The 57,671-nt window shown below is 45.2% G+C and carries 51 protein-coding genes and 2 pseudogenes (1 of these 53 only partly in view); 16 read left to right on the forward strand and 37 right to left on the reverse strand.

Features of this window, described 5'->3' with window-relative positions:
- From AC58UW_RS27645 to AC58UW_RS27690, 10 genes are all read right to left on the reverse strand, one after another.
- On the reverse strand, window positions 1-721 hold the 5' portion of the coding sequence (locus AC58UW_RS27645; protein ID WP_497423778.1) for a response regulator transcription factor. 887 nt of this gene lie to the left of the window's left edge; the window shows 721 of its 1,608 coding nt (coding positions 1-721); its start codon is at window positions 719-721; the stop codon falls past the left edge of the window.
- Between the two features lie 107 nt (window positions 722-828).
- Window positions 829-2,148 carry an ABC transporter substrate-binding protein gene (locus AC58UW_RS27650; protein ID WP_497423779.1) on the reverse strand — a complete coding sequence of 440 codons (1,320 nt, stop codon included), beginning with the start codon at window positions 2,146-2,148 and terminating at the stop codon, window positions 829-831.
- A 123-nt stretch (window positions 2,149-2,271) separates the two neighbouring features.
- Complete coding sequence (locus tag AC58UW_RS27655) at window positions 2,272-3,120, reverse strand: carbohydrate ABC transporter permease (protein WP_497423780.1); 849 nt, start codon at window positions 3,118-3,120, stop codon at window positions 2,272-2,274.
- Complete coding sequence (locus tag AC58UW_RS27660; RefSeq protein ID WP_497423781.1) at window positions 3,117-4,058, reverse strand: carbohydrate ABC transporter permease; 942 nt, start codon at window positions 4,056-4,058, stop codon at window positions 3,117-3,119. Before AC58UW_RS27660 ends, AC58UW_RS27655 begins: the two co-directional genes overlap by 4 nt.
- Window positions 4,059-4,187: 129 nt before the next feature.
- The gene (locus AC58UW_RS27665) at window positions 4,188-5,135 is read right to left on the reverse strand and encodes a YbjN domain-containing protein (protein WP_497423782.1); all 948 of its coding nucleotides are present in this window, start codon (window positions 5,133-5,135) and stop codon (window positions 4,188-4,190) included.
- A 46-nt stretch (window positions 5,136-5,181) separates the two neighbouring features.
- Window positions 5,182-8,379, reverse strand: a complete 3,198-nt coding sequence (locus tag AC58UW_RS27670) for a hypothetical protein (RefSeq protein ID WP_497423783.1) — start codon at window positions 8,377-8,379, stop codon at window positions 5,182-5,184.
- Between the two features lie 218 nt (window positions 8,380-8,597).
- Window positions 8,598-9,302 (reverse strand): metal-dependent hydrolase, encoded by a 705-nt coding sequence (locus tag AC58UW_RS27675; protein WP_497423784.1) that lies wholly within the window; start codon window positions 9,300-9,302, stop codon window positions 8,598-8,600.
- A 123-nt stretch (window positions 9,303-9,425) separates the two neighbouring features.
- Window positions 9,426-9,740 (reverse strand): DMT family transporter, encoded by a 315-nt coding sequence (locus AC58UW_RS27680; RefSeq protein ID WP_497423785.1) that lies wholly within the window; start codon window positions 9,738-9,740, stop codon window positions 9,426-9,428.
- Complete coding sequence (locus tag AC58UW_RS27685) at window positions 9,740-10,081, reverse strand: DMT family transporter (protein ID WP_497423786.1); 342 nt, start codon at window positions 10,079-10,081, stop codon at window positions 9,740-9,742. Before AC58UW_RS27685 ends, AC58UW_RS27680 begins: the two co-directional genes overlap by 1 nt.
- A 25-nt stretch (window positions 10,082-10,106) precedes the next feature.
- Window positions 10,107-10,685, reverse strand: a complete 579-nt coding sequence (locus tag AC58UW_RS27690) for a TetR/AcrR family transcriptional regulator (protein ID WP_497423787.1) — start codon at window positions 10,683-10,685, stop codon at window positions 10,107-10,109.
- Between the two features lie 152 nt (window positions 10,686-10,837).
- Between AC58UW_RS27690 and AC58UW_RS27695 the strand changes: the two genes are divergently transcribed.
- The 5 genes and pseudogenes from AC58UW_RS27695 to AC58UW_RS27715 all read left to right on the forward strand — a co-directional run bounded on the left by AC58UW_RS27695 (window position 10,838) and on the right by AC58UW_RS27715 (window position 17,815).
- Entirely contained in the window at window positions 10,838-11,386 is a 549-nt protein-coding gene (locus tag AC58UW_RS27695) for a DUF3231 family protein (RefSeq protein WP_497423788.1), read from the forward strand.
- Window positions 11,387-11,784: 398 nt separating this feature from the next.
- Window positions 11,785-12,312, forward strand: coding sequence for a C40 family peptidase (locus AC58UW_RS27700; protein ID WP_497423789.1), 528 nt, complete (start codon window positions 11,785-11,787; stop codon window positions 12,310-12,312).
- 145 nt (window positions 12,313-12,457) lie between these two features.
- Window positions 12,458-12,638 (forward strand): annotated as a pseudogene (locus AC58UW_RS27705) (H-type small acid-soluble spore protein).
- Window positions 12,639-12,912: 274 nt separating this feature from the next.
- A complete protein-coding gene (locus AC58UW_RS27710; RefSeq protein ID WP_497423790.1) occupies window positions 12,913-17,604 on the forward strand; it encodes a X2-like carbohydrate binding domain-containing protein in 4,692 nt (1,563 codons plus the stop codon).
- An 88-nt stretch (window positions 17,605-17,692) separates the two neighbouring features.
- Window positions 17,693-17,815, forward strand: a complete 123-nt coding sequence (locus AC58UW_RS27715) for a hypothetical protein (protein WP_497423791.1) — start codon at window positions 17,693-17,695, stop codon at window positions 17,813-17,815.
- A 126-nt stretch (window positions 17,816-17,941) separates the two neighbouring features.
- Here the strand turns inward: AC58UW_RS27715 and AC58UW_RS27720 are convergent, their stop codons facing one another.
- The 8 genes and pseudogenes from AC58UW_RS27720 to AC58UW_RS27755 form a co-directional block, all read right to left on the reverse strand.
- A complete protein-coding gene (locus AC58UW_RS27720; RefSeq protein ID WP_497423792.1) occupies window positions 17,942-18,709 on the reverse strand; it encodes a sugar phosphate isomerase/epimerase family protein in 768 nt (255 codons plus the stop codon).
- 126 nt (window positions 18,710-18,835) lie between these two features.
- On the reverse strand, window positions 18,836-20,314 hold the full coding sequence (locus AC58UW_RS27725; RefSeq protein ID WP_497423793.1) for an Lsa family ABC-F type ribosomal protection protein: 1,479 nt from the start codon (window positions 20,312-20,314) through the stop codon (window positions 18,836-18,838).
- 273 nt (window positions 20,315-20,587) lie between these two features.
- A pseudogene (locus tag AC58UW_RS27730) lies at window positions 20,588-21,357 on the reverse strand (SDR family NAD(P)-dependent oxidoreductase).
- Window positions 21,358-21,618: 261 nt separating this feature from the next.
- A complete protein-coding gene (locus AC58UW_RS27735) occupies window positions 21,619-22,425 on the reverse strand; it encodes a response regulator transcription factor (RefSeq protein ID WP_497423794.1) in 807 nt (268 codons plus the stop codon).
- Window positions 22,418-24,277 carry a cache domain-containing sensor histidine kinase gene (locus AC58UW_RS27740; protein WP_497423795.1) on the reverse strand — a complete coding sequence of 620 codons (1,860 nt, stop codon included), beginning with the start codon at window positions 24,275-24,277 and terminating at the stop codon, window positions 22,418-22,420. Before AC58UW_RS27740 ends, AC58UW_RS27735 begins: the two co-directional genes overlap by 8 nt.
- A 100-nt stretch (window positions 24,278-24,377) precedes the next feature.
- A complete protein-coding gene (locus AC58UW_RS27745; protein WP_497423796.1) occupies window positions 24,378-26,012 on the reverse strand; it encodes an extracellular solute-binding protein in 1,635 nt (544 codons plus the stop codon).
- A 28-nt stretch (window positions 26,013-26,040) separates the two neighbouring features.
- Window positions 26,041-26,916 (reverse strand): carbohydrate ABC transporter permease, encoded by an 876-nt coding sequence (locus tag AC58UW_RS27750; RefSeq protein WP_497423797.1) that lies wholly within the window; start codon window positions 26,914-26,916, stop codon window positions 26,041-26,043.
- Between the two features lie 19 nt (window positions 26,917-26,935).
- On the reverse strand, window positions 26,936-27,886 hold the full coding sequence (locus tag AC58UW_RS27755) for an ABC transporter permease (RefSeq protein WP_497423798.1): 951 nt from the start codon (window positions 27,884-27,886) through the stop codon (window positions 26,936-26,938).
- A gap of 337 nt (window positions 27,887-28,223) precedes the next feature.
- Here AC58UW_RS27755 and AC58UW_RS27760 point away from each other — a divergent pair, with 337 nt between their 5' ends.
- Both AC58UW_RS27760 and AC58UW_RS27765 read left to right on the forward strand, forming a co-directional pair.
- Window positions 28,224-28,424 (forward strand): cold-shock protein, encoded by a 201-nt coding sequence (locus AC58UW_RS27760; protein WP_029194307.1) that lies wholly within the window; start codon window positions 28,224-28,226, stop codon window positions 28,422-28,424.
- A 71-nt stretch (window positions 28,425-28,495) separates the two neighbouring features.
- Window positions 28,496-28,726 carry a cold-shock protein gene (locus AC58UW_RS27765; RefSeq protein WP_497423799.1) on the forward strand — a complete coding sequence of 77 codons (231 nt, stop codon included), beginning with the start codon at window positions 28,496-28,498 and terminating at the stop codon, window positions 28,724-28,726.
- 165 nt (window positions 28,727-28,891) lie between these two features.
- On the opposite strand, the gene AC58UW_RS27770 is transcribed toward AC58UW_RS27765, so the two are convergent.
- Window positions 28,892-29,311 (reverse strand): DUF1801 domain-containing protein, encoded by a 420-nt coding sequence (locus AC58UW_RS27770; RefSeq protein ID WP_497423800.1) that lies wholly within the window; start codon window positions 29,309-29,311, stop codon window positions 28,892-28,894.
- Window positions 29,312-29,531: 220 nt separating this feature from the next.
- On the opposite strand from AC58UW_RS27770, the gene AC58UW_RS27775 reads away from it, so the two are divergent.
- Window positions 29,532-30,422, forward strand: a complete 891-nt coding sequence (locus AC58UW_RS27775; RefSeq protein ID WP_497423801.1) for an ATP-binding cassette domain-containing protein — start codon at window positions 29,532-29,534, stop codon at window positions 30,420-30,422.
- Window positions 30,419-31,207, forward strand: coding sequence for an ABC transporter permease (locus AC58UW_RS27780; RefSeq protein WP_497423802.1), 789 nt, complete (start codon window positions 30,419-30,421; stop codon window positions 31,205-31,207). Before AC58UW_RS27775 ends, AC58UW_RS27780 begins: the two co-directional genes overlap by 4 nt.
- A gap of 39 nt (window positions 31,208-31,246) precedes the next feature.
- On the opposite strand, the gene AC58UW_RS27785 is transcribed toward AC58UW_RS27780, so the two are convergent.
- On the reverse strand, window positions 31,247-32,032 hold the full coding sequence (locus tag AC58UW_RS27785) for a TetR/AcrR family transcriptional regulator (RefSeq protein ID WP_497423803.1): 786 nt from the start codon (window positions 32,030-32,032) through the stop codon (window positions 31,247-31,249).
- 505 nt (window positions 32,033-32,537) lie between these two features.
- Between AC58UW_RS27785 and hflX the strand changes: the two genes are divergently transcribed.
- Window positions 32,538-33,803 (forward strand): GTPase HflX, encoded by a 1,266-nt coding sequence (gene hflX, locus AC58UW_RS27790; RefSeq protein ID WP_497423804.1) that lies wholly within the window; start codon window positions 32,538-32,540, stop codon window positions 33,801-33,803.
- A gap of 70 nt (window positions 33,804-33,873) precedes the next feature.
- Here hflX and AC58UW_RS27795 read toward each other — a convergent pair whose 3' ends face one another.
- From AC58UW_RS27795 to AC58UW_RS27840, 10 genes are all read right to left on the reverse strand, one after another.
- Window positions 33,874-34,509 (reverse strand): FMN-dependent NADH-azoreductase, encoded by a 636-nt coding sequence (locus AC58UW_RS27795; protein ID WP_497423805.1) that lies wholly within the window; start codon window positions 34,507-34,509, stop codon window positions 33,874-33,876.
- 168 nt (window positions 34,510-34,677) lie between these two features.
- Entirely contained in the window at window positions 34,678-35,316 is a 639-nt protein-coding gene (locus tag AC58UW_RS27800) for a cell wall hydrolase (RefSeq protein ID WP_497423806.1), read from the reverse strand.
- A gap of 214 nt (window positions 35,317-35,530) precedes the next feature.
- On the reverse strand, window positions 35,531-36,811 hold the full coding sequence (locus AC58UW_RS27805) for an L-cysteine desulfidase family protein (RefSeq protein WP_497423807.1): 1,281 nt from the start codon (window positions 36,809-36,811) through the stop codon (window positions 35,531-35,533).
- A gap of 112 nt (window positions 36,812-36,923) precedes the next feature.
- The gene (locus tag AC58UW_RS27810) at window positions 36,924-38,150 is read right to left on the reverse strand and encodes an MFS transporter (protein WP_497423808.1); all 1,227 of its coding nucleotides are present in this window, start codon (window positions 38,148-38,150) and stop codon (window positions 36,924-36,926) included.
- A 98-nt stretch (window positions 38,151-38,248) separates the two neighbouring features.
- Window positions 38,249-39,358 (reverse strand): DNA alkylation repair protein, encoded by a 1,110-nt coding sequence (locus tag AC58UW_RS27815; protein ID WP_497423809.1) that lies wholly within the window; start codon window positions 39,356-39,358, stop codon window positions 38,249-38,251.
- 218 nt (window positions 39,359-39,576) lie between these two features.
- Window positions 39,577-41,319, reverse strand: a complete 1,743-nt coding sequence (locus AC58UW_RS27820; RefSeq protein ID WP_497423810.1) for a methyl-accepting chemotaxis protein — start codon at window positions 41,317-41,319, stop codon at window positions 39,577-39,579.
- 220 nt (window positions 41,320-41,539) lie between these two features.
- Complete coding sequence (locus AC58UW_RS27825; protein ID WP_497423811.1) at window positions 41,540-42,055, reverse strand: S-layer homology domain-containing protein; 516 nt, start codon at window positions 42,053-42,055, stop codon at window positions 41,540-41,542.
- 17 nt (window positions 42,056-42,072) lie between these two features.
- Complete coding sequence (locus tag AC58UW_RS27830) at window positions 42,073-43,692, reverse strand: galactose-binding domain-containing protein (protein ID WP_497423812.1); 1,620 nt, start codon at window positions 43,690-43,692, stop codon at window positions 42,073-42,075.
- A 160-nt stretch (window positions 43,693-43,852) separates the two neighbouring features.
- Window positions 43,853-44,494 carry a sporulation-specific diadenylate cyclase CdaS gene (gene cdaS, locus AC58UW_RS27835; protein WP_497423813.1) on the reverse strand — a complete coding sequence of 214 codons (642 nt, stop codon included), beginning with the start codon at window positions 44,492-44,494 and terminating at the stop codon, window positions 43,853-43,855.
- A gap of 94 nt (window positions 44,495-44,588) precedes the next feature.
- The gene (locus AC58UW_RS27840; protein WP_497423814.1) at window positions 44,589-45,560 is read right to left on the reverse strand and encodes an NAD(P)-dependent alcohol dehydrogenase; all 972 of its coding nucleotides are present in this window, start codon (window positions 45,558-45,560) and stop codon (window positions 44,589-44,591) included.
- A gap of 122 nt (window positions 45,561-45,682) precedes the next feature.
- On the opposite strand from AC58UW_RS27840, the gene AC58UW_RS27845 reads away from it, so the two are divergent.
- Window positions 45,683-46,435: a GDSL-type esterase/lipase family protein gene (locus AC58UW_RS27845; protein WP_497423815.1), complete on the forward strand. Its 753-nt coding sequence runs from the start codon at window positions 45,683-45,685 to the stop codon at window positions 46,433-46,435.
- Between the two features lie 87 nt (window positions 46,436-46,522).
- Here the strand turns inward: AC58UW_RS27845 and AC58UW_RS27850 are convergent, their stop codons facing one another.
- The 3 genes from AC58UW_RS27850 to AC58UW_RS27860 all read right to left on the reverse strand — a co-directional run bounded on the left by AC58UW_RS27850 (window position 46,523) and on the right by AC58UW_RS27860 (window position 49,272).
- Window positions 46,523-47,365, reverse strand: coding sequence for an RMD1 family protein (locus AC58UW_RS27850; protein WP_497423816.1), 843 nt, complete (start codon window positions 47,363-47,365; stop codon window positions 46,523-46,525).
- A gap of 93 nt (window positions 47,366-47,458) precedes the next feature.
- The gene (locus AC58UW_RS27855) at window positions 47,459-48,547 is read right to left on the reverse strand and encodes an AbrB family transcriptional regulator (RefSeq protein WP_497423817.1); all 1,089 of its coding nucleotides are present in this window, start codon (window positions 48,545-48,547) and stop codon (window positions 47,459-47,461) included.
- Window positions 48,544-49,272: an MBL fold metallo-hydrolase gene (locus AC58UW_RS27860; protein WP_497423818.1), complete on the reverse strand. Its 729-nt coding sequence runs from the start codon at window positions 49,270-49,272 to the stop codon at window positions 48,544-48,546. The genes AC58UW_RS27855 and AC58UW_RS27860 overlap by 4 nt, the downstream gene beginning before the upstream one ends.
- Window positions 49,273-49,443: 171 nt before the next feature.
- Here AC58UW_RS27860 and AC58UW_RS27865 point away from each other — a divergent pair, with 171 nt between their 5' ends.
- The 5 genes from AC58UW_RS27865 to AC58UW_RS27885 all read left to right on the forward strand — a co-directional run bounded on the left by AC58UW_RS27865 (window position 49,444) and on the right by AC58UW_RS27885 (window position 54,098).
- On the forward strand, window positions 49,444-50,334 hold the full coding sequence (locus tag AC58UW_RS27865) for a TetR/AcrR family transcriptional regulator (RefSeq protein ID WP_497423819.1): 891 nt from the start codon (window positions 49,444-49,446) through the stop codon (window positions 50,332-50,334).
- A 214-nt stretch (window positions 50,335-50,548) separates the two neighbouring features.
- The gene (locus tag AC58UW_RS27870; RefSeq protein WP_497423820.1) at window positions 50,549-50,770 is read left to right on the forward strand and encodes a PspC domain-containing protein; all 222 of its coding nucleotides are present in this window, start codon (window positions 50,549-50,551) and stop codon (window positions 50,768-50,770) included.
- A 151-nt stretch (window positions 50,771-50,921) separates the two neighbouring features.
- A complete protein-coding gene (gene shc / locus AC58UW_RS27875; RefSeq protein WP_497423821.1) occupies window positions 50,922-52,805 on the forward strand; it encodes a squalene--hopene cyclase in 1,884 nt (627 codons plus the stop codon).
- 65 nt (window positions 52,806-52,870) lie between these two features.
- A complete protein-coding gene (locus AC58UW_RS27880) occupies window positions 52,871-53,344 on the forward strand; it encodes a hypothetical protein (protein WP_497423822.1) in 474 nt (157 codons plus the stop codon).
- 127 nt (window positions 53,345-53,471) lie between these two features.
- Complete coding sequence (locus AC58UW_RS27885) at window positions 53,472-54,098, forward strand: hypothetical protein (protein ID WP_497423823.1); 627 nt, start codon at window positions 53,472-53,474, stop codon at window positions 54,096-54,098.
- Between the two features lie 34 nt (window positions 54,099-54,132).
- On the opposite strand, the gene AC58UW_RS27890 is transcribed toward AC58UW_RS27885, so the two are convergent.
- The 4 genes from AC58UW_RS27890 to AC58UW_RS27905 all read right to left on the reverse strand — a co-directional run bounded on the left by AC58UW_RS27890 (window position 54,133) and on the right by AC58UW_RS27905 (window position 57,484).
- Window positions 54,133-55,041 carry a phosphotransferase family protein gene (locus AC58UW_RS27890; RefSeq protein ID WP_497423824.1) on the reverse strand — a complete coding sequence of 303 codons (909 nt, stop codon included), beginning with the start codon at window positions 55,039-55,041 and terminating at the stop codon, window positions 54,133-54,135.
- Between the two features lie 48 nt (window positions 55,042-55,089).
- Window positions 55,090-55,860, reverse strand: a complete 771-nt coding sequence (locus AC58UW_RS27895; RefSeq protein ID WP_497423825.1) for a sugar phosphate isomerase/epimerase family protein — start codon at window positions 55,858-55,860, stop codon at window positions 55,090-55,092.
- Window positions 55,861-55,978: 118 nt separating this feature from the next.
- Window positions 55,979-56,992 (reverse strand): alpha/beta hydrolase family protein, encoded by a 1,014-nt coding sequence (locus AC58UW_RS27900; RefSeq protein ID WP_497423826.1) that lies wholly within the window; start codon window positions 56,990-56,992, stop codon window positions 55,979-55,981.
- Between the two features lie 129 nt (window positions 56,993-57,121).
- The gene (locus AC58UW_RS27905) at window positions 57,122-57,484 is read right to left on the reverse strand and encodes a phosphotransferase (RefSeq protein ID WP_497423827.1); all 363 of its coding nucleotides are present in this window, start codon (window positions 57,482-57,484) and stop codon (window positions 57,122-57,124) included.
- Window positions 57,485-57,671 lie beyond the last annotated feature (187 nt).

Here is a 57,671-nt window from a genome sequence, read left to right on the forward strand (position 1 = left end):
CATTCTTTTCAAAATGAAGAATTAATGCCGCATGATAACCATGCAACTCAACATAATCATAGGATCTTTTTTCCACTTGGAGAATTTCTTTCATAATGTTTTTGATGGCAAATCGAAATAACAATCGATCTTGTGTCCGCACTTCGGAAATTCTCGACGTTCTTAGAATCTCAATGCCAAGCACGATATGGCTCTGATCATCTTTCGTTTTACATAATAGCGTCATCTCATTCCAGTTGCTAGCTGTCCCCGTTACCACTGTTTTCAACTGTTCTTTCCGCACGAATGGCTCGTACTCATCAATTTGGTCTCGCAGCTTCTCCTGCTCGATCTTTGATTGATTCTCAAGTTCGATGGACGATATCGTTCGCTGCAGCACCTCTGTGATTGTATTTCTAGAGACTGGCTTTGATAAGTAATCCTCTACTTGAAGTCTTAGTGCTTGACGAGCCACTTCAAAATCAGCATACCCGCTATGAATAAGAATCTTACCTTCAAAGCTCTCTTTCCGTAATGTTTCGATCATTTTCATGCCACTCATAACAGGCATATAGATGTCTGTTATGACGATATCAGGCTTTTTCTCCCGAATGAGCTCTAATCCGCGCTCTCCATTCAGACCTTCTCCTACTAGCTCGGCTCCAATTTCTTCCCAAGGAATCACTTGTTTCATTCCCTTGAGCACCTGGCGATCATCATCAATGATTGCAACCTTCCACATCTCGTTGCCTCCTACTAAAAGGTTGTCATGTCAAAGCACCCCTTAATTATAACATCAGAATAACCTAATCAGGGCTTCTATGTTAATTAAGGGGTGCTAGCAGCTACTTATTTTTCATATTCAGCAGACTTTTTCTTCAATTCGTCAAACCCTTGCTCAATCTTCATTTTTCCGAACATAATCGATTCAGTTACCGCTTTGTAATCCTTCGTGTCGAAATTGTTCCAACCTTTTGCACCAGGATTAAACTGTTGTGCTCCTTGTGTGGCCATATTGATCATATCGATCGTCAATTTATCAGCGTTACTAAATTTCGGTTGTAATTGTGAGAGAATTTTACTTGAAACTGGCACACCGCGTGTCGTTCCAGAAATTTCTCCTGCTTCTGGATTGTTAATAAACCAGTCAATAAACTTCTTGGCTTCTTCTTTATTCTGAGATTCCTGGCTGACGCTGAAGAAGAAGGTTGCCTTCAACCAACTTCCACCCTGCTTGTCCTTAGGCATCGCATAAACACCAATGCTGCCGGGCTTTAAGCTGTCCCATGAAGAGGCTTGTGCCGCATGTGCTGCTTTGAAGATTATTTTGCCAGTAAGCATCAAGTCCTGTTTCGGGTCTAAATCAACGTCACTGACGGATACATCAGCTGGTGGAATTATACCCGCATTGCGGAATTCTTCAGCCATCTTCATCCACTCTAACCAAGTGTCCTTATCGAAATTAAACTTCCCTTCCGGTGTGACCGGGTATCCTTTTCCTTTACTTAATTGATAGGACGTATACATATCACGATTTCTCGCAAAATCCCCAATGACATAATGATCCTTGTCCAGCTTGGACTTGATATCTTTGGCTAGACTGAAAAATGCATCCCACGTGATACCATCTGCCGGAAGCTTAACCCCGAGTTTATCTAATGAACCTTTGTCATAAATGAGACCCCAAGCATTCCCGCCAAGCGGAACTGCGGTTTGCTTGTCTTTGAATTTCCCAGCTTCAACTAGTTTAGGATCGACGTCCTTTTCATTGACACTGCTGATATCCGCCAACTGGCCTCTAGCGTTCCAGTCTGCCAACCAAGCTGCATCCATCTGGATAATATCAGGAGCATTCTTCGCTGCGGCTTGTGTGGTTAGTTTATCGATATAACCGTCAAACCCTGAGTACTCCGGTTCGAAAGTAACATTCGGATTATTCTTTGTATAAAGATCCAGCATTTTTAAAGTCGCATCATGACGCGGTTGCGATCCCCACCACATAATACGCAGCTTAACAGGTTTACTACTTGTCGTCGTATTCGCAGTACTGCTCGGGTTCTTGCTCTCGGCTGCTTTAGGCGTTGAATCTGCTGCACCGCATCCTACTAACGATAGTCCGATTGCTGTTGTTAACATGGCGATTGTCAGTTTTCTTCTCATTGTAGCCATTCGTCATAACCCCTTCATTATTTAGTAGTTTGTATTTTCAATCTTTACTTAATATAGCTCTATGAGGTAATCATGCCTATGATAGTACCCAACGATTTGTTTCAAAATACTCCTAAGATTCAATCATCCTTTGATCCCTGTTGTGGCGATTCCTTCCACGAAATACTTCTGCGCAAATGTAAAAATGATCACCGACGGGATAATGGAAACGAGCCCCATCGCCAGAAGCTGTCCCCACTGCTGAGCAGACTGCGAATCATTGAGCATTCTTAAAGCCAATCCAACGGTATACTTGTCGACCGAGTTGATATACAGCAGATGGCCGAAAAAGTCGTCCCAATTCCATAAAAAACAATAAATGACGACCGTCAGGAGTGCGGGTTTCGTGAGTGGCATGACGATGCGCCAATAGATTCCGAACCAGCTGCAGCCATCCATTTTTGCCGATTCATCTAGCTCTCTCGGAATACCGCGAATGAACTGAACAAGCAAGAAAACGAAGAAGGTTCCTCCCGCTCCTCCGGCCAAGGAGTGAGGCACAATGAACGGTAAATAGGTATTGACCCAACCGAGATGATGAAACAGCGAATACTGTGGAATGATCGTTACTTGTCCCGGCAGCATGAGGGTTAGCATTAGGATAGCAAACCAGAAATTTCGCAGCCGAAACTGCAACCTAGCGAACCCAAAAGCAACCAAGCTGCAAGAAATAACTGTCGTAAACAGAAGTCCAATGATGAGTTCAAAGTTATTGATATAAAAATCAGTAAACGAATGGCCAGGAATGGCATTCCAGCCTTTCGAGAAATTGCTCCATAGGGGGTGTGCCGGGAACAACCCAGGCATACTCAGCTCTTGATTGGATTTCAACGAAGCTCCGATCCACCACAGAACTGGATAAATCATAGCTAAACTCAAGCATGTTAGGATGACATGCGTCACTATATTTCTACGAAATAAAGGGTTCCTCATCGCTGGTCCTCCTTTTCAGATTCATAGAATACCCAATACTTGGATGAAAGAAAAATGACCGAAGTTGAAACGGCAATAATAAGTAACATAATCCATGCAAGGCTGGAGGCATATCCCATTTGCAGTTGACTGAAAGCGCGTTCATATAAGTATAAGGCGTAAACGTACGTAGAATTCATAGGTCCACCCTGCGTGATGATCATTGCCGGCGTGAACATCTGGAAGGCACCAATGATCCCCATAATGATATTGAAATAGATGGTTGGGGAAAGCATCGGCAGCGTGATGTTGAAAAACTGCCTAACCTTACCCGCTCCATCCGCAGAGGAGGCTTCATAAAGGTCTTGAGGAATTTGTTTCAATCCTGCCAGGAAGATAACCATGGCCGAACCGAATTGCCACACGACGAGCAGAACCAATGTGCTCAAAGCTGTGTCTGGGTTGTTAATCCATCCTATACCTTGAATGCCGAATAGGCTAAGGACTTCGTTGATATACCCGTCTCTGCCAAAAATATTTTTCCATAAAAGAGAAACGGCAATGCTTCCTCCGATTAACGAGGGAAAGTAGATCATTGTCCGGTATGCGGATATCCCTCTAATGCTTTTGGCAAGCAGCATAGCTATGAATAAAGCGGCAATCAGTCTTAGAGGAACAGAACCAAGTACATAGAGGAATGTTACTTTGACTGATTGATAGAATCTAGTGTCTACTGTAAATATTTTCTCGTAATTCCTAAACCCTACCCAGTTCGCCTCTTCAAGCAGCGAAAAGTCGGTAAACGAATAATAAAGGGATTGAATCATCGGATAAAGCGTTAACAACAAGAAGCCAACTAACCAAGGCGAGATAAACAAATGCCCGGTAATGAAGGAATCCCATCGTTTTACTTTGGCAAACCGACGTTTGGATGTTGAGGTTACAATCGTTGTTTCCATCTAGCTCACCTCGTTATGTTTTTAGTTCATTATAGAAACAAACGATAAGCATTACTATAATAGTAAACTCCAATTTCTTTCAATTTACTCAGAAAAAAGAGCCCGCAACGAAGCGGACTCATTTCGAAATTATTGGTCGTTCTGTATAATGTCGTCAATTACATGGAAGTAATGATCCATAATTACTACATTTGTGGTGAACAATTGATTGAATAACTCCATCGTCAATCGGTCATTCTCTACATCGATGCTTGTTCGATAGCGAAGTTCCCCGTCCGTTGCATCCATCTCGAAATTGCCGATCACCAAATCATAATTCTCTTCAAAAAGGAATCTGGCCATCTCTGTCCGCTGCTCTTCAGGAACTAACGCCGGATAGATAGAAAACACGATGCAAATTTGCTTCTCTTCATCTGTGCGCACCAAGACGATCCATTCTCCCTGCTCTCCCGAGAATGTTAAACGAACAATGGTTTCATCTACCCATTCAAATGGCAATTCCATCCGTTTTAAGTAGTCTTCCACAACCTCATTCAACGTAGCTTTAACGAAAGTGGAGGTTGTATTTGAAACTGCAGGCTCTGCCCATTGGGTGCGGTATCCTATTTTCAAAGTACCGCTGCTTTCCAGCTCATCTGGCAAGCTCATCTGCTGCTTTACTTCTGTGATCAGCCAGCTTTCGCTTTGGCGCAGAGGTCGTGAATCTTCAGAATCCTCTAGGAGGGATTGCAGAACATTTTCAACTTCTGAACCGTTGCGCAAAGCCGCTTTCATAAGACTTTGTTTTAAAATTACTTGAAGTTCTATAGGCTGATTCTCATCGAATTTCACTTCTGAATCTCTACTTCTACCTTGAACGAGCAGCCCCATCCATTCTCCGGCCAGCAATTGCTGGTATACACTCCATTCCACTTCAAGATAAAGTGTACATTGTGTCTTTTCCCCGGATACTGTCAGATTCATTCGTTTGGCTGCAGCCTGCACTGCATCACCCATTAGGGTGATAAATGCCATTTCGGTGTCTAAATCCAACCGTGACTGCTCTTCGTTGCCATTACCGCTCAGATCAACCATCATACTAATCTCCTTTACAAAATGATGTGTCTACTCTATGTACATGCTTCTACGGCGTGACCACTGGCACCTGACTAGGTGTAGACGCTGTGCTCGGTGCAGGAGTTGGAACCGGTGTTGTTTGATTGCTTGCCGTACTTGCTGTACTTGTCGCTCCTGTCGCTCCAGTTGTTCCTGCCGTTGCAGTACTTGCCGTTGGGGTACTTGCTGTTGGCGTACTTGCAGTAGGTGTTGGCGCCGGACGGTCCTGGCCACCACCCTCAAAACCTATAAACTCATATTTCGCGGTTTTATCTTTCCGGAATTCTAATTGTCCAAGTCGCTTGGACTTCTCTACAGCCACTTTAACAATCTCTGCATCAACTTCTAGCGATTTTACTTGACTAGCTGATATTGTTATAACCCAAGGGCTTGTTGCTACGCTTCTACCATCATATTCTCTATGGAAACCTATTTCCAGCTTAAGCGCATTGGATAATCCAATTTTGTCAACAGATTCAATATCTGATGCCTCTGAATCTTGGCCGGGCAGCCAGGAACGCATCGTATCGTTAACGGTTTCATCACCTTTAATCCGCGAGGCAAAACTTGCCCCGATATCATCGAAATAATTCCCCGTGAATAACGCATCAGTTCCAGCATCTAGTCCAGTACTGACCACTTGCTTCCCTTTTTCTACTTTAGAAGCGATCCCCTTCCTGAATAGAGCGGTTAGATTTTTGCCTCCGCCAATCGCAGCAGTGACAATTTTGGATGCATACTTGGTGAAATCTCCACCCTCTTCTCCGAATTGGGAAGGGATGCTTGCCGATAGCTGCAGATTCAATTCCTTGAGTTTGGTTTCGTCCCCATTCAAGAAGGTTGCAGATCCTTCAAGACCAAAAGCAACCTTATCTTTGCCAAATTCGATTTCAATTTCGGTTCCTGCTTCAACTGTTGTATTGACTTCGCCTTTGCCAATGCCTTTACCGGTCTTCTCAGCAGTTAACCGCTCTGCCGCAGACATAATATTACCTGCTGCATCCTTGCCCTTCGTCTCAATAATTTCCTTGTTATATTTACTAAGGCGCTTGAATGCAAGCTCAGCAGAAAATGAGGCTACTCCTACGTTAGCTTCCATTGCCAACTTCGTGAGGAAACCAACATTAACCTCAGCTTTTTCATCACCCATATGCATTTCTTCAATCATCATCGCCCACTTCTCAGCTTCAATCAGGCTTGACTCGCCGGATTTACCGCCTTTGCCCCAGAAGTATGCCTGCGCGCTTTCCGGCATCTGTCTGTATAAGCCATAAGAAAGTAAATTCATGACAGTAGCTGTATCCTTAGCTTTTCCTTCAAGGAATAACCCAAACCTTGCATTTGCATCAAAACCAAAGGTCGTAAATCCGGCACCGAAAGTTAATTGCGTATTTACGCTCAATTCATCGGCTTCCCGCTCTGCCTCACCAGCGAATCCGAAAAGGAAGTAGGCATTACCACCACCCGCTGCGGAGGCAACCGGAATTTTCAATTCAAGCTCTAATGCGCTTGCATCCCCAGGATTAGGTGTTGAAATATCAATTAAATGACCGACTTTTGTTAGGCCGGATGAGAGATCGCTTGCTTCTACGGACTTGACTAGTTTTTGGGCAAGCTTCTTCGTTTTAACATCATCTTGAATCGCAGCTTTAATTTGTGTCGTTTTAGCCGCATCTGGTAATGTCGCAGCAACAGTCCCTTCTGCCTTTGTTCCCTTCGTCAGCTTTCTAGCTTCAAGTACAGCTTTATCTTTGTTTAATTTCAGTAATTTTTCTGCGCTTGCTTCTGCACCCTTGATGCTAGCAGCTCGAATCTTATCCGGCGTTGCAGCAGCAGATCTAGCCACTTCATAGGCAGAAGTTTTGGCAGCTTTTGTAAACTCATCAATGGTAAGGCCTTTAGGAATTATTCTTTCTAGAATGAGATTAGCCTCATCCCTCATTACATCGTCTACAAGGACTTTGGATTCCTTATGGGCTATAGCTTTCGTAGCCGTTTTCACATATTCCTTTTGCATAGGGCCAGCAGTACTTGTCGATGCCGATGTCGCACTAGCAGATGTTGCACTTGTCGGCGCACTTCCTGAAGGTGCAGCGTTTGTGGGTACAGAAGCAGATGTTGGATTATCAATCGCGTCATTGATCTGAGCATTAACTTTGGTACGCGCTGCCTTTTTAAGATCCTCACGGTACGCATTCAACTCTGCTGATCTTCTGAAAGCTCTTCGTCCCACGCCTAATTTCGACAATACTGCCGATTTCATAGGATTGAACAACACGGTTTGATAAATGTTTTCCATATCTTTGATGTCTCTGGTTGTCCCATCAACGGTTTCTTGTCTCACCACGTTTTTGTCAACCAGACTGCTATCCAGGCCAATCCGTGTCGTTAACTCATCCGTTCCTGTCGTGCCTACACCAACGGAATCAAAGCCTGAAACAGCTCCAGCTGTAGTTGGGGCAGCGAATTTTACAGCAATAGCCGCTTTTGAAGCCGTAACCGCACTAGTAAATAATGTTTTGGCGTATGCATCTAGTTTTTTCTTTGCATCAGCAGCCGCTTTTGTTTTCTGCTTTTCAAATGTTGCATTATTTAAATTTGGCGTAATCTGATAGGCTTTATTCGCCTCTTCTTTCATTGCGGTTTTTTTAGTGGCGGCAAACTCGCTATCAGCTACTTCAATGGCATAGGCTTTTAACTTCGTAATCATAATGCCATCGGCTTTTTCTTGGGCGAACTTATAAGCATCTTCTCTTTGTTCTGCTGTACCTGTTGTCCCCATGCTCGCTTTGATTTCTTCTTTTACTTTTCCAACGACATTTTTTCGAATAGGATCCGCTTGCGAATCCGAAGTCAAATACGTATCGATATTCTTCTTCAGTTTCTCACTTATTTCAGTATAAGAGCTATCAACGAGTGACGTAACTTTCGCGTCGCGCGCAGTTACAAGATCAGCATTTCGCTGTTGCTGCTGCTGTGATACGACAGGAACTGGAGGTGCGCTGGCACCACCAGCTCTTTGTATAACTGGATGTGTATTCCCCATCCTTTGAACCATACCCTGAACCGCCCTGTTGCCAAGGGTCCTCTGCATTTGCATAATACTTGCAGGTGTCATTTGACGCGCATCCAATGTGCTTGGAACTTCCGTCTCTGACCTACCCGGTTGAGCTTGAACCGAAGTTTGGCTGCTAGTTGTCCGATTTGCGGATGTATGTTCACTCACAACTAAGCCCCCCTATAGCTACAATAAATCCACGTCAGCCTCTATTTTTGCAAAAAAAACGCTCATGTTGTCGAATAATAGTTCAATTATACCATGACCGCCACTAGGAATAGTGAAATATTTTTGTGATAGAAAAACGAAAAACCGCGGAGCATCATGCTCTCGCGGTTTTTATGAATGAGTGTTGTTTTAAACTAACATCCTACCTTAGACCTATCTTAACGGCTCGCTATTTCCAACTCATCACCAGGTGCCATTGCTTTGCCTTTTAACCCTCGTGCCTCAAGCTGCTGCACGAAAAGCTCCGCGTCTTGCTTGATACCTGGGAACGTACTGTGGTGAATCGGTACTGTCAGTTTCGCGTTGTACCATTCCGCGGCTTGGAGCGCATCTTCCGGTCCCATGGTGTAGAAGTCACCAATCGGCAAAAAGACCACGTCGATCGGATGGCGATCGCCGATCATTTTCATATCGCTGAACAACGAGGTATCCCCTGCGTGCAGGATCGTCAAGCCTTCAGCGAACACGAGGAACCCGGCAGGCATCCCCGCGTACAGAATTTGTTTGGTTTCCTCGACAACAATGCCTGAGCTGTGGAAAGCTTGAACCATTTTCGCCTTAGCGAAGCCCAGATCGAACGTGCCTCCCATGTTCATGCCGACACTATTTTTTACCCCCTGCCAAGACATATAGGCCGCAAGCTCAACAATAGAGACAACAGGTGCGTCATTATTGGCACTAGCTATAGGTGCAGCGTCAAGAATATGATCCATATGAGCATGCGTCAGCAGCACGGCATCAGCTTTGATGTCCTCAGGCTTAATTTGGGCTGCAGGGTTACCGCTTAAAAAAGGATCGATGATGAGAGATTTCTCCCCTGTATGAATTTGAATGCAGGCATGACCATGATAATTGATTTTCATAGAATCGCACTCCTTTATTTCTTTGTTATTTATGTCTATTATTACATAAGATATCTATTTAGGAAACTTTTCTTGATGGACGGTTCGCTCTTATCTATGCATTTTTTTTGTAAAGCTATGTGGTTAAGCAATTAATTTCAAACCAACAGCCGCGCTTAGTACCATCGAAATGAACATCATACGTTTCCAATCCTTGGATTCGCCATAAAAAAGCATTCCGATGATGGCGCCACCGACCGTACCAATCCCTGTCCAAATAGCATAGGAAGTGCCCATCGGCAAGCTTTTCATGGCCAGGCTCAAAAGCGTGAAACTCATAACAATACCAACGATGAAAAGGCTAAACGAGCGAAAATTTTTGGCCTTGTTAATTTGGTTCATACCCACGACGCCTACGACTTCGAACACACCGGCAAACATCAGAAAAATCCAACCCATTAGACGGCAGCTCCTTTCTTATGATTCTCCTTCGTGACAAATTTCAGTCCGAATACACCGGATAAAAGCAGAATAATAAGGAGTACTTTTAGAATCCTGAACGGTTCTCCAAACAACAGCATTTCTACCAGCACTGTTCCTGCTGTCCCCAACCCCGTAAAGACGGCATAGACAGTACCCACTGGCAGTTTCGTAGACGCGCTAATGACTAGATGAAATGAGATATACATCGCAATGACCGTGCCTATCCACAGCATCGTTGTATCTGAATGTTTTAAACCTGTGACCCATAGAACTTCAAAAAACGCCCCTATAAATATATAAATCCAATTACGATTCATGGTGTATGGTCCTCCTCCTGTTGATTTATTTTTTGATGCCGCGCCAATAGACGAACCAAGAAGCCTCTATTCGCTTCATCGACCTTTCGACTCCACCGAATAGCAATTCTACAAACATGCCATCGAGCACAGCAAGAAAAGCAACTGTCGCCATTTCACTGCTGACCTCTTGACTTATGTTCCCTTTTGCAATTGCTTTCTCGAATAGCGGTATTAACATCGTTTCAATTGTATCTAAATAGTGATAACCCTTTTTGACAATAATATCGTAGAGATGAGTTGGCGGGAAAAAGGCTACACGCAAGAAAAATTTCGTATTGTCATCCTTTTCATAGCAATCTTGATATTGGATCAAGAAGCCATAAAGCAGCTGGTCAACCTCAAGATTTTTATAGCGTTCAAGATATTCAAGAACAAAGTTCAATTCCCGTGCCAGTACATCGTCAAGCAGCTCAAGGAAAAGTTCATCCTTCCCCTTAAAATGCGTATAGATCGATTGTTTTTTGATGCCTACATCGGTTGCAATATCCGCTAGTGATGCACCTTCATATCCGTTACTGGCAAAATGCTTAAGAGCAACCTCTTTAATCCGAGTAGCCGTCATCTCTCATCACCCTTCCGAACGTTCGTCAGGAAGATTGTATCACGTACTCATTTTAATGGCAACTCACAAGCCTAACCTTACCAAACTAACGGAATCCGAATAATTGTTGAAACATAAAAACAAACTAATGAAAAACAAAGGATGGTGCACGATTGACTAATCTACTTGAGACGGTCATTGATGTAATGAAAACACTCGTTGATGACGAACCTAAACCACCTTTACATATAGGCGAAGCAATGACTTGTTGGATGTACTTAACCATGCTTGAAGAAGAAATAGCCAATGTGCAGGTTGGACTCAACACATCTATGGATAACGATTTGTTGGATGCTCTTCATGCATCTATGGAGATAGCAAATGCGCAAGCGAAAACACTAAGGGATTTTATGCTGCAAGAAGGCGTGACTCTCCCTCCAGTATCTGAAAAAAAACCACAGTCAGATCCGCAGGCCATACCCATGGGTGTTAAATTGACGGATGATGAGATTGCCAATGCACTTTCCATTAAAGTTGTCGCAAATTACATGATGTGTGCAACTGGTGCTGTACAATCCGTGCGCAATGATGTAGGAATTATGTTTGCTGGATTTCAAGCAGAGAAATTGAAGTACGGAGCTTCGTTAAAAGCTTTAATGCGGAAACGCGGCTGGATCAAAATCCCTCCGTACTATGTTCCTAATGGCCTGCCTACACAATAACTTTCAACAGAAAAACAAAGAGCAGCTAACACTTGAACTCCGGTTTAAGTTTTAGCTGCTCTTTGTTTATGTATGAAAACTCAGCTAATTACGCCGTTTAAGTGAGTCTGTCAACACCTCTCACTTGAATAGATCACTACTTACTAATATCAAAGGCTTAATAATAAAATTCTCCTTCTCCGAATGGCTTAAACCGTTGATCTATCAGGCTTTTTGTTGTCATCGGCTCGTCAAGAATAATTTTTTTAGGAGATTCTCATGGTTTTTTAATAATGTGGGCTTTACCCTTACCAGCACAAGGTTTGCCCTTCTTCTAGCAAATAATAGGAGACTTCCAGTCTGCTATACTAGGCTCAGCTAAGAAATTAGCGCCTATAATAAGGAGGAGGACAACAACTATGAAATTACATCATAAATGGAGCAAGCGCTTAGCAATTATGACAATTGGAGCAACCATTGCTATCTCAGGAGGGGTAATTAGTAGTCCACAGTCTACTCAAGCTGCAACTGATGCTGATACTGTTACTGTTGATGCTACAATAACTTCAACGTCGAGAGCGGATAGCATCATCTCTTTAGGCAAAAGATATTTGGGTACACCATATAAATTCGGTGCTCAAGTTGGACAAACGCGAAACTTTGACTGCTCGACATTGACGAAATACATTTTCGGAAAATACGGCATTTACCTGCCGCGAACAGCTGCTCAACAATCCAAAATGGGTAGTTTTGTTTCAAGAAGCAATTGGAAGAAAGGCGACCTGCTATTCTTCTCCGTTCCTGGTAGATCAGGAGTCGGTCATGTTGGCGTTTATGTTGGAAATAACAAAATGTTGAACACTTACGGTGCTGGCGGTGTGAAAATCACTACGATTAACTCCTATTGGAATTCTCACTACATGACAGCGCGACGTGTGATTAGATAGTATATTAACTTGTAAAATGGACGTTTGACGAACTATTGATCTCTTTGAGATCGGTAGTTCGTTTTTTATTTGCCAACCTAATAATTAGCTGCTTAAGGGGATACAATAGGATCGAGTTTACAATACCTGAAGGAGATTAACTGACGTGAATAAACTACGTGCCTCACAAATCGCAGCTTCACCAGTTATGGCTAACGTTTCTTGCGACAGTGTTCCGATCTATATTCAAAATGTTCGATGAAGCCAATGAAACGGCGAGAATTTATCCGCTTGACCAGCCTGACCAAGAACAAGAAGTCCCTTTGCATAGTTTGGTTGAACATTAAAATTGGACAAAATTGAAAAGAAATGAATCCAAGAAGCTGCCCTCGTAGTTAACGCTACTAGTAGGGACAGCTTCTTTTTCGTTGCCATATGACCAACGGTCCGTAAAGCGCAAAAAGGGATGGCGCATTCTTTTTGAAAACGGGCAATTGGTACGGTTTAGGGCAGAAATGTACCTATCCACATTCAGAAATGATCTTATATAATCGGACATGTGCAAGTGCGGTAGCGCTTACATTCGTGAAATTATTTCAACGACAAAGGAGACAAGTGAAGATGAAAAGCAGATTGCAACGCCGAAGGAAGCTATGGCTGGGATTGCTGCTCGCTATCGTTGTCATTGCCCAGATCGGCTATGTCCCGCCCGGTCAAGGCAAAGTCGAGGCGGCCGACAATGGCTTGGCACAGAAGCCTTATATGGGCTGGAGCAGTTACAGTATGCAGGTCTACGACGGTCCATCCGGTAACTGGATTTCCGAAGCAAAGATCAAGAAGATGTCTGACGCCATGCACGAGAAATTGCAGGCTCACGGTTACAAATATATCAATATCGATGCCGGCTGGAACGGCAGCATGGACGAATACGGCAGACCCGTACCGAGTACGACCCTATACCCTGGAGGCTTCCAGAATCTCGTCGATTACGTCCACGGAAACGGGCAAAAACTCGGCATATATTTGATTCCCGGGGTTTCGCCTGATGCGGTGACTCGCAACTTACCTATTTATAATGCGCCTGGCTGTACGATCGGTGATATTGTCGTAAAGCCTTACAAGTTCGCGGATTACTGGAACATCGGCTACAAAATTGATTTCAGCAATCCTTGCGCCCAAAAATATATTGATTCCATCGCAGATGAGATCGCTTCCTGGGGCGTAGATTTCGTCAAATTCGATAGCGTCACCCCGGGTTCCGGGCATAACGACGTCAGCATCGATGCACGTGACGATGTCAAAGCTTGGTCAACGGCGCTTAGTAGACATCATATTTGGTTTGAGCTGTCCTGGGCGCTTGACCACAACTACGTGGATTATTGGAAAAAATACGCGAATGGCTGGCGGGTCGATTGGGATGTGGAATCCTATGACCGCGAAGTCGGGATGACGCAATGGGCCAATATTGCGCGTTTATTCCCTGACGCAGCGCTTTGGTGGCGCGATGCCGGACCGGGCGGCTGGAATGATTTCGACTCCCTGAATGTCGGCAACGGCGCTACCTCCGGTTTGACCAAAGACGAACGGCAAACAGCAGCTACGCTGTGGGCAGCCTCGGCCGCGCAGTTCTATACGGGCGACGACTTGTCGAGCCTCGACGCCTATGGTCTTGATCTACTTACAAATGATGAAGTCATCGCTGTGAATCAAGCTGGACGCCCCGTACACCCGGTATCAACGTCAACCAATCAGCAAGTATGGTACGCGAATAACGGTGACGGTACGTACACGGTTGCCCTTTTCAACCTGGGCAACAAAGCAGCACCTGTTACCATTAACTGGAGCGACATTGGTCTCAGCGGCCCAGCTTCCGTTCGCGACCTGTGGGGCCATACCGAGCTTGGCAATTACGCTTCAAGTTATGGTCCAGTTTCCTTGGAGCCGCACGCTTCCCGTTTATTCAAAGTAACCGCGCAAAGCGGCACTTCTTTCGTTAATGACGATGACACTGGTGTGAGATACACAGGCACTTGGACACGAAACGGCGGCAAAGAATTAGCCCGTGATGCACAGGACTTGTCCATTGCCATCACGGACTCTTCTCCTGCTCTTACTAACCAAATCATTAATAATGTTCCACAGCAAGCTGGTTCATTCGACGCCACGGTCTCTCACGCTGTCTATATCAACGATACGGATTCAGCGATTCAGTATTCGAACAAGTGGGGGCACAACGGCGGAAGACCCTTTGGGGACTACCTGGATGACGTTCATTACGGCGAATCGGAGGGTAGCACACAGCCGGAGTTCAGCTACTCCTTCACGGGCACTGGCATTGAAGTCTTCTCAGAGCAAGGCACTGATAATGGACGGATGGACGTTTATATCGATGGGCAGCTGAAAGGCACTGTCGATGCTGAAGGTCCACAGCAATCCGGCCTATATTCGGTCTATCGCATCGCCGATCTTCCGCAAGCTCCGCACACACTCAGGGTGGTACGAAACGGCAGCGGCCAACACTACTTCATCCTGGACGCTTTAAAGGTGACGACAGAAACACTGCTAAGCCAACCTTCTGTGAACAGTTTTGACAAAGATCAGCCTACGGACATTACGACGACTCTAACCCTTGGCGCAAGCTCGTTGACAGCCATTAATAACGGCTCTGCATCGCTGCAGCCAAATACAGACTACACGATAAGCGGCAATCTTGTAACGATTAAGAAAGAATACCTGCTCCAGCAGCCATCTGGGCAGCCTATCCAGCTGAAGTTTACTTTTGCCGGTGGAGACTCGCAATCGATTTCCATCGACATCACTGGAACATCACTCAACCCTTCGACTGCCGCCTTTGACAAGAAAACATCGGCTCAAGCGGACATCTCTACCACACTTACACTTGGAAGCAGCAACAGTCTGACAGGCATTATGAACGACACAGCCAGTTTAACGCTTGATCAGGACTACACAGTTACAAACGGTGTTGTGAAAATCTTAAAATCCTATTTGAACCAACAGCCTGTTGGACTAACGAATTTGACTTTCACATTCAGTTCGGGAAGTTCGAGAACGTTAGCCATAACGATCAGCAACTCTTCATCGCCCGGAAGGTTCACTTACATCAATGACGACAACGCGGAAATCCACTACACCGGGGCTTGGAACCGCAGTACCAACCGCCCTTTTAACGATTACGGCAAAGACGTTCATTATGTCGAGCAAAACAACGATTTTTTCACCTACACGTTTAATGGCACTGGCATTACTTATATAACAGAAGTTGATCAAGGCCAAGGCGATGTGGACATCTACATAGACGGTCAACTACATGGAACTGCTCATACTTTTGGAGCGAATTCGCACAATGTTGCCGGGCAGGAAGTCTATAGCGTTATGAACCTGACACCTGGCATTCATACGCTGAAAGGGGTCAAAAAGTCAGGCCAGTTCATGCTCCTGGATGCGCTCAAAGTGCAACAACCCGAACTGATTGACATCTCTGCCGCTGACTTCAACAAAACGGCTGCTGCAGATGTGAGCATTAACATCCTGGGCAACCCAGATAGCTTACGCAGCATTTCGAACGGCGCCAAAACACTCGTGAGCCCTACCGATTATGAAATTAGCGGTAAGCAAGTGACGATTAAAAAAGAGTATCTGGCCGCTCAACCTGTCGGCAGCTTGAAGCTTACTTTCTCTTTCACAGGTGATTATGCCGATGATGTCCATGCAACTACCGTGAATGGTGACTCCTACCTCTATACCTTCACAGGAAGCGGTATCGAACTCCTCGCTCCAACGGGGCCGGAGCTGGGTGATATCGACATCTATATCGATGGCGTGTTGAAGGAAACAATCAATGCCCATTCTGCCATTCGGAGTGCTGGAGAAAGTCTTTACCGCATCTCTTCACTTCCGAAAGGCGCTCATACTTTGAAAGCGGTCAAAAAATCAGGCAACTACATGCTCTTAGATGCTTTCAAATTTGATATTGCCGCAAAAGTCGACACACCTTCCGTTCCTCAAAATGGTGGCGGTTATGGCGGAGGCGGAGGCGGTGGCATCACTAGCTATAACGTCGTCCGTACCGCACAAGCGGATGGAACAAACAAAGAAGAAGTCAAGATTTCGGCTGACAATGCGAAAATGTTGATTCAGAATTCCAAGGCTTCTAGCACCAAGTCGGCTGTCATTACCCTACCCGATGCCAAAGATGATGTGTCCATGACGAGTGTTCAGATGAGCAAAGAATCGCTGAGTTTGCTAGGTGACAGCGGGCTCAACCTCGTTTTCGATACAGATAATGTTAAAGTCCAGATTTCGAATGACTCGCTCAAAAGCTTAAAAGATGATATTTATTTCAACCTTGTTCCTGTGAAAGCTTCGAGTGCCGGCCAGGATTTGGAGCGGCGCGCAAATGCGGCGACGGTTGTACTAAGCGTTGCTGGTGGCGGCCAGACCTCTCTGGTTGGCCGTCCGGTAGACATTGTGACTAACCTTCAAAATCAAGAAGTCACTCTCGTCCTTCCGCTTCCAGAAGGCCTGAGCGATGCCGAGATTCAACAAATCGGTGTCTATGTTGAACACAGTGATGGGACTAAGGAGTTTAAAAAAGGCACTGTTACAACGATCGAAGGCGGTCGCGGCATTCAATTTACGACAAGTAAATTCAGTACGTATGCGCTTTTGAAAGTCGATGGCCGGACCTTGTCCTTCTCGCACGAACCGTACATTCAAGGTTATGACAACAGCTTGTTCCATCCGGACAACCGCATTACCCGCGCAGAAATGGCTATGATTCTTTCACGCATAGCGACTAAACCAGCATCAGGCAGCAGCAGCGAATACGCTGACGTAAAGAAAGATCTTTGGTCTTATGATGCCATTGCCCAAGTTTCACGCATGGGTCTGATGCAAGGTTACGCAGACGGCACCTTTAAACCGGATCAACCGATCACCAGGGCGGAAATGGCAGCTCTTGCTGCACGGTTCGCGGTGGGTACTAAAGGAACTGGCGCAGGCTTTACCGATACGTCCGGCCTTTGGGCCGAAGACGCTATCAAAGCTGCGCAAGGCGCGGGCTACTTGAACGGCTATGCCGATGGCACTTTCGCTCCAGCCAATCCGCTCACTCGCGCAGAAGCCGTTGCCGTAATCAATCGTGTACTCGGTCGAGGACCGCTTCACGGAATCATGCACTCACCTTGGACTGACGTTCCGGACAATCATTGGGCTGTTTATGACATTGAGGAAGCTTCGGTCCGCCACTCGTTTGAGCCGCTAGCTACCGGTGGAGAAAAAACTGTGGAGTAATCCCAACAATCGTCTTTATAGAAAAAGGGTATTTCAACTTCGTTGAAATACCCTTTTTCTATAGTGGAGGTCTTCCTATAAACCTTCAGTGATGAACCATCAAAGCGCCTCAGGTAAAATAGCTGGAGAAACTACCGTTCATCTAAGCTGCTCGTTGGCAGCAATTGAAATAACGGTAGAAACTCCAGCTAAAGTGTCGGTAGTACCTTAAACTTGCTGAATTTCGCGAAATTAGATGTAGAAAATCCAGTTAGCAACCGCAAAAGTAGAACAATGGCAGAAAATAGCAGGAGAAATCGGCGTTGCTTATACGTGGAGAAACTACCCTTATTTGCTTCTAAGCTTTTGCCCCTAATTTTGCTAAATTGGCAAAACTAATCTCTAAGCTTTCGAATGGATTCCGGTCATAACAATCGTCCTGCTCGACCGCTGCCCATTCCACTCCAATGTCTTCGCAGGCTTGAATAATTCTTTTGAAATTCATATTGCCTTCCCCAACCTCGGAGAAACGCTGTTTCCGATCTGGAGTCACAATCATATCTTTGAAATGCACAACCTTCATGCGTCCATCCATTTTACGTATCCACGCCACAGGATCTGCCCCGCCAGCTTGTACCCAGTAAACATCCAACTCAAAATCGACACTATCAGGGTCCGACATCTCAAATAAAATGTCCATGCCTGTCTTCCCATCATATTTGGCGAACTCAAAGTCATGATTATGATAAATAAACTGTAATCCGGCATCCTTCAACTGTTTTCCGAACTCTGAAGCTTGTTTGGCGAATGTCGCATAGCCTTGGCTGTTTTCCCGAAACTCAGGCGGTAGACCGCCTAAACCGACATATTTACAATCCCATGCTTGATGCTTCTTAATGACGCCATCCATATCGTTCAACAAGTCGTTATATCCGATATGAGTCGCACAGATCGTCAACCCTTCTTGGTCTGCAAGCGCTTTAAATTCTTGAATGTCGATGGGTCCAACACCGGAAGCTTGTACAGCCTGGTACCCCATTTGCTTTACTTTTTTCAAGCTTTCGCTAATATCAGCGGGTGTTTTCAGAAAGTTGCGAAGCGTATACAGTTGCGCGGCGATTCTCATTCCTATCACTCCATTCATCAAATTTGAGTCATTTCATATATAACATAGAATGAGGCGTTTGAGCCACAAATTTTTCCATAAATAAAGCTGCCGTTTCTATGCACGGCAGCTTCGTTAGATATCTTTTTAGAGTTCAATGATTTTAGTTGCAACGTTCTGACAAAATTCCCTGTCATGCTCCACAAAAAGAATGGTTGGCGAATATTCAAGCAGTAACTCCTCTATTTGCATACGAGATATGACATCTATGAAATTTAGCGGTTCATCCCAAATATGCAAATGTACTTGCTCGCTAAGACTTTTTGCTATTAACACCTTTTTCTTTTGTCCACCACTGAACGATGAAATATCCTTTTCAAATTGAATTCTGGAAAAATCCAGCTTTCTCAAAATCGACTTGAAAAGACTTTCATCAATCCCACAGTCCGCAGCATAGTCAGATAAATTGCCTTGAAGATGCGATGTGTCTTGGGATACATAAGATATTTTCAACTGGCTGTCCTTCCGGATCTGGCCTGTATAATTCATATCCTCGCCGCAAATAAGCTTGATGATGCTTGATTTTCCCGAGCCATTTTGTCCCGATAGTGCAATACGTTCACCTTGCTCAATTATGAAACTTAAATCTGAGCATACGGTCTTCTCGCCGTAATAAATGGACACATGATCCAGCTCAACAAGCTGGTTTTTGTGAAATGCAAGTTGCGAGATCTCTAAGCTTTCTGAGCTCTCGATATTTTTGAGGAGTTTAGACTTTTCATGGATAGCCGTATGCTGTCTTTGCTCAATAGCTTTAGAGCGTTTCATCATTTTAGCAGCTTTGTGGCCAATATAGCCTTTATCCACTTTGGAACCGGAATTTCTTGTTCCGTTTTTTGTTTTTTCCACTTCGTGCGACCAGTTGCCCGTCCGTTTGGCGGAATCTGACAATCGTTTGATGTCTTTTCTTAGTTTTTCGTTCTCAGCCAGCTCGAAGTGATCTTGCCGCGACTTATTCTCCCACCAACTTGAGAAATTTCCCTTTTGAATTTCTATGTTGGTCTTATTGATGGATAAAATGTGGTCTACACAGTTATCAAGAAATGATCGGTCATGTGACACCAAAATAAATCCACTTTTCGACTTGAGATAATCACTCACCAGCTTTCTTGCTTTCATATCCAGATGATTAGTCGGTTCATCAATTAACAGGAAACTATTCTCTTTGATGAATAAAGCAGCCAGCAGCACTTTCGTTTGCTCTCCATTAGACAAGGAGTCAAATGGCCGGTACAAGACATCCTCCGAAACCTTTAATAGCGAAAGCTCGCGCATTAACTGCCAGTGAATATAGTCTGGATAAATGTCGCTGATGACATCAATGGTATGATTCCCTTTGTTCTCAACTGGAAAAGGGAAATATTCAAAACTGACACTCGCAGAAATATGTCCACTGTATTCATACTTACCGAGCAACAGATTGAGAAACGTTGTCTTCCCTCTGCCGTTTCTTCCTGTAAAGCCTAATTTCCAATCGGTATCAATTTGGAAGTTAACGTTTTCGAAGATGTTATCGTAGCTTCCTTCATAAGCAAACGTCAGGTTTGTAACATTTATTAATGACATAGCATGATCCTCCTGTATGAAAAAAATAAAAGCTACAAGAAAGTTACATTCTTGTAGCTCAAATAAATACAGTTAATTAACCCCTATACGGAGTTAAATAAGGATATATCGTTTGAGTGAAAGATAATGTAACTTTCCTGCATACGAAATAAAACATGCGAAAAATCGCTAGAATGTTTTACCGTTAGCAAGAAAACCTACATTATGCCTTCAACTCCACTCATAAAAATTTAATTGTATTATATCAGACTCATTTTACAAAATCAATAAAAATTAAAGTTTACGAAAAGCCGGAGCGCCCATCGGAGATGAGCCCGCGCCGCCATCTACGCTAATTTCAGCACCTTGAACAAAAGAGGAGTCATCTGAAGCCAAGAACAACGCAACGTTGGCGATTTCCACTGGTTCACCCAAGCGATTCATCGGAATCTTAGGCGCTATCGCAGCTTCTACTTGTGCTAATCCTTCAGGCTGGCCCCAAATTGGCGTCCGCGTGGCTCCTGGTACGATCGTATTTACGCGGATACCACGTGGAGACAATTCCGAAACGAGCACTCTTGCCATGCTGGTAACTGCGCCTTTACTTGCAGCATAGGCTGCATAACCCGGGTTTCTGCTTTGGCAAGCACAGAGCCGTTCAAGATCACGGAAGCTCCTGCGTTCAGATGAGGCAAAGCAGCTTGAACGGTGAAAAATACCCCAGTAACGTTTACCTGAAGAATTTTCTCAAAAAGAGAAAGTTCCGTTGCTCCCACTGGCGTATTTCCAGAAATACCTGCATTAGCGAAAACAACATCCAGTTGGCCGAAAGTATGGATTGCTTCAGACACAGCTTTTTCTGAACTTGTTGGATCAGTGGCATCTGCTTGAACAGCATGTACATTTGAAGCACCAAGCTTCTCAACCGCGGCGTTCAAGGCTTCCTGATTGCGACCGGTGATAACCACCTTCGCACCTTCTGCCACAAATAATTTTGCTGCTTCAAAACCAATACCGCTGCTTCCTCCTGTAATTAACGCAACTTTCCCATTCATTTTTCCCATTTTCTATCTCTCCTTTTTATGAATCATCATAGTTTTTATTGAGAATGATCATTCTTAAATTTTCAAAAAAAAATGTGACTACCTGTTTCTTTTTTTTGAAACTGCATGACCTCTTCCGTACAGATAGTATCTTAGCATATTAAGAATGATTGGTAAAGAATTATTTTATAACGAACATTCTCATAAGTTCATCTTGTCCTCCATCCGTTGTTGAATATCCAACTAGAAATGTGGGGAAAACTATTAATAGCCGTATATCGTTTATAAAAACTTATTGCGGTACTCCGAAGGTGTCGCCCCATACTGCTTCTTAAAGCTCTCTCTGAAATGGTCTTGATCTGTATACCCAATCCTGTCGCAGATTTCATAGATTTTAATCGCTGGATCCTTTAGAAGCCGAACCGCCTCTTCCATACGAAGACGAATGATTGCATGGTTTATAGTCACACCAGTTACTTCTTTAAAGAGTAGATTCAAATATTTATCGCTTAATCCAACGGCTCCCGCTACATCTGACAGCGACAGCTCCTTACGCATATATCCCTCTTTAATAGACTGGATCGCCTGTTCAACCAGCTTCTTCTTTTTCAAATTTCCGCTCCATTCCACATGAAGCAAGGATTCCGTCAAATTAGGGAGCGTTTCTTTGGCTGCAGCTTCCGCGATTTTCAAAGCGAGACGTTCTTCTTGTTCCTTGCGCAGTACGTCAACAGCATTGGCAAGTACTTTCTCAATAGCTTCTGGGTCAATTGGTTTCAATACATAATCCAGCACCTGCAGTTTAATCGCCTGCCTGGCATGCTCAAATTCATTCAGCCCTGATAAAATGATACAGCGGATATCCGGATTACGGGATTTGATGATCTCCATCAACTCCAATCCATTCATTTTGGGCATGCCGATATCCGTCAAGAGAAGATCCGGTTCCTCGCGTTCTAACCAGTCTAGCACCTCTTGCCCATTCTCCACAGCTCCTAGAAGGTGGATATCTAGAGCTTCCCAATGGATGGAACGCACCAAAGTCTCACGTACAATTTTCACATCTTCCGCAATCAGCAGCTTAAACATGCGAAGCATCCTCTCTAACGACCGCTCGTTCTAGACGGTAAGGCATAACAACTTCTACGCTGGTACCCGCACCCTCCGCTACTTTCAAATAACGCAAACCATATCCGTCCCCGTCATGCAGTTGGATTCTCCGGTGAACATTCATCGTTCCATAGCCGCTTCCATCTTCGTGCGATATGCCATCATCTCGTACAGGCTGCTGCCTAAGCCTACGATTCATCTTATCCGCATCGCAGCCACGGCCGTTATCATCGACCCTGATGACGAGCTCTCCCTGCTCTAATCTAGCCGAAATGACAATTCGGCAGCCGCTGTTGCGTTCAGCGAAACCGTGAATGATCGCGTTTTCTGCTAACGGTTGCAAAATGAGATGAACGATGGTTGCCGACAAGAGTTCACTCGGTATTTGGACATCAAAGGTCAAATCATCGATCATCATTTTCTGAATATGAAGATAGGCTTCGACTTGCTTGATCTCCTCTTCCAATGAGATCCAGGTATGCCCCCGATTCAGACCGTAGCGAAATACGTTGGCAAGGGAACGAACAATCTGACTCGTCTCCCGATCCCCTGTCATGATGGCCCTACAATTAATTAGATCCAAGGTGTTATATAGAAAATGGGGATTGATCTGAGCATGTAACAGCTCCAATTGAAGCTGCCGGCGTTCAATTTCTTCGGTAAATGATTTTTCGATCAGACTATGGATCGTTACGAGCATGGACGCGAACTTCTGGTTCAGCTCATCGACCTCATAGATCCCCGTTCTTTGTGACGGAAGCGGCTCCTTAAACTCCACAACTTCCGGACGCTGTATGGCAGTGACCAGCCTTGTAATAGGTACAGTGACTCGAACGACGATTCTTCGGAGCCATATACCCGCTATGAGTAAGGCGGCAGCTGCCGTGGCAGCGCCAATTGCCGAAATTGCGAAGGTGTACCTGCTGAAATGGCTGTTGGGAGCTACGGCGAGAAGCTTCCATCCATTCTTCAGTGTCTCGTACATAACCCTGTAGGTTTCGCCCTCCATCTTTGTTTCGAGCGAGCCTTTGGAGCCGGTTAATTGCCCGACATAAGGCAATCCTCCAGTGTCCGCGAGAAAGTCGTAGCGCTCGCTGTAAATGACACGATTGTTTGCATCAAGCAGCAGATGAAAGCCCTGATCTAACGGAGCATTATCGAACACGCCTTTGATGCTGCGGGTATCCGCTCCGACGATCACGGTACCAATGCTTCGGCCGTCTTTGAGGCTCGCTTTTTTCCTTGCCGAATAGATCATTGCAGCGTTTGCATCCGTCCTTTGACCCCACCACGCATTCTGCTGCTTCCCGTTAGTCAGACTTTGATACCATGCTTGATCATGTAAATCACCATTTTTAAAAATGCCCGTTGTCGGGTAAAAATGATCCGGAGCCATCGCGTATAACCCACTCTCCGGTTCCAATATGACGGATACTACGTAGGATTGCTGCGCGATGTTGCCTGAGCCGAAGTCGTTCAGTAGTGACAATAAAGATAGATTCTGCAAATTAGTCTGTAAAGTGTAATAATCGTCTGCCGCTTCGTAAGGCTCTTGATACGTATTCTTTAGCAAATTTTCAATGGATTGATTGCTTAATACAAAAGCCGCAACATTATTCATCGTATCAAATTGATATTCAATATTTCTATAAACGAATTTCATGGACTGTTCCGCCATTTTGACGGAATGGTCGTTCTGTACCCGGATGAGAATATAACTGGCCGCAGCCGCAAAAAGTGCGATGAACGTGACAATCAGTGCAAATATCGGAAGACTGAGCCTAGACAATAATCCTGAACTGCCGCTGTGTTTTCGTATACGAATAGCCATCCAAACCAACCCTTTTTCACCGACTTCATCACAGAAGCCCCTTCCGTTTCTACCTACAGAGGGGCTCCAGCAATTCAGCTGCGGTTCGAGTATACAGTAATCATACACCTGATTTTTTCTTAAAAGAAGCCTCTAGTTCCGAAAGAATCTGTGTGCCGCCTTGCGATTTCCATTTTTCCACAAATTCGTCGAACTTCTTACCATCAGCACCCAAAATAATCTGGGTAAAGACAGAATCACGCATCGTGTTCAGTTCCACAAGCTTCGCAATTTTCGTAGGGGAATCCAGATAATTGGAGGCATCCGTAATTTGGTACTTATTATTGATGGCTACATCCAAAGCCTGCGATTGTCTAAGAGGCAGCGACTCCAAATAACGAGGCCAGCCTTTCAAACCGGGCGCGAACAAATAGCTTTGAATACCGCGGAAATTCCCGCTCTTATCCTGCTGCGTCTTGGGATCGAGTAAATCGGTAACCAGCTTCATCTTGCCGTTGTCAATCTTGTAATCTTCCCCTTCAATGCCCCATACCGTTAACATTTGATTCTCCAACGACAAGGAGTTTTCGATAATGGCTAGAACCTTTTTTGGGTCTTTCGTTTTGGCGCTGATTGCATGCATTTGTCCGAAAGGCGCCCCTGCAGGAGCTACGGCTTTACCATCTGAGCCAACAATAGAGTCCGTCAAAGTCAAATATTTAAGAGGTTGAAAGGATTGATCGGGTAGTTTCCCGTCTGAAGCAAGCTTACCACTTTTCTTGAGCTCGTTCGTTTCTACTTGAGTGTCGTAATCGTTCGGCGTCGACCACCAGCCCATCCAGGAAAATAACTTCCCGCTATACAGTTTCGCACGCAGCTGTTCTTCCTTAATGGTCGCGAATTCCTTATCGATGAGCCCATCTGCATACATTTTTTGCAAATAAAGCAGGGCATCTTTCATTTTCGGATCAATGTCATAATTGCTGAATTTACCGTCCTTCTCCGTAAAATAGCCCGGTGTTACGCCAAATGCACCAAAAATATGGTCAAAAGAATTGTTGGCATATTTCTGTTGGCCAATCTGCGCTGTATAGCCGCCTAACGGGATGACATCCGGTTTATCTGCCTTGATTTTTTTCAGCAAATTGTTATACTCATCAAGCGTTTTGGGTACCTGAGCGCCTGCGCTATCCAAATAATCTTTACGCATGACTAGATTCCAGCGGTATCCAGCCCCAGGACCCCCTTGATAAGGAATGCCGTAAATTTTACCGTTTACTTTTGCCTGCTCGAAAACTTCTTTCGGAACTTCCTTGAGAATATTCGGGGTATCTTTTTCATTAATTAGATTCGTGAGATCGAAAAAAGCACCTTGTTGCGCATACTTCTGGAAATCATCGGCAAAATCAATCCGCACCACATCGGGGATATCTCCGCTCGACATCTTCAGATTCAGCTTCGTTTTATACTGCTGGACATCCACCATCTCTGGCACGATTTTGATATTCAGTTTCTTCTCCACCGTATGCATGATTATATCTTTCGATGGATCATAGGGCTTGGAAATATCCTGCGCTTTTAACCATTTCAGTTCATAGGGCTCATCGCTTTTCGGTACCGCAGAGACAGCAACTTCAGTTGGCGATGATGTAGCAGCAGACGGATCAACAGCTTTGCTGCATCCTGCAAGCGTTACGGTCCCTGCCAATATGGCTGCAATTGCACTGTAGGACCAAACTTTACCTTGATTTGACATGTTGACATGACCTCCTAGAATTGTCTTTCTAACCCTTCACAGAACCAATCAGCATCCCCTGTTCAAAATGCTTTTGAATAAACGGATAAATCAGCAGCATCGGCAGTGCTACAATCACAATTGCGGCCATTTGGATGCCTATTGTAGGTGGCGGCGTAGAACCTGCTGCTTCTAGCAGCTCCGGCGGAAGGCTGGAACTGGCAATAATGGTGCGTAGTACAAGCTGTACGGGAGCTTTGTGCCAATCTGTGACATACAGCATCGCATTAAAGAAATCGTTCCAGTAGACAACCAGATAGAGTAGTCCAATCGTTGCAATAACCGGCTTGGATAAAGGCAGGACGATCTGCCAAAGGATTCTAAATTCGGAAGCCCCGTCAATGGAAGCGGATTCCCGCAAGCTTTCAGGAATACCTTCAAAGAAAGATTTCATTATGATCATATTGAAAGCGCTGTACGCCAAAACCAAAATAAGCACATAATTAGTGTTCAATAATCCTAACTGCTTAATGGTGATGTAAGTGGGAATCATCCCCCCTTTAAACAACATGGTGAAGATGAAGTAAAGCATGAAGATCCTGCGCCCAGGCAATTTTTTCTCCGCAAGTGCGTAAGCCGCTGTTGTCGTAAGGAATAAAGCGAGCAGGACGCCTCCAACCGTATTTCGGATCGTATTGCCATAAGCTTCAAAAATGAGCGAGCCTTCCCTCAGCAAATACGTGTAGTACTCCAAACTGAACGAAGTTGGAAACAATATCAAACCATTTTTTTCGCTGAAAATGTGATAAGGCGTCACTGAAACAGAAATAACATACCAGAAAGGAATGACAATGACGATGGTAATGACCGTTAGTATCAAATAATTCGTGGCGACAAAAACGTTCTCGCCTTTCGTTAGCTTCATCGGTACTCTTCCCCTTTTGTCAGAAAATGCCGGAATCATTTATCCGCTTGGCGATATAATTGGCGACGAGCATCATGACAAGGCCAATAGCTCCTTTGATAACGTCAGCCGCAGCGGCAAGGCTAAGACTAAACTGCTCAATGCCAACACGGTAAATGTACGTATCCAGAATATCTCCGACTTCAAAGACCATCGGATTGTACAAATTGATGACTTGATCAAGCCCAGCGCTCATAATATAGCCAACCCGTAGGATGAAGATGACGATGATTGTTCCTGTAATTCCTGGCAAGGTAACGTGAGTAATTCGTTGAAACCGTGTCGCTCCGTCCATAATGGCCGCTTCATAAACTTCTGGATTGAGTCCGGCGATTGCGGCAATATAGATGATAGCTGCCCATCCCATCTCCTTCATGGCATCCGTGACAACCAGAATCGTTCGAAAATACATTGGTTCAACGAGTAGATAAACGGGATCGCCTCCGAAAAACTCAATGATTTTGTTAATGACCCCGGTTTCCGGCGAAAGGAGCAGCGTGATAATACCTCCATAAACGACCCAGGAAACGAACCTCGGCAGGTAGACTGCGGTTTGTAGCGACTTTTTGAACCATACGACACGTATTTCATTTAGTGCAAGCGCTAGCAAAATCGGACATAGAAAACCGCTTATCATTTTATACAAGCTTATGAGCAAGGTATTCTTGAACGCATTCAGAAACATCTCCGATTCGAACAGCATCCGAAAATACTTGAAGCCAACCCATTGGCTGCCCGAAAAGCCCTGTATGGCGTTGTAATCCATGAAGGCAATGCTAATTCCGTAAAGCGGAAGATAATCAAAAATGAAGACCCATAAGAATGCCGGAACTAACAAGACATACAGCAGCTTATATTTCCAAATCCTCCTTATCTGCCTGTGTAAGGGCTTTTCTTTGGCAGTTGTGATCTTGGCGGTCACCAGTTCCATTTCTATTTCCTCCTGTCCGACCTCTATCTCTAACCTTTCTAAGCAAGAAAGTGTTTACATGATTAAGCTTAAAGGAAATCGAAGGGGTGGAAAACCCGAGCGAAGGACAAAAATGCAGGGTAAAAGTCTTATTTCAATTGATTTTTAGCAAGATAAATAGCTTGTACAGACAAAAAATTGCTTTACTGACGATCATGTGTTAAGATACGTTTATAAATCGACTTCGCATAAATTCACATATTGAAAAGGTGATCATTTGTGTAATGGTAACTTTTTCAATGTGTGATTTTTTTTGTCTAAAAATACATGTTAAATAACTTTTTGGAGGTAACATATTATGGAAACAGGAACAGTGAAATGGTTTAACGCAGAGAAAGGCTTTGGCTTTATCGAAATGGAAGGCGGAAATGACGTATTCGTACATTTCTCCGCAATTCAAGGCGACGGATTCAAATCTTTGGACGAAGGTCAACGCGTTCAATTTAACGTAGCACAAGGCAACCGCGGTCCTCAAGCCGAGAACGTTGTTAAACTGTAATACGGATACACACAGGAAACTGTCCTTAACATGTGTTAAGGGCAGTTTTTTTATCTAAGGAGGCGTACACGATGTATTTTCGAAGAAAATCAATCGAGGAGATCCCTCAGGAGATCACCAAAATCTGGGCCTGCAAGAAGGACGATTGTAATGGTTGGATTCGAGATAATTTTGCCTTTGAATACGCCCCAACTTGCCACCAGTGCCTCTCTCCTATGATTAGCAGTGTAAAAATGCTTCCAATCCTTGCCAATCCCAACCCAGATATGAAGTCTCTTCTTAAAGGAAGACAGATTTCGTAAAAATCGTTTCAATGATACGGAACATGCAAAAGAAGAGGCTGTCCAGCGATTCTGCGGCAGCCTCTTTTTTGCAATCTATTTTGCAGGATTTTTATAGAGACTATGGTCTGTTCGCCCTAAATAAGGGATGGAGCATCGCTAAACCGCGCTCCATCCCTTATTATTTTAGTCTGGATATGTCTCTTTTAGAAATTGTATCGACTGGTTAATTAGCGCCTTTAAGGCATTAACATTAATGTCATCTACTTTATTAATATAGACGCAGGCTTTCCCAGTGGTATGCTTACCTAAGTCCTGCAAAAGCGACTCCCGCTGCGAGTCACCTGGTGCGAAATACAAACTAATCTTGCCTTTCCTTGGCGAAAAGCCTGTAAAAGGCGCGCCACCTTCGTGACCGCTGGCGTATTTGTAATGATAGGATCCAAATCCTATAATGCTAGGTCCCCACATCTTCGCTGGATAGCCGGATGTTTCCGTAAAAATATCCAGAAGCTTGTAAGCATCTTCACGTTTCTTGGGATTATCGACATCTTCAATAAACGCAAGAACACTCGTGTCATTTTCCTTCGTCTTTTGTTCAAACATGGGATACTATCACTCGCTTCCATAAAATGTACGACTTGAAAAGTAACGTAACACGAGTCACTACAGCTTGTCAAAACAACACGTTTAGAAAAAAAGTGTCCTTATACTCCTTACGACTGATCTTCAAGATCAGCCTTGAGCATGATCATGAAATAACTGAGTATGTAATATACTGTTTATGTGATCCACAATTTATTTAGACAAGGAGATCAGATAAACGATGAATACCAAATCCATTGAAGTAAACGGGTTGCGCAAAAGCTTCGGCAGACAAACGGTCCTGGACGGCATCCATTTAGAGGTGGAAAAGGCCACGATTTTCGCGCTGCTAGGTCCCAATGGCGCCGGCAAAACGACATTGATTAACATCCTTTCGACGCTGTCAGAGCCAGACGAGGGGTCTGCTCGAGTCGAAGGATACGATGTTGTTCTCGACTCATACGCAGTCCGGCAGTCGATCAGTCTCACCGGCCAATTCGCAGCAGTCGATGAGGTGCTAACTGGTCATGAAAATATCATCATGATGTGCCGGCTTTCCGGCTTATCACCGAAGGACTCTCGCTTACGGACGGCAGAGCTGCTGCAGCGCTTCGGGCTAGAAGATGCCGCAGATAAACGCGTGAAAACCTATTCAGGCGGTATGCGTCGGAGGCTAGATCTAGCTGTGAGCCTGGTCGTTAGCCGCCCGGTTCTCTTTTTAGACGAACCAACGACTGGCCTCGATACCGTCAGCCGCCGTGCTCTTTGGGAAATTATTTTGCTGCTCAAGCAGCAAGGAATGACCATCTTTTTGACGACACAGTATTTGGAAGAAGCCGATCAACTTGCTGACGAAATCGCGGTACTCAACAGCGGGCGAATTGTCGCAACCGGTACGGCCGATGAATTAAAGGCGCGTGTCGGAGGCGAAGTTATCGAACTGAGGAATCATTTGGACGAAATCATTCAATCCATACCGACGAGTGGCAGTGTTCAGGATGTTCGCCGTACATTGAATGAGATCTCTCACTTGTGTCCGCCAGAAACACGGATCTTCATTCGAAAGCCTAGCATGGACGACGTCTTTCTTGCCTTAACATCTGTCGAAACTAAGGAGGTTTCCTACCGATGAACGATCTTCAACTAACTTCAAAACCCGCTTCGTTCACAGCAACCAATATCGTATTTATTGGCCGCAGTGTACGTCATAGCTTGCGCAATATCGAATCGCTTCTTATGGCAATTATGCTGCCCATTATGCTAATGCTGTTGTTTACATATGTATTCGGCGGAGCAATTGATCCGGGCGGCGACTATGTCAATTATGTCGTGCCAGGCATCATACTCTTATGCGCTGGTTTCGGCTCATCCAGCACGGCTGTTGACGTTGCAACAGACATGTCCAGCGGCATTATCGATAGGTTCAGGACCATGCCTATCCGCAGTATGAGTGTAATCACTGGGCATGTCGCAGCTAGTCTCGCTCGTAATTTGCTTGCAACCTGTATCGTCATTGGTGTTGCCCTGCTTGTCGGTTTCCACCCCAATGCTGGCCTGATACAGTGGATTGGCGCCATTGGAGTCATCATTTTATTCATTCTGACTTTCACTTGGTTGTTCGCCGCGATCGGTCTCGTCACTGGCAGCCCATCTGCTGCGAGTGGTTACGGTTTCGCGTTGCTATTCCTCCCTTATCTGTCTAGCGCCTTCGTACCAACGCACACGATGCCGTCATGGCTCCAAGGGTTTGCAAACCATCAACCGATAACGCCTGTCATTGAAACCATTCGCGGACTGTTAACCGGAACGCCAATCATGGCTAACGCTTGGTGGGCGATTGGTTGGTGCGCAGTCCTCCTAGTGGTTGCGATCACTTGGTGCGGTCTTGCTTTCCGCAGAAAAGGCCATAAACGTTAAAAATAAAAACAGCGTCTCGGCTTCACCGAAACGCTGTTTTTATTTTTGCCCTGCTATTTTCTGATTCACATAGAGTTCGATCCCGTCCATAATACGTTGAAGCCCGAAATCGAGATCATCGCCAATCGGGTTCTCCCCTTCATCTGTGTAAGCTCCTGACATCAAGATCGGATACAAATTCGGAAACCGATCAGGCTTGACTAATTGTTTAAGAGCCGTACTGAAGCTATGGCCGCTAAATGTTTCCGGACTTGCACCTTCACGGATGGCTCGGTCCATATCTCGTGCAATTAAACCGCATGCCCTGCTATAACTACTTACAAGCAGTAGGAATGACATTTTCTCAAAATCGTTAAGCGGGAAATCCCGCATAATTCTTAGCATCCAATCGATCACTTGTAAATTTCCAGGCGTAAGCGGTACGCTAGTAATGGGGATTTCCCCATACCAGGGATGTTTCCGGAAGACATCCACGCAAGCCCAAACGTATTCACTCATCTCCTGTCGCCATGGTTTACCCGCGACTTCCGGCGGAATCGGGATGTCACAAACCGCGTCCTGCATTAATACCAGCAGGTCTTCCTTGCTTGAGATGTAGCGGTATAACGACATCGTAGTAAAACCTAATGATTGAGCCACTCTGCTCATCGAAACTGCCGCAAGCCCATCCTGATCGGCAATAACGATTGCAGCATCTACGATTTTCTTGACGCTCAGCTCGCCTTTTGGTCCCCTGCGTGGCTGTTTGACAATTCCCCAGCTCAAGGTTATCCCTGAGGGCAATGTTTGTATGGCTATTTCATCAATCTCATCGCCAGTCTCCATGCTGCTTGAGCCTCCGTTATTGTTTTTAATCCCGAAATTGTTTATCTCGTATACAGTATATCATAATACCTCTAACATCACTAAGATGGAGACTTGAACAGCTAAAGTTCACAGGCAGCAATTAGTAAAAAATAAGTATAATAATTTCTTCATGATGCCAAGAAGGTTGTCCTTGTGATAATCTGAAACTAATTAAAACGAACGGAGGGGTTACGTGTGATAGATTTTATCCGAGTTAGATCTTTGCGCGGCTAATTGAATAGCGCTCAAGATTCTGTCTGTGTACAGAGGACTCAGGATAAGTTTGTCCATTAATAACCCTGAATTGTTGCACCTATCGGTGATCAAGAAACTCAGTTGTAGGAAGGTGAAATACCCTTTTGTGCCAACTGTTGTTTGCTTTCTTGTGTTCACTCGATAGTCAACGTCCTCTCACTCACTGACAACACAAGCTCTCTGCTTGTGTTGTTTCTTTTTACTCCCAAATTTGAAAGGATGATGACCTATGGAACTACAAAAAGAGAAAGCGATTATTGTCGGTGTCAATCCCTTGAACCGATCTGATTTTGCTTATTCGATGCAAGAATTGAACAACCTGGCTGAAGCCTGTCACATTGAGGTGGTTGGCGAGCTTTCCCAGAAAGTTACTCGTGTGAATCCTTCGCACTACATCGGAACAGGGAAAATTCAAGAGTTATCTGCTTTAATCATAGAGAAAGACGCTTCAGTGGTCATCTGTAACGATGAGCTGACCCCCTCACAGATTCGAAACCTGGAATCTTCTCTTGACTGCAAAGTTATTGACAGGACGATCTTGATTCTAGATATTTTTGGGGAACGCGCTCAAACGAGGGAAGCCCAGCTGCAAGTTGAGGTCGCTGAACTCCACTATATGCTCCCAAGACTTGTTGGGCTGCGTGAGTCCCTAGGACGTCAGGGTGGCGGATCAGGCTTGAAAAATAGGGGTTCAGGTGAAACAAAGCTCGAACTCGACCGCCGTAAAATCGAAGATCGCATCGCAGCTTTGAAATCCGAGTTAGAGAAGCTCGTCAGCCGCCGTCAAACGCAACGAAAGCAGCGGCGCAAAAACGAGGTGCCGGTTATTTGTCTAGTTGGCTATACGAACGCGGGGAAATCAAGTTTGATGAATGCCATGATCGAACAATATAATCCGCGAGTACTTAAGCAGGTATTTACCAAAGACATGTTGTTCGCCACACTGGAGACGTCTGTTCGAAGCATCACCTTGCCCGACCGTAAAACGTTTCTGTTAACAGACACGGTAGGTTTTGTAAGCCAGCTTCCCCACCATTTAGTTAAAGCATTCCGTTCTACGTTGGAAGAAGTCTCGGAAGCTGATCTGTTGATTCAAGTTGTAGACGTCTCTAATCCAGAATATGAGAAGCACATTCAGGTAACCAATGACACCCTGAAAGAACTAGGTGCAGACCATATTCCGATGATTTTTGCTTTTAACAAGTCAGATTTGACAGAGTATGTCTACCCTCGACTAGAAGATGATCACGTCTACCTCTCTGCCAGGCAGAATAACGGAATTGAAGAGCTTACTCAGCTGATTCGCGAACGCATTTTCCAGAATTACATGGCATGTGAAATATTAATTCCTTATGAGCAAGGTCGATTAGTAGCCTATTTCAATGAACATGCCCATATTCAATCAACCATCTATGAGCCGGACGGAACCCGCCTTAAGCTGGAATGTCGCGTATCCGATTATCAACAGTTCCGCGATGAATTTCTGCAGCTTTAAGATATGAGTTTACCCAAATAAAAAACAGCGCATCTGAAAAGATGCGCTGTTTGAATATAAAGTATGATTCTTAGAATTGCTTTGCAACTTCTTGCGCTTTAACAATAGCATTTGCTTTAATTTCTGCAGCTTTATCAGGTGCAGCAGCCATTCCTTCAACGAAGATGCCTTCGAAGCTAGGTACACCAGTGAACATCATGATTTTTTTCAAGTAGCTGTGACCAGTCTCGAAGCCCATTGCTGGACCTTCCGAATATACGCCGCCAGATGCTTGAATGTGAACTGCTTTTTTGTTATTAAGCAAGCCAACAGGACCTTCAGCTGTATATTTGAACGTTTTTCCAGCTGCGCAAATCGCATCGATGTAAGCTTTCATAACTGGAGGGAATGAGAAGTTCCACATTGGTGAAACGTACACATATTTGTCTGCGGATATGTATTGATCCACAATTTCGCCAAGACGCGCAATTTTTGCTTGCTCATCTGCAGTTAGTGCACTGAATTCAGTTCCTGAGCCAAGTTTTCCCCAACCGCTCAATACATCGCCATCGATTTGTGGAATGTTTGTTTTGAACAAATCTAGATGGATAACTTCGTCACCAGGATTTGCTTCACGATATGTTTCGATAAATTCTTTACCCACCGCCATACTATAAGAAGCTTGGTGATCATTTGGGTTTGCCGTAATGTAAAGTACAGTTGCCATGGTTATACACTCTCACATTCTGTAATTTAATTTGTTACAATTCATATTATAACTTATTTTTAATAAGTTGCAAGCAAAATGTTATTAATCTACTTTCAGAGTATAACACGATTAAAGTAAGCGCTTCAATCCTATGGAAAAAGGCCGCACAAGGCAGCCTTTCTGGGTCTACATGGTAAATGCGTGATTACCTATCGTTATTTTCGTTATTCTTTTTTTACTCCAAGATGCCTTGGCAATAACTGGATTGTAAAAATAAAGGGCACCTGTCGTTGGATCCACACCATTCAAAGCGGCTACTGCCGCGCGGTAAGCTGTTTCATTAGGCTTGAGAGTATACTGGCCATCATCAACGGATGAAAATTGACCAGGTTGATGAATAACCTCCGTTATGGAGTCTGGAAATTGTTCGGATTGAACGCGATTCAGAACGACAGCTCCTACGGCAACTTGTCCTACAAAGGATTCACCGCGAGCCTCCGAATGAATGATGCGTGCCAGCTCGTCAAGCACCGATTGTTTGGGGGAAATGCTCTTTTTTAGCTTCGACATTGTCAGTGAATCGGCTTCACCATCAACTGTCAAGCCGTAGCTTGCTTGAAATTTCTTAACTGCATTCTTCGTTTGGCCACCATAGTACCCAGTAATTCCTGCGTTGAAGTACCCAAGTGCGCTTAATCTTTCTTGCAAATCCAGTACTTGGTCACTTTGCGTGCCCTGGGTTAAAGATTGTGCGCTGACCGGAGCAGCTATCCCCATGATACCAAGGGAACAAACGCAAATTAGAGCCTGTAGTTTATTCTTCATGTTTCAAGATAACCTCCTCTTCCTTTTACGCGCTGCATGTGGCAACAACATACAGCATTACAAATTTAGGGGTGTTGATCCGACTCAAGATGTCGCCATACACGCTCTACTAATAGAACCAGCTAATAAGCTGTACCTATACACTTCGGAAGATAGTCCCATTAAAAGTCGCAAACAAAAGGACCTGAGGTATAATCCCCCAGGTCCTTACTGTTTATAACTCCTTATTTAACATCATTTCGAGAACCAGTTTGTCCATCTCGGATGTCGCCTCATTCCCGATCCGACAGAAGTTATCGATGGTCTTTTCCGCGTCATTTTCAATGAATCCATTGGTTGAGGATATGGACTTCCCTTTTGACGCCAGAAGCGCTGATTGTACCGCCGCGCTTGTACAAGTCGCAACCTTCATGGCGCAGCCGCCTTTAGCCCCATCGCACATCATTCCGGTCACATTGCCAAGCATGTTCTGGATCGCAGCTCTAATCTCGGGTTTCCCACCGCCAAGCAGGTAGGTAATCCCGCAGCTTGCGCCTGTTCCTGATACGGTCACACCGCATAACGCGGATAATCGCCCAAACTTCGATTTGATATGAATCGTGACCAAATGGCTTAGAGCAACTGCGCGAACGAGCTGCTCCTCAGAGGCGCCAAGCCTTTCTGCCGCCGCAATGACAGGATTAGTCGCGGCAATCCCCTGATTGCCGCTTCCTGAATTCGCCATGACAGGCATGGTTGACCCAGCCATACGGGCATCTGATCCTGCTGCCGCGAGTGCCATGGCATGGGAAATTAAATCATCGGATAAAATACCCAGTTGTACGTTCTCTTTTATCGTTTTCCCAACTTCAAGTCCGTACGAATGTGCCAGGCCGTCTAACCCTGCCTTGCGATTCAATTCTATGCTTTGCTTAACCAAACTGAGCTCTCCAAGATCGACGGTATTCACGAAGTCAACAATCGAGTCGATTGTTAGCGCGCTCCGCTCCTCTTTAGAACTCTTAAAGCTCGCGTTTGCACAACCACCGGTATCCACGACCTTCCCGTCGACTTCTATCAACGTTATATTCGTGTGGTTATCTGTAATAACAACCTTCGCGTAGCTTTGCTGGTCTTCAATCATAACTTCAATATATAATTTGCTTGGTGTATCAGCGAGATGGACAACAGAAATGCCCTTCTCCACCATTGTCCGAGCCTCAGAAATAGCTGCTGGATCAATATCGGCGAGAACTTCTAGCTGTTTCTCCGAATTTCCGGCAATTGCCCCTAATGCAGCTACAAAATCGATCCCTGTCTGACCTGTGCCGGGTATGCCAACTGCTAAGGCATTTTTGATAATGCCTGCGCTAGCATGAACCGTAATTTTGTTAATCTTGCCGTGAACATAAGTCCTTGCCTTGGCCGCTGCCAAAGCAATCGCGACTGGCTCCGTACAGCCAAGCGCAACAACAAGTTCATTTCTAAGTATGTTAATGAATGTCTCTGTTTTCAAGATGTACCCCCTACACCGAAAGATACAATGACCTTTTGAATGATGAATAAAATATACTATAACTGCTTCGTTTCGTTCAACTCACTAATATTGGGTTCAGCGACCTATCCGCTTATCCTTCAACCGTTTCACGAATGATTGGTTGCCGGACGTCCACGGACCTTTGTTTGGCAAAGAACAAGGTCAAGATACCGCTTATGATTGTAAGGATGGCCAATGTTAATAAAAATGTGGAGATCCCAAACCAATCTAGACATGCACCCGTTGCAAGCAGCGCAACCTGGAACATGACGCGGTCAACCATGCCTCGAAATGAGAAAAAACGGCCTTGCACATCTTGTGGCACTTTGATTTGGAAAAGTGTTGAGACCATTGGAAAGAAAAAAGCGACAGCGCAGCCGAATAAAACAAAGGAGCCAAGAACGGCAAACGTGTTCTCGCTAAAGGACATTCCAGCAAAGGCAAGCGCAAATAATAACATAAAGAGTGTCGAGCTGGTGACCAGATTTCGCTTGCCGATCACACGTTTTGCAAATAAACCTACGATTAAAATGCTCGTACCTTCAATGGAATAGATCCATCCCATCAGCTCTGGCTTATGTTGGACTTGGCTAAATTTAAGGACAAGCAAATTAAAGCCACCCAAGAACAAAGTGATGATACCGCTATTGATAAGCGCTATGAGGATAGCCGGCTCTTGTCGAATGAGCGGAAACAACTCTGAAAAGCGAATTTTCTCCTTCTTTTTAACGACACTAGCATCCGTGATATTTGTGATCTTCAATTGCGTAATTAGCAGGACAAGAATCACATAAAAGACAAGCGACAATGCGTACACCGTATATAAATTCATGACGGACACCAAAATGCCCGCTGCAGCTGTACCGCCAATCCTGGCTATCGTTATCACGTTGAAATTAACGGTATTCGCTTTTAGCAGATCAGAAGCTTGAACGACGGAAGGCAGTGCTGCTTGGACAGTAGGCATATAGACCGTCGCGGCTAACTGCATAATAACGACAGACAATAGCATGATCGCTACAGATTGGTAATACAAAGCAGCAAACATACAAAGCGGAGCAAGACAACGGACGATCCCTGAAATCAGCAAGATTTTTTTCTTATCATAGCGGTCTGCCCATACACCGGCTTGCGGGGAAATAAGTACGCCAAGAAATAACCCGCACATTAAGATCAAGCTTTTGCCTAAATCAGACGGGACGTGGCTTTGCATGAATTGCAAATTGGCAATGATGCTAGTCCAGATGCCTCCGCCTTGGATGGCTTCACCAATCATCAAAAATATAAAATTACGATTTCGAAACAAAGAAGAATTCATTACTAATCTCCAGTCCATTCATTATTCATAAGATATTCTCTAACTTAAGGAAATGCGTATTGGTATCCGATTCAATATTGCTCACACCCATCATCTCCCTAGTTCCCTTTAATCAGGTTTAATGAGGTCTCTGCCGCTTCCTTTCCATTCACGAGTAAAACAATGCGATGCTCGCCGGGGTAATGCCGGCGTGTCGTCAGATCCGCCCATCGATGCGTTCTAGCAGCGGAAAGCCTTGATCCTCCGGGAACGGTTTTATCGGACAACAAAAACAGCTTTCGGGAATGCTTTCCCCCAGCTTTGACAAAATCGATCCCGTATTCGATGCGCAGATGCAAAGGTTCTCCCTGCCGCACATGAACTTCGTATCGAAGCTCACAGTTCTCGCCAATCATCAGCTCATTCGGCTCGGTTATGAGCCCTGCATAATCCGCGATCGGATCGTCATCACGCGATACCGCATATCCGAACAAGGCAAGCACCTCTGGAGTCGCTTGGCGAATCAAGGTCCTGCAGCCATGCCTCACGATCCAATCCGTATCTGGATTGGACCCCTTCCAACGCGCAGCCGTCTCTAGCACGATAGCCGGATGATCCTTCGCAATATCGTTTAGATTGTTAGCAACACTTTTACGGACATATAGCGATGGATCTGCCTTCAGCTTTTCCAATATGCTCAGTACTGGCGCAGGATCCCGCTTAAATATCGCCAGCGCTTGCCCCCAAGGAAGACGCGGGCGGCATCCTTCACTTGAGAGCCTTCGAACATGCTCATTCGGATGATCTGCCCAGATAGACATCTGCAGCATCATTCGTTCGGGATCACGCAGAATAAACGGCCGAATAGCAAACTCAGCGGAAGACCGTATCGTAAATCTTTCCAATGCTTGCATGGACATCTCCCAATGCTCGCTGCTTTGCCCATATACTTCCACAAAGTCAGGGAAAAACAAATAAGGGAAGCCGGTACAAGTATCTTCTATGGCATATAAAATGCTCAACGCCTCGCTAAAAGAAGGCGGTAGATGCTCGCCGAGCGTTAGAGTAATTTTCCTCATCCGTTGTTTTAACGCTAGATCTACCCAGTCACCATGCATGACCTTCTCAACGAACGCTTCATCGTCGAATGGTTGATAGGCGCTATGAACTTTTTTCGCAAATCCCTGAAGAAATGCTGGATTGTACATGTCTTTTAATGCGTCTGCCATCTCTGTTATGCCTCCGTCTCATTATCAATAAATGAACTCATTCAGCATAGCATAGTAAAGCTGACAACTGTACGTCATATTTACCGAAGGTTGAATAATTTCTTACTGAGGGATCGAGATTAGCGCTAATCGTACTTTCGAATAAAACCCCACAAACCGCAATGGTTTGTGGGGTTTGTGAGGTTTGTGAGGTTTGTGGGATTTCCAGGTTAAGCGTACTACGCGATTCGGAATCGAGCCAGGATCTGCTGCAGTTCCTCAGCCATCTCCGATAAGGATTGTGCGGCAACTCTCACTTCACCCGTAGTCTCCAGCTGATTAACAGCGGAGGTTGACACATCTTGGGAGGAGTCAGCGGTTTTCTTAGCGATAGAAGCAACCTGTTGCACAGATGCTGTAATCTCTTGAGCACCTGCCGACATTTGTTCGGATGTTGCGGCCATCTCCTGAATTTGCGACGCCACTAGCGTAGTGGACTGCAAAATTTCACCGAAGTTTTGCTCCGTTTTCTGAACGAGCTCAATGCCCGTTTGAACTTCATTTTTGACCTGGTTCAGCGCATCGCCTGAGTCATGGACGGTTGTTTGAATCTCACTGAGCAAAGCGGATATTTCACCTGAAAATTGTCCGGATTGTTCAGCCAGCTTGCGGACTTCAGAAGCTACGACGGCAAAACCGCGTCCCTGTTCGCCAGCTCTTGCTGCTTCAATCGCTGCATTAAGAGCCAGCAGATTCGTTTGCTGCGAAATATCTTGAATGGCTTGCAAGATATGCCCAATCTCTTGAGATTTTTTCTCCAGCATAGACATTACTTGATCTGTCTGATGAACAGATTCGTGAATCGATTCCATCTGCTGCACGGTGTTCTGTACATATGTACCGCCCGCTTCTGCCTGCTGTTTGGTCCATTCAATCGACTCCGCGATCGACGAGGCGCTTTCGGCCATTCGATAAATACCGCTGCCCACTTCGTCCATGGAACGCGAGGTTTCTTCCATTGTGAGTGTTTGCTGATCCGCTCCTGTTGCCACTTCTTTCACCGTCTGAGTGATATGATTGGACACTTCCTGCATATCAATGGAACTGATGCGCAGCTGCTCCGCCGAGGAGGCTACGCTTTGAGCATGTCCATTCACAGCTTCGATCATACTTCTCATATGCACCGTCATTTGTGCAAAAGAAGCGCTGAGATCTCCAATTTCATCTCGTTGTTTCAAAGCTGTATAGCTTACGGAAAGATCCCCTTCCGAGATCCGTCTTGCAGCCGCGCTCATGGTCGTGATCGGTTTGGAGACGTGACGAGCGATCAGGAACGAGATGACTAAGCCAAGAATGATAGCAAAGATACTGAGAATCGTATTCCACTTAATTCCAGCCTGATAGGAATGCTCCACCTCCGCTGCCCATACTTCCGCATTTTCCTGAATGCGTTTGGTGAACATTTCAATCAGCAAGGAGCAGCTTCCCAAGTTGCTGTCCGCTACCTGAATAAGCGCCAATCCTTCAGCCCCATGCTTCTGCGCAGCTTCTAGCGTAGAAGGAAACACGGTTGCGTATTGCGTCCACTGCTCTTTGAATACTTTGAGCATTTGGATATCCTTCTCATCTTCGAAAGTCCCATCCAGAAGGTTGATTTTCTTTTGAATATCATTAAAAAGGGTTTGAGCTCTCTCAGCAGGAGTCGTCGTAGCCTCTTCCTCTAACATGCCGGTTCCGCTTAAATTCTGCTTCGTCTTATCCTCCATATTAAATTGAATACGCAGAATTTGATCGTCAAGACTTTTCAAATCGTAATTCAAATTACCTAGCAAGATAACAGACGGAAGTCCTTTATCTGTCGTTTGTTTGGCGGTATCACCCATCGATTTCATCCGCACTTGAGACGTAAGACTAATTGTGGTAAGAAGCACTAAAACGATAACAAAGCTAAAAAGCAGTTTCTTGTACAGCGTGAGTTTCATTCTGCCAGCCTCCGAAGGTTCTCTTTTTGTTGTAAGGGGTCATGTTTTCCCTCTTTTGCAGGATAAATTATCCTATGTTTAATTTCGGCGAAACACCTCGATTTTTTTATACCTAAATGAAATAAGCACGAATTTCTTTGATTTCTTACGTATTTAGGCACCAAAATGGCCACCGAGACTCAATCCTCGGCAGCCTGTTAGGTCTATATTCCGATATCTACTACTCAATCAGTCCGGATCTCTGTAAGAGTTTTTGGGTACTAAAAGCTACTTCTGCCCTTGAAATATATGCCTTGGGATCTAGTGTACTTGCGCTCTTACCGGATATAATTCCTGCACTCAAGCAATTAATCACTCCGTTAACTGCCCATTTCGATGCTTTATTCGCATCCTCGAATTGATCGAAAAGTGCCGCTTCCTGATCAGCGTTCATCGGCTTTATTTCGATCCCCGTAATCTTCATAGCTTTGGAAAGGATGTTCATCGCCTGCTCGCGCATAATTCTATCCATCGGATGAAAGCTACGTCCTGTTGAGCCATCTACTGGTAGCCAGCTGAGCTGCGCCTGCCCATCTCCTGGCATAACGGAAGTAAGCTTAGGCGCGCCAGGCAATGGAATTTGCGGAGTTGCGCTAATCTCATTGGAAGCACCGCTCTCCCCTGCAGGATAAACGGCCTTAACCGCTAAAGAGTACACAGTTCCGTTAGTTAGGTCATCAACCTTATAACTGTACACAGCATCGCTGACTGACGCTATTGCAGAACCATACGATCCAGTGATGGGACTAGCATATAAGTATAACCCGTTGCTCCTTCGACCGTGTTCCAACTCACTACCACATGTCTATCTCCTGCCATGACAGATTGTAATTGCGGAGTTCCAATTTTTTTTACTGTAACCGTAGTTGTCGCCTTTATCTCCCCATTTAAGGTTGCTGCTGAAATCTTAGCCGTACCTTCACCGATTGCGCTGACAGGTCCATTGCTATTCACGCTTGCTACCTTGGAATTACTTGTGCTCCAGACGGCACCTTTGCCATTTGTTGTGCTGTAGACGTCTGTCCACTGCTGGTCATCCTTAGAAACTTGAATCTGATAGTTGATTCCGTAGGCTGCCTCCCAGTAGAGCTGGACTTCATTTACTCGTTTACTTTCTCCCAAATCAACATACACCCAACCAGGATCAACTGCACGCTTAGACCCGAAGCGAGTCGTTAAATTCCCGTCAAAAGCCCAAGGTGCCGTATCTACCGAACCATCATTAGTAGACGCGACAGCCGGTTGATTTAGTGCCAAGTTGGTTCGTGGTCTTGGCTCGGGATCTTGCACGGGAATAATGGCAACGCCACTCTGATATTCTCTATCAAGGAAATTCATCTCGTGTAACGTTTTTGCTGGAGTTGCACTTCCAGGCATGTACACATTCTCAAATGTAAGATCAGTTATTAGCGCCCCTTCTTGCCCTTTGATTTTGGCAAAATTTTCACCTGCATCACGAACGGTTATATTTTTCACTGTAACCCCGGCAACTGGCCCAACTCCAATGTCTCCGCCGTTCACAGTAAATAAGGTCATCCAAGCGCTGTTATCCTCGTTTTTACCGCTAATATCTTCGACATCCATATCCTCAAAGGTGACATTTCTTACAGCGCCTACCCCATATCTGTGGTGGATAGCGAACCCAACAGCAGCCTTGTACACAACGCCGTTTCTAAACGTGATGTTTTCTTGATCCTGCATGACACCTTGACCTATTTTAAACCCATAACAAGCGGTCCAAGCAATGGCGTCCTCAAATAAGACATTTCTAACAGGTTCTGGATGGCCGGGCCAAGGGACTTTACCTGACGCAATATCGGTAACTTCTTCCCAAGACTTTGTCGAAAACGAATCATCCAGCGAAATGCCAATGGCGTTTCGGACGACTGTGTTTTGCGATTCAACGATATCGATTCCATCATTTTCACCCATGCCAAGGCTGTTAAACATTTTTAAATTGGTAAATTCCAAATCATTAGAACGTACGGGCATCACTGCCCATGCGGCAGATTCACGAACGAGAACGCCATCCATCTTGAAATTTGTAGTTGCAATAGGCACTACCAGGTTGTTTATCATGCCTTTATTATTCGTACTCTTATCCGCTGATAGTGCAGCACCATTTCCGTCTAGCGTTCCACGGCCATAAATTTTGATATTATCCGAATCAAATGCTGTTGAGATCCACCAGGTCGCCGGTCTTCCCATCGAATCTTTGAACCAGTTCTCTGTATAGTCAGCCGTCTTCCCTGTTCCAATAAAAGCTGCTCCCGGCTGCATATAGAGCGCTGTATTGCTTTTAAGCACCAGGTTACCGATATAATACTCGCCCATCGGAAACCCCTTTCATTATCATGCTCCGTCAGTATATCAGATCAAACTTTACTCCATAATGCGGTTAATTCGAGATCATGGGCAGAATTTCACACATTTATACATAAAAAAAACCATCCGCCATGGTCATAACCCATGAAGGATAGCCTTCTTCCGTGCATCAATTGACTAACTGAGTCTTTACAATAATATCCGACATGATGATCGGATGCAGATTACCCTGATAGGCAAATGATGATTGACCGGTTTCTTCGGATACAACCAAAGCCAAGGCATCTGTTCGTTCTGTTATGCCAATCGCTGCCCGATGCCGCGTCCCTAAATTTTTATTTTCTAGTATAGTTGCCGATAAAGGCAATACATTCGCTGCAGAAACGATTTGATCATAACTAATGAAGACAGCGCCATCGTGCAAGGGGTTCCCCGGATAGAAGATGGATTCGAGTAAGGAATAAGATACTTTCGCTCCCACTGGGATGCCATTATGTAGATGATCTTCAACAGGATCGTTTCGCTGAATGACGATCAATGCACCATGCCGACGCTTCGACAAATGATCAACGGCAATCGACAAGTCCGAATATTGGATAGAGAATGCTGACAAATAACATTGCATGTAAAAGGAAGTGGCGATAGATTCAACTTTTCTAAACCGTTCTTGAATCGCCTCTAAATCACTTAACATGCAGTAATTCTCATCATCTATGATTTGCAAACTATTGTGAAGCGCATTGGAAATTTCGTGTATGTGTTGTTTGAGCTGTTCTTTCAATGGGGATTCGTCACATCTGATCTGGTTCAACGCGTACACCTCTGGATACCATATTACTTATTATCATTCCCAGTTTTGAAAAGATCATCAAATAACGAAATTTCCATTTTTTACGAAGAGTTATTTAGTCCGCTACGCGGATAATCACTTTTCCTTTGGCGCGACCTTCTCCCAAATATTGAATTGCTTCGGCAACCTCACTTAGTGGATAGCATTTATCTATAATCGGTGTAACTTTACCGGCCTTAACAAGTCTCTCCAAATCCATCTGATCCTCTTGGTTAGGCTTGTGGATTAAAATGCCCATCTTCTTATTCCCAGTCATTGAAATCCACGGCCCCAAGCTCATAACTTGGAAGATGCGAGCCATTGAACCTCCTACCATGACATATGTACCTGATGGACTTAATGCACGTTTGTAATCCAAAATGGATCGATACCCTACCACATCAAGAATCAAGTCGTACTGCTGTCCGTTTTTGGTAAAATCATTTTGCGTGTAATCAATTACCTCGTCCGCACCGAGGGACAACAGCATATCCAATTTTGCGTTGCTATCAACTGCTACCACTTCCGCCCCGATTGCTTTGGCAAACTGAACCGCGATCGTTCCCACACCTCCACCTGCGCCATTGATAAGAACTTTGTGCCCCTTCTGAATCTTCCCTTTATCGCGGAGCCCTTGTAAAGCAAGGACTCCCGCTTGTGGGAGAGCTGCAGCTTCATCGAATGTTAGATGTAGTGGTTTAAGCGATAGTGCATCTTCACGAGCAGAAACATACTCCGCAAACCCGCCCCAACCACAGCCAGAGATGTCCCCGAACACCTCATCGCCTGGGCGAAACTGTTTGACCGCTCTTCCCACCGCTTCAACGACCCCCGCGATGTCAGCTCCGAGAATGCTGTATTTTGGTTTTAGAATCCCCCCAAGGCGGACCATAAAGGGTATTCCCCGCAAGAGATCCCAGTCCCATGAATTGACGGATGCGGCATGGATGCGAACCAAGACTTCATTGTCTTTGGGTGTAGGTTTTTCTACTTCAATGAGGTTAAGTGCGTCTTTCGTTCCGTATTTCGTATAGACAATTGCCTTCATAATCATACCTCCAAAGAGATCCCTATAATGCTTGATCTTATCATTTTATGGCTAGTTGTATGTCAAGATTTTTTCTGAGAATATCGCAAAGTAACGAAGCATATCACTATTGGTAGGTTGCAATGGAAGATGGTGATCTTTTGATAGGTCCTTCGATCATACGCCCTGGGAATTTTTCCGTAATCGCCACGGCAGATCAAATGCGTCCTGTATACGATCGGTATAATGAGCAAATCATTTACCATCGTATTCCTGTTCATCTTATATTCATCGGTGAATCCATAATACAGTACTGGGATTTACAAACCTATTTCGGCCAATCGAAACTTTCTATCCTTAATCGAGGGATTTCCGGAGATCTAACCACTTATATGTTGAAACGTTTTCCAGCCGACGTTCTTCAATTAAAGCCGAAGTATGTACATATTATGGGTGGAACGAACAACACTTGGAGGCTAGATGCCGTCGACCCTTCGGAAAGGAAATCTCCGAGTCAAATCTGTCTCGAAACACTATCCGATATCGGAGCCATGATTCGTGAATCTAAGAATAACGGAATCATCCCGATCATTGGCTCGAATCTGCCCACTGGTAAAGGAATACCCTGTTTTACATCCCAACCGCTTCTTTACTGCCGAGATATTCATATGGATATTCGAAATGATTTGCTCTACCAAATAAACCAGCGAACAGAGCAGCTAGCCGCTAATGAGCAAGCGATTTACATTGACTATTTTTCATACATGACCAAGCCAGATGGTCGAACATTACGTCCTGAGCTGGCTGATGACGGGCTGCATCCCAATGTGCTCGGTTATAACATCATGGCAGATAGATTAAATAGAACGTTGAGAACGCTAGACATTCAATTGTGAACTGTAAAAGTCTCGTGCGCTTAACAAATAAAAAAGCCTGAGGGAAATTCCCTCAAGCTTTTTGTTTTCCAGGAATCATTCATCCAACTAATGAGAAGGAATCCAGCCTACAATTTGTAAAACCGTTAATGCAACTTCAATAACAATTAGAATTACTACAATCCACTCAACGAACAACCCCCGGATGGAATGACTGATATTGGAAAAACCCTCAAGAATGTGATACAGAATGTCTGTTTTACTTTTCAAAATTTTATATCGATCATTCAATTCAAAGAAATCCATCATGCCGTCATAAAATTGACTAGCTATGCTATTGGTCCAAGTTAAATCAGGTTTATCCAAAATCATGATGTAGGCAAGGGTGTTATACTCATGGCGTACGATTTTGGCTGTGGTTCTCGCCAACTCTTTATTGCCAACTCGCAGCTTCCCTTTCTCTAAGCGATCGATCATCCCTTCGAGACCATCATGAATATCACCGAGTTGTTCCTCGATCTTCTCTAGAGCTACTGATTTGGCAAGCACTGTGGAGATGAGTTCAGGGTAAAAGAATTCATACTGGGCTACAATCACGTACTTGTCAGTCAACTCCATGTTCTCGATTTCCTCGATATGCAGACTGTAATCGTCCATGTATCTGTCCACTTGCTGGAGATCCATACCAGGCTCGAAGGTTTGGATAAATTTTAAGAAGGCAGTAATGTCATTCTTGCTTGTGTGATTAACAAAAACAACACTGCCAAATGAAAACACCAGCACTTGTTGTAAGGAATCGATTTCTTTTCGAAGGATCGCGGATAAAATGTCGCCACGCAGGATTAACGGTTGTTCCCATGTGTACTTCTTGGGAATATCACAGTGAATCGCGATTTTGTTTAAATCAATTTCATTCGTGACAGCCAAAGCTCTGAAAGTTATATCTTTCATGTTCACCACTCATCTGCTCAAAAAAGTTATGCTAACTAGTCTTGACAGAATAAGATGGCTTCAATCCTATGTGGAGCCTGTAATTTCATCTTTTTAACCTCTGGGGACTGGCTCATTCCCTACTTTTTCTCTTGGCAGCAAGTATTTAAAGGCTAACCTCAGAAGCGGTGGAACCGCGAAGAAAATGAACCAGGTTCGAAATATTTGATAGCAGGTGACGATCGCAATGTCCGCATGAACCTCTTTGGCCATGATCCCCATCTGATCCATGCCTCCGGGCGCCATGGCCAAGAAGGCAGTCGCCGCAGAAACGCCATGCATGCCCGAAAGCATCACGCTCAAACCTAACGAGCCCAAGATTAGCACGAAGCCGCTAATGATCGCGAGGCCAATGATTCGAACTTTGTGTGTAAGACTCTCTGGGCGAAGTAGTAAACCAACGTACGTGCCTATTAACAGCTGCGAAACGTCTAGAAGACCAGATGGCAGTGCTGGACCTGACACGCCGGAAAGATGAAGAATGGCTGTGGCAATCATTGGCCCTAGCAAAAAAGCTGAGGGAAAACGGATCTTTTTGGCCAGCACAGCGCATAACACACAGACAATAGCAAACAAGAAAATATTAGGGAATAGATCGCCCCAATGTGCACTCACTCCTGCTATATCCTGTATGGCTGACCGGTCACCGCCAAACAACGGACTAAAAATTAGGAGCGGAACGCAGAAAATAATGATCATCAACCGAGACACTTGGAGGAATGTCATCACGGTGAGATCGATGCCTTCCGTATCCTCCGCGAGGATGATCATCTGCGACAATCCGCCAGGAATACTCCCCATCAACACCGTCGGCAGCGGCAAGCCCGACACCTTGGAAATGCAGTAGGCGATGAGCGCGCTAAAGACCAGCAGCAGAACCGTCATAAGAATCATGCTGGGTAATTGTTGTCCCATCTCTTGCAGAGTGTTCATCGTGAAGGTTAAGCCAATCGAATATCCGATAATAATTAGTGCTATATCACGCAAATAGCTAGGCCACAGCGGCCTTACCTTTTTCAAAAAACGAGCTCCCAAGAAAGCAAACAACATCGGTCCTAAGAGCCAGGGTAAGGGAGAATGAATGAACGTGAATAGCGTCCCCCCTACTAGCGACAATACGAGTGTAACGATGAAACGAATCACGGCTGCTCAGCCAACTGGGCTATACGTTTGTTTACATCACCTTGTATGTGTCCGCCGTGATAACAGATAACGGTCTCGATGTCGAAGGCTAACAGCTTCTTCAGTGATCTCAGTGCCTCTTCCATATCGGGTGTAACGGCTGCCCTTGGCCCCTTTAATTCGCCAGCTTCGACGACCATGGCATCACCGGCGATCAGCGTTTTACTCGCGTGATGGTACAAACAGACATGCCCTGGCGTATGACCCGGCGTATGAATGACGGTCAAGCCGCCTGCGAATGGCAGCTTCTCCCCGTCCACTATCGTACACTCCACATTGGGGTGCGACGGATACAGAAAAGTCTGCTCGAATTGGTTACGTGTCACTTCAGGCAGCTGCCCTAAGAGTCCTTCAAGCCTTTCAGGGCTCACCTTGATCATCGGTTTCGCTCCGTTAATGACGTCTTTGTCGTCTTCATGGGCGTAGACGATTGGAGATTCGTCTTCTGCCGCCAGAAACTCAGGCAGTCCACCAACATGATCGAGATCCTGATGTGTCAAAATAATAGCGCGCAGCGGGACATTAAGGGTTCCAGCTTGCTTCGCTAACTCCCGAATCGCAGGAGCGGAACCTGGCATGCCCGTATCAATTAACACCCAGGATTCCTTGTCAAATAGAATCGTCGGATGAATCGTCATTGGCCCCAAATTTAGTGCTAACATGTCAATGCCTTCAGCTATTCTCATGTGATTGCCGATGCCCAGCCTCTTATCATTCTCTAAGGCAAGGTCACGGCCACCTCCTTTTATCCAAGTTTAAAACCAATGAGTTCATTATAGAACTCGATAGTTTTAGCGTCAATGAGAAACATTGACGTTCCCCTTCTCTCATGTCAAGATATGGGGGGAGGGATCGCGATGGTAGACTCGAAAAAAGACAAAATTCTGAATACAGCCATCGAGCTGTTCCGATCGAAAGGTTACAGCGCCGCATCCATGCAGGATATCGCCGAGGCATGCGGTATGGCCAAAGCCAGCATCTATAAATTTTTTGCGACCAAAGAAGATTTGTTTACAGCTGCTTTCGTCGCATGTCATCAAATATTGTTAGATCAAGCAGCAGCATTGGATCGTGGTGGAGCTGAACTGAGCCTCACTCCGAAAGAGAAGCTGCGGCGGAAGATCGAATTCCAATTGCAATATACGGTTGAGAATCATCTATTCATGATCGACTTTAGAGAATTGCCCATAACAACCAACGAACAATTCATCGCTGCATGGAAAAGGAAGAAGAACGCGCTGCATACTTGGCGCCGCGAACTGCTAATCGAGACATATGGGAAGCAAATCGAGCCCTACATTTGGGATATTGTTGCCATATTCCGGGGAATTCATGTTGAATACTTAACTTATGTGCAGCAAAAGGTGATTGCCTTACCGATGTCCGAGCTCGCTGCGTTCATCGTTGGCCGCTTAGATGCTTTGATCGACGATTTCATTCGCACAGCGCCGAAGCCCGTTATCGATGAAAGCAATACGCATTTCAACTATTTGAATCCGAGCGATGCTCCTGCCCGTCAAACGACGATTGAGCAGCTGATGGCGTTAATAACCGCCAAGGTTGGCGAGCTGTCAAAGCCTGCCGATATACGTGAGGAGCTTCAAAAAGTTACAGTAATGTTAAAAGAGGAGTGCATTCGCCAAGCTCCCACTCCCAATCCAACACTCATCAAGGTGTTCATCTCCTATCTCGATGTCATTCCAGAATTAAGACCCCATCTTCGTCAGCTTAACTATCTCCTATCTTAATCGGCACGGCCCATCAAATTGAACAAGAACCCCGCGATTATGAATCAATTGCGGGGTTTCTTGGCTTTCGTAGTGGTACTCCCCCGCCTTAAGTCCGGTTCCAAGAACCGTCATAGGTCCATTTTCGCAGAACCTTGCAAGAGCTACAATAAAGACATGAAAACGAAACGATGACATGCAACATATCGCAAATTTGAGAGGAGCAACACACACCATGAACAAATTATTCCGTTCTAGAACAGACAGCAAGTTAACAGGACTTTGCGGAGGACTAGCAGAATGGCTGGGCTTAAATGCCACTCTAATTCGCTTGCTGGTCATCATCGCCGCGTTGTGCAGCTTTGGAACCGTCGTACTTATCTATATGATCGGTTGCCTGCTTGTCCCTAAAGCGCCGCAAAGCCACTATGATTTTACACCTCCATATCAGAACTAAGGTGCTAGACATGTGAAAACGTCAGTGAAAACTGGCGTTTTTTCTTGTTCAACCAAGGATGTGTTTTGGAATTTTTAGATTAAAATGTTGCGTTGTTCATATCATGTAAAGACCCATCTAATCGTGACTTGAAGCGGCAGGAGGACTGCATATGCCTGTATGGCGTGAGTTGAATGAGGAAATTCGCCGCATGAGCGTGCGACTCGAACACTGGCAGCATCAAGACGGCTCTTGGCGATTTTGCTTTGAAAATAGTCTGTTAACCGATGCTTACATGATTATCGTCCTTCGGACATTGGAAGTCCCTCAGGAGGCGCTAATCAAACAGTTGCATGACCGCATTGCTGCTGAACAAGAATCAAATGGTGCTTGGAAAGTCTATCACGATGAAGATGATGGAAATTTGGACGCCACCGTGAATGCCTACTTTGCTCTTTTATATTCGGGCTACAGCCAAAAAAACGACGAAACGATGATAAAAGCTGCACGCTTCATCTCTTCCAAAGGCGGGATCAAGCAAGTGAAAACCTTGCTTACGAAGGTATTCCTAGCAGCCGCCGGACAATATCCATGGCCCTCCTCGATGATGATTCCGCTTGAATTTCTTTTGCTCCCGACCACCTCTCCGGTGAACTTCTTTGACTTCTCCGGCTTTGCCCGCGTCCACTTTGCGCCGATCTTGATCATGGCTGACCTGAAATTTGTCAGGATAAATGCGGCTACACCGGACTTATCGGACCTGACTCGCCCCGTCAGCATGGATCCAGAATCACCCCGTGGCTTCCAGGAGCTATTGAATGAAGTTCATAGCGGTATTAAGCAGCTAACAAGCCTTCCGCAGCAGCTGCATAAGCGAGCTGTTCGCTATGCGGAAACCTATATGCTTGAACGTATCGAAGCGGATGGAACGCTATACAGCTACTCGACGTGTACGCTGCTGATGATCTTGTCGTTGCTAGCGCTAGGTTATGACAAGAATCACCCTAAGATTACCGCCGCGCTAAGCGGACTCTACTCGATGCTGTGGAACATTAACGGAAAGATTCATCTCCAAAACTCACCTTCCACCATTTGGGACACCGCACTGCTTGCCTCGGCTCTGCAGCAAGCGGGAACTGCGCCAGATCATCCTGCTATCGCGAAAGCAGTCCACTATCTGCGCGGTTTGCAGCAGTCCAAATTAGGGGATTGGAGCCTCCATGTCGCTCATCCAGTACCTGGCGGCTGGGGCTTCTCCGAATCTAACACGATCAACCCTGACGTGGACGATACCACGGCAGCCTTGAGGGCCATACACGCAACCACACAGCGTGATCTTTCCTACCAAGACGCATGGAACCGCGGGTTAAATTGGGTAATGTCCATGCAGAATAAAGATGGCGGATGGCCCGCTTTCGAGCGAGGGGTTACTAACAAGCTGTTGACGCTAGTCCCTGTTGACGGCGCCTCCGCAGCTGCTATTGATCCGTCCACCGCGGATCTAACAGGTAGGACCTTAGAATTCCTTGGCGCAACAGCAGGCCTAGGCATCCACCACCCCTTCGTCCGAAGAGGTGCGGATTGGTTATTCTCGAATCAAGAAGCGGATGGTTCGTGGTACGGCCGTTGGGGAATTTGCTACATTTATGGCACATGGGCTGCTTTGACCGGGCTAATGGCTGTTCGAACGGAACCGGATCATCCTGCTGTTCGACAAGCCGTCGATTGGCTGCTAAGCATCCAAAACGAAGACGGCGGCTGGGGGGAATCCTGCAACAGCGATAGTCTCAAACACTATGTACCGCTCAGGGCCAGCACACCCTCCCAAACCGCTTGGGCGCTCGATGCACTTATCGCGGTATGTGAGGAACCCCTGCCTGCTATTAACAAAGGCATGCAACAACTACTCCAGCTTCTGCACAAGGATGACTGGACGACGCGATATCCAACTGGAGCAGGTCTGCCCGGCAGCTTTTATTCCCATTATCACAGCTATCGGTATATTTGGCCCTTAATCACGCTGAGTAACTACAAGAAGAAATATGAGAACCTGTAAAATGAACAATACATGCCATCCTTACGTCAAATCCAAGGCAACTTGCTATACGAAGGAGAATAATCATGAAGAAATTTTTCAAATCCCTATTTCATAAGCGGTCATTTGCTGATCAGTTGGAGACTTATCTCGACGCAACCCTGTTAAAATGGAAAAAACGCATCAGCCCCATAACGAACAGAATCGGATTCGGTATTTACTTTTACAAAAACATCACAATTAACCTAAATCGCCTGAACAAGGAAATATTAGAAATTGCTCAGGATAGCGCTAAACTCTCACACTTCAACAAGTCCGCATTTCCCAGCTTTATATCGGTCGTCGACGGCGTCCATACAAGGATGTTCACACATCTGCCGAATCACGTCATTCAACAAATTACCTCATTGGTTAAAATGCTCCCAGGATTCAAAGAGCTGCAATCGATATCACGGACTTATGGGTACATCTGTGAGCTTCAATACAATCAAGGAAGAGTATTCTTCGGCTCCTTACAAATTCACTTTATTAAAATGGAAAGATTAGCTGCGCCTTTGTAAGCTAAATGACAAAAGACTGCGATCACCCCGTCTTAAACAGGTGAGAACAGTCTTTTTATGCTTGCAAGCATGGGGAATATTTGGTTATCTTAATGAGATGCATGGCTAGGAAAGGAAGTTTGCGAGTATGAGACAAACCACCTCAACAATCCCAAGAGCCGCTGTTCGAGGCTCATCGCTGGGCGTGATCTTCATGGCGTTATTCGGCACGCTCTGGGCAGGTATCGGTATTGGCGGGCTGCAGGGTTGGGGTTCAACTTGGCTGATCATCGCGGCTGTTATCGTTGGTATCCTGCTGCTATCCGGCGGCATTTCGTTACTTGTTGCCTCCAAGCAATTAACTCAAACTGCTGAATCCGATATACGCCGCTGGAAACGCGTTTGGATCTGGCTTGGCATTATCTTCACCATTGAAGGTGCGGCAATAGGGGCTGCAAGCGCGATATGTACCTCCACTAATCATTTTAATCTACTTTTTCCCATAATGGGCATAATCGTTGGCGTTCATTTCATCCCATTGGCGCCGCTATTTCGGATCAAGACCCATTATGTGACCGGAACGCTCCTGACCTTACTTGCTATGATTACACTTCTATATGTGCCTGAAAATGTAATGCTTGGCGGGCACCCGGTCATTACATGGTGGCTCGTTGTTGGTTTTGGGTCTGCTCTGATCCTGTGGGGAACTGGATTACAAATATGGTTGATAGGCAAAAGATGGATGAACACAACACGAATCAACAAAGAACAATAGCGTCCACCCCTTAACAAAGTGAACGCTATCGTTTCTATAAATATGTCAGCAATTGCTCAGCGTTGCGCTTCATATCCGCCGTTCGGCTCCTGAAAGCACTATACGCGATATGGTCAAGACTTATATGGATGAGACAACAACGAAGTCGCAGTTCTAATTGAAGGGGTTGACCTCCGTTTTTGTCCCAGTGCTGTTCCAGTATGCTCTTCAGGTCCACCATCTGCCACTTCGGGAACCAAGACCACCAGTATAAGAACCAAGCGTTGTCGTAGAGAGGATCGCCATAGAAAGCATTCCCCCAGTCGATTACCCCTGTTAGCTTCCCTTCGTCTACCAGTACATTCCGGTTCAACAGGTCGTTGTGCACGATTCCGCGGCATTCCGGTAACTGTGGTACGAGTTGACGCAGTCTCTCCACCCCAGCATCGAACACACGGGCCTCCTCGGGCCAGGCGTCCAGCCGCTCGCGCCAGCCCGCTAGCCGATCTCTCGGCTCTGCCACAGAGAGAAGCTCGGCCCCCCAACAAGTCCCAACCCCATCAGGTCGCCAGAGACCGATCCCTTGGGTACTTGTGAGATCAAGCTTCTGAAGTTCAAATAATGCGTCCAGCAATTGCGGCAGCACGACCCGAATCTCCGTCTCGTCAAGCTCATCGAGATGCTTTCCTGCCACTCGCTCAGATATGGCGTAGAATCCATTTTCGGTCTCTCCCACCTCGAATACCCGCGGAATCGGAAGTGTCTCAGAGTTAAAAGTACTCATAACACGATCCTTTTCAAAATCAGCGACATAGTCTCCGAAGCGGATAACCGTTTCATTTCCGTCCAGCAGGAGAGAATAGGCTTTTGACCAGTCACCTGCGGCAAGCGGCTGAAGCTTTTGAGCACGATTGCCAAAGCGGGCTTTGACAAACCGAGTTGCAGATTGTATGTAATCCTCCACCGTGATTCCTCCTTGTTTCCCACAACAATGTACAACTACGATTTGTCACTATGCAAATACTCGCTTCATAAAGGCCAAGCTCTCACGTTGTTCCGTCTCCGGATCCCTGACTGTGCATTCCGCAGAAATCATCCCCTCATAACCCGAGGTTTTCAGCGCAGCAACGAATTGGTCATACGGATATTGACCTGTACCCGGAGAGAATCGCCCTGTATCTGCTAAATGGATGTGATGCAGCCAGGCTTTGTTGTCGACTAGCGTCTGAAACGATTCTTGCTCCTCATCCATGTGATAAAAGTCCGCTAAAACCCGAACAGATGGATGATTCACTTGTTTCACAAAACTAACTGCTTCAGAGACACTGTTAATTAAGTTTGACTCCTTCTTATTTAACGGTTCAACCACCAGCGTCACGCCTGTCCCGGCAAATTCTTCTCCGATATGAGCAAGGAGTTGAACGATCTGCTCCTCTGAACGGCTTCGTTCCCAGCCGCCCGGAATATGACGCGATCTCCCGCTCCCCAGAACGACGGTTTTGGCCCCAATCTGATTTAGCGCCTTAGCAGCTTTGTGTATATAACGCTGTAGTCGCTCTAGATCTACCTCCGGCCCCACAACTTTCAAATCACCAGGAAAAAAGATATTAAATGCGCTGACAGGGAGCGGGCTATTCATAAACAAAGGTAATCTAGCAGCATATTCCTCATCATTTTCCAGATTCAAAGAAACTAATGCACACTCTATGTAGTCAAAACCCATATTCTTCAATCTCTCCGCTTGCTGAATCTCACTGCACCAACCAAAGGTGTACATCGTCATCCATCCCTCTCACGTTCAATTGTTAAGTAAAAGAACTAATGATAGCGCATACAAACCATGCTAATTAAGACGCTTTGAACCGGTAAAAGTTTCTAGTTTCTTTCCGGTTCGCCCCTACTCAAGCCCAGGCTCGATGGAACCAATCGTATGCCACATGGCCAGATATCTCATGAGTGCCTTCAAAAAGATCTAGTTCCAATTTGTCTTCTGTTTCTAAGATCTGATAGATGCTCCGAATCTGCTCATATGCTTCCAATGCTGCGTGTACTGGAAAAATCGGATCGCTCTTTCCGGCTTCGATGAAAAGAGGTCTAGGGGCGATCAAGCCGATCAAATCCGGCATCTCAGCAACTAGCGACAAACCGGGCACATAATTGTCAATACACTGATGAATCGATAAAATGCTGGCTTGAAACGTGTTGGTAAAACCGCTAACTACCGCAGCGGTTATGCGAGTATCTATGGCCGCAGCGAACGAGCAAACAAGTCCACCGCCTGAAATCCCCATACATCCGATTCTCGCGGCATCTACATCATCTCGTGTGAGTAGATAATCTACACATCTCAGAGTTTCAAATACACGATATCCAGCCATAGTTTGACCCATTGCTAAGAGAAACGTAGAAAGACGTTTACAGGAGTTTGCCTCCTGAGATTCTTCGCTCAACTTACGGTCACCAAAGCCTAATAGTTCTGGTGCAACAACGATATAACCTTTATTTACGAGCTCAACGGCAAAATTTTTCTGATAGCCCTTGTCACCAGTTTTTTCCTCACCATCTATCGTTAACCCAACAATATCCTTGCTTCCGTAACCGTGTCCATGACAGGCAATAATGGCCCCTGCTCGCTCTTCGCGTTCCTTAGGTATGAGAACGTAAACAGGCATGTAGAGATCAGGATACGTCTGAATTTGAATTCTTTCTCGCGTATAAGTGCAACAATCCACAGATTCTAGAAGCACGGGATCAAGTTCGGGAACCTTTGCTGGAAAACCACCGAGCAACTCAACGAAACGCGAACGTAAACGCTCATTCCAGTTATCCCATTCCTCTTGTGAACTCGCTTGAAATCTCTCGGATGGCGTAACACGATCGTACAGATGTTGAAAATAGTGATCTGGATTCCACATGCCGGTCAGCACCTCGTTTTCATTATTTTCGTTTTTAAGCGTTCTCTTATCACAGACCTCAACTGATCTTTCTCCTCTTCAGGAATCCAATCTGCTAGTCTAGCTGCAGCAATAGGCGACATCCATAGATCAATTTCGTTTTTGTTGACGAAAACACTTGCACTTCTCATCTGCAGGGACTTCAAAGCTATGAAGCATGACATGCATGTCAGCTAACATGATAGCAAAATCATCCAATTCAAGAGGATTTTCTAACATTTTCTGAAGGAGAGAATTGCCTTCTATGTATTCAAAAATAATGCCAACTCTTCCCTCAATCTCCACTAGCCTGTTACCATTCGGCACAGGAATGCCAGGCGAAGCAACTTGTTTCGTTATCTCGTATTCGTAATTGATTGCTTCCTTTGGAAATCCGCTGCGGTAAAGCTTGATCACGCTTTCATGACTGTGCTGGAATATCTCTGCTGTTCTACCCTCAGCAATTCGTTTCATCAAGTTTTCCTCTCTCATAGACTTGTTTCCTTATTTTAACATAGGTTAAGCGCTTGAATCGACATAAAAAACCGCGATGAACGTAAGATTTGGAGGGAACTACGTTCCGCTATTTCCATGAAAAGATGCATTTCCCACGTGCAAGGGGAACTACGTTCCGCTATTTAGCCAATTCCATCCAAAAAAC

The sequence above is a fragment of the Paenibacillus sp. J22R160 genome, from assembly GCF_059692135.1.

Excerpts from the sequence above, each read along its gene's own strand:
- AC58UW_RS27650 (WP_497423779.1), bottom strand. The coding sequence starts at position 2,148 with ATGGCTACAATGAGAAGAAAACTGACAATCGCCATGTTAACAACAGCA.
- AC58UW_RS27655 (WP_497423780.1), bottom strand. The coding sequence starts at position 3,120 with ATGAGGAACCCTTTATTTCGTAGAAATATAGTGACGCATGTCATCCTA.
- AC58UW_RS27660 (WP_497423781.1), bottom strand. The coding sequence starts at position 4,058 with ATGGAAACAACGATTGTAACCTCAACATCCAAACGTCGGTTTGCCAAA.
- AC58UW_RS27665 (WP_497423782.1), bottom strand. The coding sequence starts at position 5,135 with ATGATGGTTGATCTGAGCGGTAATGGCAACGAAGAGCAGTCACGGTTG.
- AC58UW_RS27675 (WP_497423784.1), bottom strand. The coding sequence starts at position 9,302 with ATGAAAATCAATTATCATGGTCATGCCTGCATTCAAATTCATACAGGG.
- AC58UW_RS27680 (WP_497423785.1), bottom strand. The coding sequence starts at position 9,740 with ATGGGTTGGATTTTTCTGATGTTTGCCGGTGTGTTCGAAGTCGTAGGC.
- AC58UW_RS27685 (WP_497423786.1), bottom strand. The coding sequence starts at position 10,081 with ATGAATCGTAATTGGATTTATATATTTATAGGGGCGTTTTTTGAAGTT.
- AC58UW_RS27690 (WP_497423787.1), bottom strand. The coding sequence starts at position 10,685 with ATGACGGCTACTCGGATTAAAGAGGTTGCTCTTAAGCATTTTGCCAGT.
- AC58UW_RS27700 (WP_497423789.1), top strand. The coding sequence starts at position 11,785 with ATGAAATTACATCATAAATGGAGCAAGCGCTTAGCAATTATGACAATT.
- AC58UW_RS27710 (WP_497423790.1), top strand. The coding sequence starts at position 12,913 with ATGAAAAGCAGATTGCAACGCCGAAGGAAGCTATGGCTGGGATTGCTG.
- AC58UW_RS27720 (WP_497423792.1), bottom strand. The coding sequence starts at position 18,709 with ATGAGAATCGCCGCGCAACTGTATACGCTTCGCAACTTTCTGAAAACA.
- AC58UW_RS27725 (WP_497423793.1), bottom strand. The coding sequence starts at position 20,314 with ATGTCATTAATAAATGTTACAAACCTGACGTTTGCTTATGAAGGAAGC.
- AC58UW_RS27735 (WP_497423794.1), bottom strand. The coding sequence starts at position 22,425 with ATGTTTAAGCTGCTGATTGCGGAAGATGTGAAAATTGTACGTGAGACT.
- AC58UW_RS27740 (WP_497423795.1), bottom strand. The coding sequence starts at position 24,277 with ATGGCTATTCGTATACGAAAACACAGCGGCAGTTCAGGATTATTGTCT.
- AC58UW_RS27745 (WP_497423796.1), bottom strand. The coding sequence starts at position 26,012 with ATGTCAAATCAAGGTAAAGTTTGGTCCTACAGTGCAATTGCAGCCATA.
- AC58UW_RS27750 (WP_497423797.1), bottom strand. The coding sequence starts at position 26,916 with ATGAAGCTAACGAAAGGCGAGAACGTTTTTGTCGCCACGAATTATTTG.
- AC58UW_RS27755 (WP_497423798.1), bottom strand. The coding sequence starts at position 27,886 with ATGGAACTGGTGACCGCCAAGATCACAACTGCCAAAGAAAAGCCCTTA.
- AC58UW_RS27760 (WP_029194307.1), top strand. The coding sequence starts at position 28,224 with ATGGAAACAGGAACAGTGAAATGGTTTAACGCAGAGAAAGGCTTTGGC.
- AC58UW_RS27765 (WP_497423799.1), top strand. The coding sequence starts at position 28,496 with ATGTATTTTCGAAGAAAATCAATCGAGGAGATCCCTCAGGAGATCACC.
- AC58UW_RS27770 (WP_497423800.1), bottom strand. The coding sequence starts at position 29,311 with ATGTTTGAACAAAAGACGAAGGAAAATGACACGAGTGTTCTTGCGTTT.
- AC58UW_RS27775 (WP_497423801.1), top strand. The coding sequence starts at position 29,532 with ATGAATACCAAATCCATTGAAGTAAACGGGTTGCGCAAAAGCTTCGGC.
- AC58UW_RS27780 (WP_497423802.1), top strand. The coding sequence starts at position 30,419 with ATGAACGATCTTCAACTAACTTCAAAACCCGCTTCGTTCACAGCAACC.
- AC58UW_RS27785 (WP_497423803.1), bottom strand. The coding sequence starts at position 32,032 with ATGGAGACTGGCGATGAGATTGATGAAATAGCCATACAAACATTGCCC.
- hflX (WP_497423804.1), top strand. The coding sequence starts at position 32,538 with ATGGAACTACAAAAAGAGAAAGCGATTATTGTCGGTGTCAATCCCTTG.
- AC58UW_RS27795 (WP_497423805.1), bottom strand. The coding sequence starts at position 34,509 with ATGGCAACTGTACTTTACATTACGGCAAACCCAAATGATCACCAAGCT.
- AC58UW_RS27800 (WP_497423806.1), bottom strand. The coding sequence starts at position 35,316 with ATGAAGAATAAACTACAGGCTCTAATTTGCGTTTGTTCCCTTGGTATC.
- AC58UW_RS27810 (WP_497423808.1), bottom strand. The coding sequence starts at position 38,150 with ATGAATTCTTCTTTGTTTCGAAATCGTAATTTTATATTTTTGATGATT.
- AC58UW_RS27815 (WP_497423809.1), bottom strand. The coding sequence starts at position 39,358 with ATGGCAGACGCATTAAAAGACATGTACAATCCAGCATTTCTTCAGGGA.
- AC58UW_RS27820 (WP_497423810.1), bottom strand. The coding sequence starts at position 41,319 with ATGAAACTCACGCTGTACAAGAAACTGCTTTTTAGCTTTGTTATCGTT.
- AC58UW_RS27830 (WP_497423812.1), bottom strand. The coding sequence starts at position 43,692 with ATGGGCGAGTATTATATCGGTAACCTGGTGCTTAAAAGCAATACAGCG.
- AC58UW_RS27840 (WP_497423814.1), bottom strand. The coding sequence starts at position 45,560 with ATGAAGGCAATTGTCTATACGAAATACGGAACGAAAGACGCACTTAAC.
- AC58UW_RS27845 (WP_497423815.1), top strand. The coding sequence starts at position 45,683 with ATGGAAGATGGTGATCTTTTGATAGGTCCTTCGATCATACGCCCTGGG.
- AC58UW_RS27850 (WP_497423816.1), bottom strand. The coding sequence starts at position 47,365 with ATGAAAGATATAACTTTCAGAGCTTTGGCTGTCACGAATGAAATTGAT.
- AC58UW_RS27860 (WP_497423818.1), bottom strand. The coding sequence starts at position 49,272 with ATGAGAATAGCTGAAGGCATTGACATGTTAGCACTAAATTTGGGGCCA.
- AC58UW_RS27865 (WP_497423819.1), top strand. The coding sequence starts at position 49,444 with ATGGTAGACTCGAAAAAAGACAAAATTCTGAATACAGCCATCGAGCTG.
- AC58UW_RS27870 (WP_497423820.1), top strand. The coding sequence starts at position 50,549 with ATGAACAAATTATTCCGTTCTAGAACAGACAGCAAGTTAACAGGACTT.
- shc (WP_497423821.1), top strand. The coding sequence starts at position 50,922 with ATGCCTGTATGGCGTGAGTTGAATGAGGAAATTCGCCGCATGAGCGTG.
- AC58UW_RS27880 (WP_497423822.1), top strand. The coding sequence starts at position 52,871 with ATGAAGAAATTTTTCAAATCCCTATTTCATAAGCGGTCATTTGCTGAT.
- AC58UW_RS27885 (WP_497423823.1), top strand. The coding sequence starts at position 53,472 with ATGAGACAAACCACCTCAACAATCCCAAGAGCCGCTGTTCGAGGCTCA.
- AC58UW_RS27895 (WP_497423825.1), bottom strand. The coding sequence starts at position 55,860 with ATGACGATGTACACCTTTGGTTGGTGCAGTGAGATTCAGCAAGCGGAG.
- AC58UW_RS27900 (WP_497423826.1), bottom strand. The coding sequence starts at position 56,992 with ATGTGGAATCCAGATCACTATTTTCAACATCTGTACGATCGTGTTACG.
- AC58UW_RS27905 (WP_497423827.1), bottom strand. The coding sequence starts at position 57,484 with ATGAAACGAATTGCTGAGGGTAGAACAGCAGAGATATTCCAGCACAGT.